This window comes from Nitrospirota bacterium (assembly GCA_035873375.1).
Classification (GTDB): Bacteria; Nitrospirota; Thermodesulfovibrionia; order Thermodesulfovibrionales; family JdFR-85; genus BMS3Bbin07.
On record JAYWMQ010000029.1, the window covers coordinates 1 to 47343 of the forward strand.

The 47343-nt window shown below is 44.3% G+C and carries 49 protein-coding genes; 11 read left to right on the top strand and 38 right to left on the bottom strand.

The genetic code is table 11. The annotated features are described in order from the left end of the window. The 15 genes from VST71_06540 to VST71_06610 all read right to left on the bottom strand — a co-directional run. A partial coding sequence (locus VST71_06540; protein ID MEC4685371.1) for a carboxypeptidase regulatory-like domain-containing protein occupies positions 1–2529 on the bottom strand: 2529 nt, incomplete at its 3' end. 883 nt (positions 2530–3412) lie between these two features. Continuing rightward, positions 3413–4639 (bottom strand): hypothetical protein, encoded by a 1227-nt coding sequence (locus VST71_06545; GenBank protein ID MEC4685372.1) that lies wholly within the window; start codon positions 4637–4639, stop codon positions 3413–3415. A 64-nt stretch (positions 4640–4703) separates the two neighbouring features. Continuing rightward, positions 4704–5117, bottom strand: coding sequence for a hypothetical protein (locus VST71_06550; GenBank protein MEC4685373.1), 414 nt, complete (start codon positions 5115–5117; stop codon positions 4704–4706). A 45-nt stretch (positions 5118–5162) separates the two neighbouring features. Next, entirely contained in the window at positions 5163–5624 is a 462-nt protein-coding gene (locus VST71_06555) for a hypothetical protein (protein MEC4685374.1), read from the bottom strand. 55 nt (positions 5625–5679) lie between these two features. Continuing rightward, entirely contained in the window at positions 5680–8700 is a 3021-nt protein-coding gene (locus tag VST71_06560) for an SNF2-related protein (protein MEC4685375.1), read from the bottom strand. Then, positions 8687–9226 (bottom strand): hypothetical protein, encoded by a 540-nt coding sequence (locus VST71_06565; protein MEC4685376.1) that lies wholly within the window; start codon positions 9224–9226, stop codon positions 8687–8689. Before VST71_06565 ends, VST71_06560 begins: the two co-directional genes overlap by 14 nt. A 64-nt stretch (positions 9227–9290) precedes the next feature. Continuing rightward, positions 9291–10652: a VWA-like domain-containing protein gene (locus tag VST71_06570; GenBank protein MEC4685377.1), complete on the bottom strand. Its 1362-nt coding sequence runs from the start codon at positions 10650–10652 to the stop codon at positions 9291–9293. 9 nt (positions 10653–10661) lie between these two features. Continuing rightward, positions 10662–11708: an AAA family ATPase gene (locus VST71_06575; GenBank protein MEC4685378.1), complete on the bottom strand. Its 1047-nt coding sequence runs from the start codon at positions 11706–11708 to the stop codon at positions 10662–10664. A gap of 101 nt (positions 11709–11809) precedes the next feature. Beyond that, positions 11810–12199 carry a single-stranded DNA-binding protein gene (gene ssb / locus VST71_06580; protein ID MEC4685379.1) on the bottom strand — a complete coding sequence of 130 codons (390 nt, stop codon included), beginning with the start codon at positions 12197–12199 and terminating at the stop codon, positions 11810–11812. Beyond that, positions 12184–14001 (bottom strand): DEAD/DEAH box helicase, encoded by a 1818-nt coding sequence (locus tag VST71_06585; GenBank protein MEC4685380.1) that lies wholly within the window; start codon positions 13999–14001, stop codon positions 12184–12186. The genes ssb and VST71_06585 overlap by 16 nt, the downstream gene beginning before the upstream one ends. A gap of 249 nt (positions 14002–14250) precedes the next feature. Continuing rightward, positions 14251–14835 carry a hypothetical protein gene (locus VST71_06590; GenBank protein MEC4685381.1) on the bottom strand — a complete coding sequence of 195 codons (585 nt, stop codon included), beginning with the start codon at positions 14833–14835 and terminating at the stop codon, positions 14251–14253. Between the two features lie 136 nt (positions 14836–14971). Further along, positions 14972–17572, bottom strand: coding sequence for an SMC family ATPase (locus VST71_06595; protein MEC4685382.1), 2601 nt, complete (start codon positions 17570–17572; stop codon positions 14972–14974). Positions 17573–17579: 7 nt separating this feature from the next. Next, on the bottom strand, positions 17580–19277 hold the full coding sequence (gene sbcD, locus VST71_06600) for an exonuclease subunit SbcD (protein ID MEC4685383.1): 1698 nt from the start codon (positions 19275–19277) through the stop codon (positions 17580–17582). Positions 19278–19382: 105 nt separating this feature from the next. After that, the gene (locus tag VST71_06605; protein MEC4685384.1) at positions 19383–19898 is read right to left on the bottom strand and encodes a hypothetical protein; all 516 of its coding nucleotides are present in this window, start codon (positions 19896–19898) and stop codon (positions 19383–19385) included. After that, the gene (locus tag VST71_06610; protein ID MEC4685385.1) at positions 19876–20880 is read right to left on the bottom strand and encodes a hypothetical protein; all 1005 of its coding nucleotides are present in this window, start codon (positions 20878–20880) and stop codon (positions 19876–19878) included. Before VST71_06610 ends, VST71_06605 begins: the two co-directional genes overlap by 23 nt. A gap of 112 nt (positions 20881–20992) precedes the next feature. On the opposite strand from VST71_06610, the gene VST71_06615 reads away from it, so the two are divergent. Next, on the top strand, positions 20993–21514 hold the full coding sequence (locus VST71_06615; GenBank protein ID MEC4685386.1) for a hypothetical protein: 522 nt from the start codon (positions 20993–20995) through the stop codon (positions 21512–21514). 117 nt (positions 21515–21631) lie between these two features. On the opposite strand, the gene VST71_06620 is transcribed toward VST71_06615, so the two are convergent. Genes VST71_06620 through VST71_06645 form a run of 6 tightly spaced genes read right to left on the bottom strand, consistent with a single transcriptional unit; the run spans position 21632 to position 26982 of the window. Next, positions 21632–23767 (bottom strand): adenosylcobalamin-dependent ribonucleoside-diphosphate reductase, encoded by a 2136-nt coding sequence (locus VST71_06620; GenBank protein MEC4685387.1) that lies wholly within the window; start codon positions 23765–23767, stop codon positions 21632–21634. Between the two features lie 19 nt (positions 23768–23786). Then, positions 23787–24233 (bottom strand): dUTP diphosphatase, encoded by a 447-nt coding sequence (locus VST71_06625; GenBank protein ID MEC4685388.1) that lies wholly within the window; start codon positions 24231–24233, stop codon positions 23787–23789. A 21-nt stretch (positions 24234–24254) separates the two neighbouring features. Then, positions 24255–24548: a hypothetical protein gene (locus tag VST71_06630; GenBank protein ID MEC4685389.1), complete on the bottom strand. Its 294-nt coding sequence runs from the start codon at positions 24546–24548 to the stop codon at positions 24255–24257. Between the two features lie 20 nt (positions 24549–24568). Continuing rightward, on the bottom strand, positions 24569–24805 hold the full coding sequence (locus tag VST71_06635; GenBank protein MEC4685390.1) for a hypothetical protein: 237 nt from the start codon (positions 24803–24805) through the stop codon (positions 24569–24571). 50 nt (positions 24806–24855) lie between these two features. Further along, positions 24856–26691 carry a DEAD/DEAH box helicase gene (locus VST71_06640; GenBank protein MEC4685391.1) on the bottom strand — a complete coding sequence of 612 codons (1836 nt, stop codon included), beginning with the start codon at positions 26689–26691 and terminating at the stop codon, positions 24856–24858. Positions 26692–26703: 12 nt separating this feature from the next. After that, a complete protein-coding gene (locus VST71_06645; protein MEC4685392.1) occupies positions 26704–26982 on the bottom strand; it encodes a hypothetical protein in 279 nt (92 codons plus the stop codon). Between the two features lie 76 nt (positions 26983–27058). On the opposite strand from VST71_06645, the gene VST71_06650 reads away from it, so the two are divergent. After that, a complete protein-coding gene (locus VST71_06650; GenBank protein MEC4685393.1) occupies positions 27059–27295 on the top strand; it encodes a hypothetical protein in 237 nt (78 codons plus the stop codon). A gap of 4 nt (positions 27296–27299) precedes the next feature. On the opposite strand, the gene VST71_06655 is transcribed toward VST71_06650, so the two are convergent. From VST71_06655 to VST71_06665, 3 genes are all read right to left on the bottom strand, one after another. Beyond that, positions 27300–27515, bottom strand: a complete 216-nt coding sequence (locus VST71_06655) for a hypothetical protein (protein MEC4685394.1) — start codon at positions 27513–27515, stop codon at positions 27300–27302. A gap of 92 nt (positions 27516–27607) precedes the next feature. Next, positions 27608–27901, bottom strand: a complete 294-nt coding sequence (locus tag VST71_06660) for a hypothetical protein (protein ID MEC4685395.1) — start codon at positions 27899–27901, stop codon at positions 27608–27610. Between the two features lie 36 nt (positions 27902–27937). Further along, the gene (locus tag VST71_06665; protein ID MEC4685396.1) at positions 27938–28069 is read right to left on the bottom strand and encodes a hypothetical protein; all 132 of its coding nucleotides are present in this window, start codon (positions 28067–28069) and stop codon (positions 27938–27940) included. Between the two features lies 1 nt (position 28070). Here VST71_06665 and VST71_06670 point away from each other — a divergent pair, with 1 nt between their 5' ends. Further along, positions 28071–28346 carry a hypothetical protein gene (locus VST71_06670; protein ID MEC4685397.1) on the top strand — a complete coding sequence of 92 codons (276 nt, stop codon included), beginning with the start codon at positions 28071–28073 and terminating at the stop codon, positions 28344–28346. Here the strand turns inward: VST71_06670 and VST71_06675 are convergent. The 14 genes from VST71_06675 to VST71_06740 all read right to left on the bottom strand — a co-directional run bounded on the left by VST71_06675 (position 28323) and on the right by VST71_06740 (position 34685). After that, positions 28323–28568 carry a hypothetical protein gene (locus tag VST71_06675; GenBank protein ID MEC4685398.1) on the bottom strand — a complete coding sequence of 82 codons (246 nt, stop codon included), beginning with the start codon at positions 28566–28568 and terminating at the stop codon, positions 28323–28325. The two genes, VST71_06670 and VST71_06675, sit on opposite strands and share 24 nt — an antisense overlap. Before the next feature lie 24 nt (positions 28569–28592). Beyond that, on the bottom strand, positions 28593–28718 hold the full coding sequence (locus VST71_06680) for a hypothetical protein (GenBank protein MEC4685399.1): 126 nt from the start codon (positions 28716–28718) through the stop codon (positions 28593–28595). 63 nt (positions 28719–28781) lie between these two features. Next, positions 28782–28988, bottom strand: coding sequence for a hypothetical protein (locus VST71_06685; GenBank protein MEC4685400.1), 207 nt, complete (start codon positions 28986–28988; stop codon positions 28782–28784). 295 nt (positions 28989–29283) lie between these two features. Then, positions 29284–29583 carry a hypothetical protein gene (locus VST71_06690; GenBank protein MEC4685401.1) on the bottom strand — a complete coding sequence of 100 codons (300 nt, stop codon included), beginning with the start codon at positions 29581–29583 and terminating at the stop codon, positions 29284–29286. Between the two features lie 65 nt (positions 29584–29648). Further along, positions 29649–29777 (bottom strand): hypothetical protein, encoded by a 129-nt coding sequence (locus VST71_06695; protein MEC4685402.1) that lies wholly within the window; start codon positions 29775–29777, stop codon positions 29649–29651. Positions 29778–30022: 245 nt separating this feature from the next. After that, positions 30023–30451, bottom strand: coding sequence for a hypothetical protein (locus tag VST71_06700; GenBank protein ID MEC4685403.1), 429 nt, complete (start codon positions 30449–30451; stop codon positions 30023–30025). 24 nt (positions 30452–30475) lie between these two features. Then, entirely contained in the window at positions 30476–30889 is a 414-nt protein-coding gene (locus VST71_06705) for a hypothetical protein (GenBank protein MEC4685404.1), read from the bottom strand. 36 nt (positions 30890–30925) lie between these two features. Beyond that, positions 30926–31303: a hypothetical protein gene (locus VST71_06710; protein ID MEC4685405.1), complete on the bottom strand. Its 378-nt coding sequence runs from the start codon at positions 31301–31303 to the stop codon at positions 30926–30928. A 1-nt stretch (position 31304) separates the two neighbouring features. Continuing rightward, complete coding sequence (locus VST71_06715; protein MEC4685406.1) at positions 31305–31484, bottom strand: hypothetical protein; 180 nt, start codon at positions 31482–31484, stop codon at positions 31305–31307. Positions 31485–31487: 3 nt separating this feature from the next. After that, positions 31488–31886, bottom strand: a complete 399-nt coding sequence (locus VST71_06720; GenBank protein ID MEC4685407.1) for a hypothetical protein — start codon at positions 31884–31886, stop codon at positions 31488–31490. 309 nt (positions 31887–32195) lie between these two features. Beyond that, positions 32196–32714, bottom strand: a complete 519-nt coding sequence (locus VST71_06725; protein MEC4685408.1) for a hypothetical protein — start codon at positions 32712–32714, stop codon at positions 32196–32198. Positions 32715–32768: 54 nt separating this feature from the next. Then, the gene (locus VST71_06730; GenBank protein ID MEC4685409.1) at positions 32769–33893 is read right to left on the bottom strand and encodes an ATP-binding protein; all 1125 of its coding nucleotides are present in this window, start codon (positions 33891–33893) and stop codon (positions 32769–32771) included. Positions 33894–34023: 130 nt separating this feature from the next. Then, complete coding sequence (locus VST71_06735; GenBank protein ID MEC4685410.1) at positions 34024–34479, bottom strand: DUF3232 domain-containing protein; 456 nt, start codon at positions 34477–34479, stop codon at positions 34024–34026. A gap of 50 nt (positions 34480–34529) precedes the next feature. After that, the gene (locus VST71_06740) at positions 34530–34685 is read right to left on the bottom strand and encodes a hypothetical protein (protein ID MEC4685411.1); all 156 of its coding nucleotides are present in this window, start codon (positions 34683–34685) and stop codon (positions 34530–34532) included. A gap of 490 nt (positions 34686–35175) precedes the next feature. Between VST71_06740 and VST71_06745 the strand changes: the two genes are divergently transcribed. The 8 genes from VST71_06745 to VST71_06780 form a co-directional block, all read left to right on the top strand. Further along, positions 35176–35346: a hypothetical protein gene (locus VST71_06745; protein ID MEC4685412.1), complete on the top strand. Its 171-nt coding sequence runs from the start codon at positions 35176–35178 to the stop codon at positions 35344–35346. Positions 35347–36132: 786 nt separating this feature from the next. Further along, on the top strand, positions 36133–37047 hold the full coding sequence (locus tag VST71_06750) for a ParB/RepB/Spo0J family partition protein (protein ID MEC4685413.1): 915 nt from the start codon (positions 36133–36135) through the stop codon (positions 37045–37047). Positions 37048–37064: 17 nt separating this feature from the next. Then, positions 37065–37841, top strand: a complete 777-nt coding sequence (locus VST71_06755) for a replication-relaxation family protein (protein ID MEC4685414.1) — start codon at positions 37065–37067, stop codon at positions 37839–37841. 99 nt (positions 37842–37940) lie between these two features. Next, complete coding sequence (rpoC, locus tag VST71_06760; protein MEC4685415.1) at positions 37941–41903, top strand: DNA-directed RNA polymerase subunit beta'; 3963 nt, start codon at positions 37941–37943, stop codon at positions 41901–41903. Positions 41904–42333: 430 nt separating this feature from the next. Then, the gene (locus VST71_06765; protein ID MEC4685416.1) at positions 42334–42585 is read left to right on the top strand and encodes a RyR domain-containing protein; all 252 of its coding nucleotides are present in this window, start codon (positions 42334–42336) and stop codon (positions 42583–42585) included. A 63-nt stretch (positions 42586–42648) separates the two neighbouring features. Next, entirely contained in the window at positions 42649–44733 is a 2085-nt protein-coding gene (locus VST71_06770) for an AAA family ATPase (protein MEC4685417.1), read from the top strand. Beyond that, on the top strand, positions 44721–44846 hold the full coding sequence (locus VST71_06775) for a hypothetical protein (GenBank protein MEC4685418.1): 126 nt from the start codon (positions 44721–44723) through the stop codon (positions 44844–44846). Before VST71_06770 ends, VST71_06775 begins: the two co-directional genes overlap by 13 nt. Before the next feature lie 59 nt (positions 44847–44905). Then, positions 44906–47343: tetratricopeptide repeat protein (locus VST71_06780; protein ID MEC4685419.1), on the top strand; the 2438-nt coding region annotated here is incomplete at its 3' end.

Genomic DNA, 47343 nt, shown 5'->3' on the forward strand with positions numbered 1-47343 from the left:
GGCGGCCACGTTCCAGCGGTATTGCCTGCCGGTATCAAGGCTGGCGCTGTAGGACGAACCACTGACGGAAGTGCTAACCACCAGTACACCTGATGCAATATCACGCACACCCACGCCGTAGGATGTTGCCCCGCTGACTGCCGACCAACTCAGGCTCACAGTTGAGCTGCTCGTTACCGGGCCGGGACTGGAGGTGATTCCGGGAAAAGTGTTGGTGGGAGTGGCAGGTATCGTAACAGTAGTACCTGGTGTCTGGAAATACAGGGGGGTTGTGTAAGTGGAGCAACCGGCACTATTGCAGGCGGCCACGTTCCAGCGGTATTGCCTACCGGCTTCAAGGCTGGCGCTGTAAGACGAACCACTGACGGAAGTATCCACTATCAGTACACCTGTGGCAATGTCGCGCACTCCCAGGCTGTAGTATGTTGCCCCATTGACTGCAGACCAGCTCAAACTCACAGTTGAGCTGCTTGTTATTGGGCCGGGGCTGGAGGTGGTTCCGGGAGAGGTGTTGGTGGGAGTGGGGGGTATCGTGACAGGTGGGTTAACTACAATGATAAAAGTTTTTTGTGCTTCCTGCTGTGGCGAACTGCTGTCAGTAACTTTTGCTGTGAATGTATATGTCCCTGCTGTTGTGGACGTGCCGCTGATTATGCCTCCTGTACTCATGGTTAAACCAGGAGGCAGGTTACCACTGAGTATTGACCAGCTATAAGGGGCTTTACCACCAGTAGCTGATAAGTTCGTGGCAGTATATGAAATTCCTACTGTTCCTGGTGATAGGGAAGTTGGTGTAATGGTAAGAAGTTCAGTTTGTTCACTAACCTTAATATCTACGCTTTTTGAATCAGTGCCACCTTTGCCATCTGAAACATTGCAGGTAATCGTATAAGTTCCTGCTGTGGAAGGTGCAGTCCATGTTACTATTGGACCTGAGCCTGGAATATTACCCCCTGTTTTATCCCACGAAAAGGTTAAATTGTTGTTATCAGGGTCTGTTGCATAGCAAAATAGACTTATACTCACTCCTGTTTCAAAAGATAATGGATTGGATGATGGATTTGTTGTTAATGAATCTATTTCGGGTGCTTGATTCGCAAGAATCCTTTGGATAGAAACCTCTAAAATACTATCTCGATCTGCGAAAGTCGAAACATTATTGATTTCATTTATCACGTAACCATCTTTGTAGACAGTTAAGTCATGGCCCCCCTCCTTTAGATTAAGAGAGCATAAACCATTTGACAAGGTTGTTTGGCTATCGTCATAACGGTTGGTATCCGTATCGTAACTGGATACGAAAACACCCTCAAGAGGCTTACCACTAAAGGCGTCTTTAACTGTAATGCCTAAGTTACGGAATTGTGCAAATGAATCGTATGGTGTAAGAGTAAAATCCTGAACCCATACTTCGCTCGCAGCGATAGTTATTTTACCCGAAGTCGCAGCCTCATACTGCAGGCTCTTTACCGTAAGTTGATAATCCGCAGTATCTCCAGGTACAGGAATATTATTTAAAAAGCGATAATAACCATCGGCATCAGTCCAAATAACGCCAACTCCAGGATTAGGAACAAGAGAAACTTCTACACCTGGAAGAGGTCTCCCCGTATCTTTGTCGACGACCCGACCATTTATTGAGGCGTTCCGCAAGGGGTTAGGAAGTTCATCCTTTGGGACAATAATATAATATAGGCCATGACCACAGCGTTCGGGACAACTAAATAAGGCAACTTCACTATTACCATCATAACCTAAATCTTTGTAGTATTTTTCTTTAGCATACTTACCAACCTGGTAAGCGACATCTGCGGTTGAAAGCATAACCCCTACAGTTGCGCTGAGGCTAGCTTTACCTGTAGTCATTATAATTCCAAGATAGTCATCTGATAATTTAAGAGTTGACTTTAATAACTCACCAAAGTGAAAGAGATCCTCTACTTTGATGGTTGCTTTATACGTGACGTTATTGTCTAAAAAATATTGCCAAAGTCTGCTTTCGACTTTATCTTGAGCTACAGGTATTTCATTATCTTTATCCTCACCGTCATCCCTTATCAATACTTGTCCCCACCTTGAGAGAAAAGCTTTTGGCATCTCTTCATTTGCCTCAGCACGGATAGAGGTGTTCTTTGCTGATTGTGAACCACTTATGTTAGCACTCACTACCTTATTAGGTATGTTTGTACTAATTATACTAAATGTATGATCATCATCTCCTGAAATAAAGAAAAATCCTCTTTTTTCATCAAAGGTTAGAGTTACCAGAATACCTAAGATAGGATCCCCGCTTTGTTCATCTACTACTTGAAGTGTTTTGACACTTCCATCAGGCAAAGTGAACGTTGCTATCCCATTAGATTCAGTATATGTTTCATATGATTTTATCTCACTGGTACTATTTCCGTCAGCTATTCCTCCGTCATCTCTGCCTTTATTACTGCTTTTTCCTCCACTACCACAACTTCCCAGAATAACCACAAATAAAAACATTACAATTACTGCCAGTAGTCTTTTTGTTTTAAACACATCCTCCCCCTTATACGGACATTATTTTAACCAATTTGTTTAACCCTTTTGGGGTTACATCGTTCTGCTGGAGTCGAAAGGAGAGGTGATTGATAAGTCCGAATGTGAGCAAAATATTCCCCCCTTTATCTATGAATACGAGTCAGAACCCTGGAGACGAAATTAATTCAAACCCTTTCCCTAATAGTTCCTTGAGGTTGATTTATAAAACCTTAGTTCCAGAAGGTAAAGAGCAAATGCCGGAAATTGAAGTGGAAGTCCGTTTTAGCTCACTAAATTAATACCACATATTATGCTATTTGTCAATAATAAAAAATATCGTTACAAAATGATACGGTGGCAACGAGTAAAGGCTATCAGCCATCTGGCCAGAGAATATCTGGGATATCGTACCAGGAAAACCTTTACTCTTGCTCTGCTTCATTGTCTTGGTGGTCTTCATCTCCCTCAATCTGTACACAAATCTCGTGAGGGGCCGATTTTAAAATGTCCTGTTTCCAGCCATCACAAACGTATCCTTGTTCTTCTATATTAAAACTTATCCCCTGCGGTCTCATACACCAGGTGCCTAAATCTCCACCTTTAATAGCATAATAGCAATTCCAGCAAGATCTGCTCGATTTTCTCTTTTTCTTTCTGAAATTCCTTGGTCGTGCTCTTGGCTTACGATTTTTCAAGGTTTTCCTTTCTCCAATTCATACCAACTCAATAGAGATGCAAGATACTTCATATATTACTATCAATGTGATGTCAGGTCAAATCTGATTCCTCCTGTTTCAATTCTTCCTGTAGAAAGAATAGAGGCTAAGAGCATCTGCAAATAGTTTCTCTAACATTGCAGGACTGCAATATGCATAGCTGCTTACAGGACAAAAAGGATCAGTTAGAACAATGTAAGCACTTCAATCTCTGCTTTTGGTGGATGGGGAATTTCTTTTCCCGTGTCTTCTTTTTCAGACTCTTTCAGGTTTTGACCTTTATCTTTTGCTTTCAGTTCAGTACCTTCAATGTCACAGACACAGTCAGAACTTCCAGTACAGTACTGTTCCGAGGCCGAGACCAAGTGGCTTATCAGGTAATCACTCACCCATTTTCCCGAGATTATATCGTAGATATCTTCAACATCATTTTCATTGAGCCACTCACAGAGTTCGTCACCATAAAAGGCATATATGCAGACATTGGGAATCACGGTTCTAACTACGGGGTTATATACGGCAGCTACTGTATTGCCGCGCAGCATATCTACAGCGGAGTATCTTATAAATAACTGATTTGCCTCTGGTGTTGGTAAGTAATAAGCTCCATGTACTATCAGCCCCGGTATCATCACAGAGCTTACTGCAGTACGTAGGTTTGTAAGTATTTCGTAATCGAGGGGATGTGGATTCAAGGATACCATACAGTCTTGGCCGTTGCAGTTCTTGCCGGTCTCAAGAACAATTTTGTAAGTGTCTGTCACAATACCGGTTTTATTGAAGAATTCCTTCTGTAATACATATACATTATGATGGCTGTACTGTGATAAGTGAAGTTTTTCTGCGTCATTGTGGAAATAATCATTTGGACAGCGAGTGTAAGCAGTGTTTTTTAATGACATCCATAATCTTGCCTCAGTGTAACATTCAATGGCTGTGCCTCTGTTTGTATAGTACAATTTTCTGTATGTTTGCAACTTCTTTGCTATCTCGGTATTTTTCTTTGGAAGCTTGTTGCTGATCTTTAAGCTTATACATTTACCAGAGAATCCGGAATTTGGCATGTAGTGATCCAGGAGAATTTCAAAATAATCTCCATAAGCATTAAGCCTCATTCCTGTAAGATGAGGGGCTGAAAGGTTGCAGCCGGTATATACCATTCCTCCCTCGTCTTTACAGTCAATGTATACCTTGCTGTTTAATACTGCAATGGAAGCTTTTTTGAAGTGGTACGGATACCGGGCGGCCAGATGGTAGTCAAGAATCCCAAAGTGTGAGGTGTCAGAAATAGTGATTCCGTGGACAAATAACAGGGCTTTGTAGATGTTCTCTTTCTCGATGGAAAAAGAGCTGTTACCTATCTCTTTGTAAGGAACGTTTTCTAAAATTGCTCTGAGTATAACTTTCGCCATATCCTCCCTCCTTTCCGGAGTTTTTAATAAATGAACTCATGTTTGCTTATTGATATTGATAAACTTATGCCGCCAGTTCTTCCAATCCCTCCGTAACGAGATTGTCCACAGCTGATTCTGCAAGTGATTCAGCTTCTTTTTCAGTAGTAACCGGCATATGAAAAACGGGGAAGCATCCTTTCCCGTGGTTACTGTTTTTTTCAAAAACTACTACAACTTTTTCTTCAGGGTTGTTCCTGTTCGTCCAGAGTTCTGCAAGGAACGCTCCTTTAATACAGAGGTCCTTATTTTCTATATTCCATCCTCTTGTAACGTTACACAGCTCAAAGCATATCTGTAATTTCTTGGAATATTGTTTCTTTTCTGTTTTAGGGGGTGAACCAGTGTTCACTCTCTCTATCAGTAGTTCGTGAAGGCTTGATAAAAGAACCGATACATTATATCCGATGGTGTTTTTACGTTTAGGGAAAATGTCCATATTAGTTGCTCTCCTTTTATATGGAATTGCCTGTGCAACAAAGTGTCATGCTGACCGGTATATCCGTTTCTTTTTTGCATTATTAATGACAACAGTTTTACCTTTAATGTTTTTAATTATCATCGGGTAGAGCTGTTTAACCTTTTTAATGCTTTCGCATTTATCGCAGCCCGACAGAACGTTCCTGATCCTGTCAGCACAGATACTGCATACGTTGTCAATGTCAATGACTTTCCCGTTTTCCACACGGTATAACAGCTTTTCAAAAACGTTTTTCACCTTGGAGATTGCATTTATTGGGAATGCAATATAGCGCCCGTCTGATACCTCTGCCATTGCAAAGCTGTTCAAAGGCATAAACCGCTCTAAGGCCTGTTTTTTGCTTCCGTAATATTCGTAGACATAGACTACGGGAAGATCCTTGATTACTCCGGCATGTTTGTAAGTAATCAGGTTTTCTATATCGCTTGTCTTGTAGGCCAGGCGATGGAGTGTAATATCCTTCACTGCAACCTCCTGTAAAATAATAAGGGACGGCATTAACCGTCCCTATATGATTAAGTCAGAACAGGTTTATCTGTTGGTAATGGACGACCGGCTCGATGGCTGGCCAGGATATGTGGCTATCTTCAACGGTTTTTGCGGTAAAAGAACTTCTTTTGATAATCATCTCAGCAGGTTTTTCCTCCATCAGACGTCTTGCTACCTGTACCTGGATAGCCTCCTGGATCGCATCAGCAGGCTGGTAGATGGCCCTTCTGTCCAGCACGTTCTTTATTGCTTCCCCTTTCTGGACAATCAGTTCAAACATGTGCTCGTCGATTGTCTTCCTGCTGAGAAGGAAATAGACCTTCACGGGTTTTCTGGAAATAAGCCGGTGAGCCCTGTCCATGGCCTGCTCGTGTTCCTCCGGAGTCCATCCTACGTCAGTAAAGATAACGTTGTTAGCCCCGTCAATATCATAGCTTCTGCCAATCAGTTCAGGGGAACTGATAAGTGCCGTACTGGAATCCGTGTTGAACCTCTGGATTATCTCGAATCTCTTTTTAGTGCCCTGTTTTATGTGTATATTCTTTATCCCCAGATTGTTCAGGGTCTTCCTGACGTAATCAGCCATATCTACAAGCGTGGAGAATACAAGAACTTTCTCGCCCTTGGCCTGAATCTCCCTGATCTTATCTGCAATCCAGAGGATTTTGGGCCATACGCCATGGTATTCCATGCCGACAGGAGGAAGGTAGCGTTCAGCTACCGGGATTGTGGATGCTGCTTTCAGGGACCAGAGGTTTGCGCCGATAATCCTGGCATCAGGATTGTCTTTTTCAAGTTCTGTGGCAAGCTCTTCCAGCTTTCTGTTCAGCACAGCCTGATAAAGCAGTTCCTGTTCTTCGTCCATATCAATGGTAACCGCTTCTATATTCTTTGATACCGTACCGCTTACATCATTCTTCAGTCTTCTTACCATAAATGGAGCAAGCAGTTTCCACAGTATTGTCAGGTTTGAGACCTCGGGAGTCTTACGCCATACCGGAACAGAACGGCCTGAATCGTCAGCCTTATAGCCCTTGATTATCTGCGTTCCAAACTGCTTTTCAAAGAATGAAAAACCTCCCAGGTACTGGTAGGGAAACATGGGATTATTGAACCCAAGCAGCCAGGAGACGGGCCAGAAGAGCTCGTAAGGATAGTTCTTCATCAGGTTTGCCGTTACCAGCAGCCTTCCCTTTGCATGCAGACTCCGCACAGCTGTGGATCTCAGGGTGTTTTTGTTCTTTACAAGCTGCGCTTCGTCAATAATTACACAGGAAAACAGTTTTTTCAGTTTCTTGTATGCCGGATACGTACCGGATGAACCCTTCTTCTCCTTTGCTTCTTCAGTAATCAACCGGCATTTCTCAGGAGTCAGAGGGTGTTTCCTTTTGTAAGTATATGTGGGTCTTTGACACTCAAAGCAGTACCTGCCCGTATAGTTCCTTGAGCCACATAACGGGCAGACCTTCCGTGCCTGTTTAACCGTCTTGCCGCAGCTTGGGCACTTTCTGGATTTGATTTCCCTGACAACTGCTTTCAGTCCTTTGTTGTCCCCATACTCTATACAGGTCCAGGGATCCAGGTACAGATCAGATTCATGGCCGAGAAATTCGAAAGAACTGATATAGAAAACAGAGCCGTTGTTTTTAATCCCGGCCTTGATCTTCTCCTTAAGCTTTCTTACTGCCGGCCAATCATTGAGTGCCTCCACATTGAATCCGAACTTCTTCAGTTCATGCAGCCACTTATCAACATACTGGTTTTGTACGGCAACAAGGACCCTTTTATACCCTCTGAGTTTAGCCCAAGCTGCTGACATAAAGGTCTTTCCAAGGCCTCTGTCGTGGGCAAAGTAAACAGACGGTTTGGTAGCGGCAAGGGCAACGTCCTGTAGCTGAAAGTCCTGGAATTCCGGAAACATTTTTCCTGCCTTCTTCTTCCATCCTGACAGCACTGCCGGGTATTGTTCCTCTATTGAGTTTACAACCGGCAGACCGAAAGCCCTTATGAAATCCTTAATGTCTTCGTCATCGTCTTCCCAGAGAGTATGGTCATTCACCGAAACAGTCATGAATCCACGTTTAACGTCTCCGTCGTTCCTCTTTTTCCAGCCAACATGCAACTTATACCGTTGTCCTTTATTTATTCCGAGTCTGGGAATATCGTTTAATGCCGTATGCTCTCCTTCCTTTATATAGGCAAGGGTCTGCTGAGGAAGCACCGGCATCAGAGGAGTAGTCAAATACCGGTATTTTTCATGCTGCCGCTCTGACAGAACCTTTGCTTGGGGCTCGACATTAACATCAAACCCGAATTCCTTCAAAACCTCTATTCTTTTATCAAGAGATACAAATGCTGTAACCGGAAACTTCTGGTATGCATCTATGACACCGGTGTAAGTCGTATACAAAGGGTTATATACGTTTATTGTCTTGTTGTAAAGGGTTAGAAGACCTGAAGTTGCCTCTGATGAACAGCGTATTCCCTTGTGGGTAACAGTAACGGCATCCTGAACGTCCACCTTGCATATTCTGTCTATATTAGGAAGATATACCCTCTCGATGCTTTCGTCAGATACCGGAATTAACAGTTTGATGCGCTCCTGAAACTCCCGGGAAAACTCACTGTCGCTCAACTCCGCTTGCCCATACATGTCTTTACCCAGCAAGGCACAGAGAAAGTCTTTGTTGAATATGCCCGCGGCATTTTTAGGCATCTCAAGTACCCGAGTAAGATAGCCCCCATAGCTGTTGCAGAATTCCAGATGGGAGGAGTTGTACTCTCTGGAGATTACAAAGTCGAACTTATCACGCAGCAATTCCCTGTAGTCATCGAGCCTGTCAATGGGCTTCCAGCGTGTATGAATTCTGTCTACATCCGTAAAGTAATGAACATTGGCCCCAGACATGGCAAGAACTCTGCATCCGTTCAGTTTGCCTATAACGAGAACGTTTAACCCTTCGAATCCCCTGGTAAAGACTGCTTTGGTAAGAAGAACAGTAAAAGGGTCTGTTGTCTTCTTCTTCCTTGTGGCTTCTTCAGTCAATAACACCTGTCATGCCTCCTGTAAAGAATAGGGGATTTTTCGGCTCGGTTTTAAATTCCTCAAGTATATCGTCCCCCCTCCTTCTTCTCCTCCTTCTCCTGCCTGGATGCATTTGACTTACTACAAGAGCTACTCTGTCAGAGTTCTCACATTCGTCCTCCAGTGCTGAGATAGAGAAGTACTCATCCATTAATACCTTATCGTATATACCAACCAGTTTTTGCAGGATCATCTCTGCAGCCTCAATACATGGTGCAACAATGGCCCAGCTTGTATTTTTAGGGATCGGGAATTTATACCGGAACCTGTCCTTGAACCACAGTGTATAGAGATTGTTTCTACTGTCGATCTTTATACGCTCAACTGCATACCCAGGCCCCAGGAATCTTTTTGGACTAGTCTGTCCGATTAATTGAGCAAAGAACGTATTGCTGTCCCTGAACAAACTTACAAGCGAATATTCCTCGTACCTTGTCAAAGCGGGATTTGAAAGGATGGCGATCTTCCCATCCCTTGTATTTTCAACACGCATACAACCTCCCGGAAATCAATCAGGATTTTATACAGACAGGATCTTTTCGGCAGATGCCAGGGTTTCAGTGTGGAAGAAAGAGTGTATGCCCCCAGGCCACAGGCTTTCTTCCGTCTGGTGAGACCACCCATAGCACAGGGCATTTCCTGAACGGAGGTGGATTATCGCCATAGCCGTCTGTAAGATATATCACGGCATCAGGTGATAAGAGGTTAAGAGGATCCTTCAGGTAATCAAATGCAGGGGTAAAAGCAGTGCCACCATTGCCCTTGAACGATTTTTTAAGCCTGGTTTCATCAAATTCGTATACAGCCTGAACAGCTGCGTCTACCTCCATCACAGTAAGAGTATCGCATTCCCTGGCCACCCCGGTGATTTCTGCCAAAAACATATCACGCACTGGAAAGGTAGACATTGACGTATCAGCAATCAGCACCAGGTTGAACCTGTCGTGCCGCTTCTTCCCCTTGATTACATGCGGAAGCCGCCTGTTAAGCCTTGACCACGTTCTCACTGTATCACACGATTTACAGGAGCTGATGAACGTCCTCAAAAATGCTTTCCAGTTTACTTTAGGCTGAAGAATGTCCTTGACGATACTCTCCATACTTCCAGGAAAAACCCCTCTTTTGTGACATTCCTTAACGATTACAACAGTCTGTGCAGTGGCAGTTTCCCTGTCTGCTTCAAAGCCATCCCACATCGAATGGTCATCCACTAACCGTTTTCCTTTGATTCCGTTGGTGTTACCGCAAATACTGGATGACAAGGAACACCCGGTACAGCATTCAGAACGATTGTCACCGTTACCTGAGCATCTTTCTGAAACAGGCTGCTGACTGGAGGGCTGTCCAGTCCCTCCAGCACCTTTATCGGCAGAGTTGTTGTTTGGACCGTCTGTTGATTGCTGTTTTGAGTCTTTAATCAGGTTCTCAACAAGCGATACAAAATATTCTTCAGTAGACAGTCCATCGGGAAGATTGAAATCAGAGGGGAACAGGCTATCTTCGGATATATCCGCAATGTACTGGTTTATGGCCATGTCGGCAGCGTAATTGTAGAGGCGTTTAAAGCAATCATCCGGGATCTTCTGCACTTCTGCCATCAGGAGCGGAGTTGTTATCTTCAGTATTGTCTGGTTGTTTCTCAGATCAGTTCTTCTTGCAAAATGTCTGTTCAGTATATGCAGGACCTCGTGTTTCAAATCCGCCAGTCTTTGAGGGGCTTCGTATTTAATTAGGTGTGCAGGGTTATAATACAGGGTGAGTCCCCCCTGAATACCCACTGCCATGGTTGTCTCAAGGTCTCTTCTTTCCTCCCGTCTTAATTGCAGGACGACATGACCGTAAAAATAGTCTTTTTTCAGCAGGTTCATAATGTCGTCCTGCAACGAATAAGCAGTAGCTTCTCTTAATGGAGTAGACATACCAACTCCTTATGCTGCCTTTCTGTTACTGAGGATATTCAGCAGACTGTCATCTTCAGAAAGACAACCTGCTGCAAAATCACATGTTTTTTCGTTTTCGTGCAGGCCCTTAAACAGAGAGAACATGAAATCACGGGGCAGTCTGCCTGCAAACCTGTTAAACTCCTCAATACTGTAAGTCCCACCTTCAGCCACGTAGTCGATAATGGTATCCAGAAATGCGGCAATCCTGTCGTTTTTGCCTTTCCGCCTCCACCTGTCTATGATATTCCCGGCATATTTCAGGTCTGAAGGGTCTGGAAGCGCCTCATACTGCTTGTCTATGTAATTCAGCAGCATAATTGCAGCCTCAAGGCCAATTACGCCTGACAAGGCAATCTTTCTTGTTTCCTTGTCGTCCGTTGCCTTAAGAATATGAGACGCCTGTTCCCAAGACCTGCAGGTCGGGTAGGGTTTGTCATCCGCTGCCTCTGTTAATAGGAGGTTCCTGTGTATACTGAGAAAACTTATAATTTCGTGTGCTATCCCATTCGCCAGTGCCCACTGCTTCCACTCGTCATAAGTAGGCCCGGTGTAGTAGATGGTTACAAACCTGTTACGAAGGGCAGGGTCGAGTTCCTGTACAAAGTAGTTAGCCTCACCCCAGTTGCCTGCAAACAACATTCTCCACTCTTTAGGGAAAACATAATTGAAATACTGTTTATCCAGCACCAACTGGAACAGACATTGAAGCATGCCTTTTGTGGCCCGGTTAGGCTCGTCAAAAAACAAGAGGCCAGAACCTTCTGTAGGCCAGAAAAAAGGAAGTGCATAGGAGGTTCTACCTTCTTTTATATGCGGAATACCGATAAGATCCTCCTCCTGCATCTGTCCGAGTCTGATGTCTATCATGACGTTATTGAACAGGGACTCTGCCAATTGCCTGCCTATACTGCTCTTGCCTACACCTGCAGGACCAAGTACAAGTGGAACAAGATCAGTCCTGGTTAAAATAACTGTAAGAGTTTTAATCAACGGCAAGGTTGTTACTTTTAAAATTCCGCTATCCTGACTCATGAGCTCTCCTTGTTAAGTTGGAATTTTTAAAAAAAGCCCCCTACAATCTCCTGCGGTTGCAGAGGGCTTTCTCGTTGGAATTATTATGAATACAGCAAACTTTAGAACGGCTCCAGTTCGGCTCCTTCATCTGGTGCAGGAAAACCTTCTGAAGCATTTTCTCCTGAACTGTTACCTTTTGGCAGAAACGTCACAGTATTGGCCACTACTTCGAATTTACGTTTCTGCTGGCCTTCATGCTCCCACACGTTTTCTTTCAATCTCCCTTCCACCAGCACACGTTTTCCTTTGACCAGATACTGGTTGATATTTTCAGCCAGCCTGCCGAATGTTACAGCATTTATGAAAAGCACTTCATCCTTATACTCATCCCCCTGCCTGACACGGGAATTGACAGCAATACGTATATTCCCTACAGGGGTACCCTGCGGGGTGTATCTCAGCTCGGGGTCTTTTGTAAGATTTCCTATAAGTATTATCCTGTTGAACATTCAACAGCCTCCTTACTGTGAAGTGATTTATAAATCTCTACATCCTCATTCACCATTTCGATAACTTTCTTGTAGATCTCAATGCCTGGCAATTTGAACTTATGACCTGACTGAGCAGTTCCGAAGGCGTCCCCCCACCCTCTTCTGTCTGCATCCAGTTCAGCAAGTTCAAATCCGGTGTTGATAGTTTCCAGGGGTTTGACCTTATCCTTGCCGATGTCTTTCTTATACATGAAATAGCAGTAAGCTTTGTTGCCTCTGCGACCAACTCGTCCGCGTAACTGATGAAGCTGGGACAATCCGAACCTTTCGGCGCCTGATACCACCAGGATGGAAGCCTCCGGAACGTCAATCCCTATTTCAATTATAGAGGTGGAAACAAGGATCTTCTTCTTCGGATTCTTCCTGAACTCGCTGACTATATCCTGTTTCTCCTCAAGCCTTCCATGAACCCACAGAACACAGTCCGGAAACATTCTCTCCCAGATGGCCTTCTTTTCTTCAACTGATTTGTATTCTCCCTTATCTTTCTCTACCAGGGGGAATATAACCAGCGCCTTCCCCCCGCTGTTAATTATCTGACGCAGGTGCTTCATGATAAAGGGAGTCTCCTCTTTGGACACCACTTTGGTCAGAACGTCCCTCTTGTATGGCGCCTGCTTCAGGACAGACAACTCAACAGCTCCCTGCATAAGCAATGAAACGGTTCTCGGTATTGGAGTTGCTGTCATCTGAAGTGCATGAACATCACCAAGAAGCTGCTGCCGCTGGATGACTCCATACTTGTGCTGCTCATCCAGGATCACCAGTCCGACCGCAGAGAACTCCCTGTACATTAAGGCATGAGTACCAACGATGATCAGAGATGGGTCACCCTTGGTGCTTCCTGTATAAAGACTTACCAGAGATTCACCAAAGACTTCCCTGAACTTGTCATAAAGTTGTTCGGCTAAAACAATGGTAGGCGCCAACACCAGGGTTCTGTAACCGGACTGACAGCAAATATAGGCTGCAGCCTGAGCCACAACAGTCTTGCCGGTCCCGACGTCTCCTATAATGATTCTTCTCATTGCCGTATCAGAGGTAAGGTCTTTGGATACCTCCTCTATTGCGTTCTTCTGGTCTTTGGTTAACTGAAACGTGAGCTTCTCGTAGAAACCTGCAAGATTGGCGTTCAGTTTTTGAGCTGTATTTCTTGGATATTCTCTGATCTTCTGCTTCATTTCGAAGAGCTCTCTGTAAGCAAGCCGCATAAACGGCTTTTCCGAGGGGAGTTCTGACGGGTGGTGAATCTGTCTTAACGCATCTGCAATAGTGGGGAGTCCTCTTTGCTTAAGGACTTCCACAGGCACTTCATCATGGAGATGATCCATTAACTGTTGTGCGGTATGCCATACATGCTCTCTCATTCGTTTCTGTCCTATGCCTTTTGGACATTTATAGACAGGGTATATCCGTCCGGTCTCATCTGGAAACTCGGGGTGGTAAAAGCTCCAGTATTCACCTCTGTACTGGTCAAACTCTCTCCTGGGAGCCCCCCAAAGGTAAACCTTACGTCCGTTAGGTCTAAAGACTACCTCGTGAAATCTCGTAAAATTAAAGAATTTTGCATAGAAATATCCGGCTTCGTCACGTAAGGTTACAACCGTTACATCCCCGATGCTGTCATAACTAACAGGATGCCCTGCAGCCAGAATTTTTACATCTGGGACGAACTCTTTAGAAAACACAGGAGATCTCCTGTCCTCATACCTTACCGGGAGAAAGGACATAGGATCTACATCTGGAAGTTTTCTCGCCATCAAGCCTCCTACTCTGTCTAATTTATCTGGTTCAGCTTTTGGTAACGGTATATAAACTATTTTCATCAGAAAGCTGTGCTGCAACAGCATCAATGCTTCTGCCTCCAAACCTCGAAAAACAGCCTTCTACGAGCCTCTGTAAGGCCATTTCGCGGGCAGACAAAGGGATAGATATACTCCTTAAGCCCAGAGAAATGCCCGGAGAAGAAGTCCTGCTGCTGTGAAAAAGACCACCATGCATGCAATCTGCTACTGTAACCGTTTTATTGCCTCATCCTTGACCCCTTGGAGACTTGCCTTGTCTGGTCCCTTCAAAAGCTTGTCCGCAGCCACCTCTTTCCATATCTGGGCAATCTCCTCCCTGCCCTTGGCGTTATTCATGCCGTTGGTATACATCTCTATTCTTTTGGCTACACCATCTTCAGAACCTGAATTGTCGTCAGAAGGAGTCGCTGTGCTTTGACTGGCAGGCTTTTGGGTTGTATCCGGGATGGTAGCTGGAGCAGGTTTGGCCGCAGCGGACCCGTTATCAGGTCTAACTGTAGCGTTAATCTGGCCCTCTATTTTTGTTGACAGGGCATTTAGCTCCGGAGCTAAGGAAACGTCAAGACTCCGGGCCAGGGCAAACAAGTTCAGTATGGCCCTGCCTATATCGTAAGCTACTGCCCTTTCCCCTCCAAATACGTCTATTTTCCCGAGTATTTCTGCCTCATCGGTCTGGCTCATAAGGACGATAAGGTTTTTTCTGATTTTGTCGAGAAAGAGTTTCGGAGAAGCGTTTGGGCTGTTTTTTACGTACTGCTCAATTATTGATTCAATCCTGCTTATATCCACGGTTAAACCTCCTTAACGGTGAATAGACATGACGGGATATTCCTGTCATTTATATATTACTTTTATCATTTCTGAGCAGCAAAAGGGGAGGCCCCTTGTTCGTTGACCTCCCCTCCCCTTTCCTGCCAAACCAGTGTTAAACCAGCACTTCAACCCTACTGCAGGTTCCCTCTTTAGTCACAAGGATTTTCTGCTCAAAGATGTCCTTCAGGACTTCTTCATGAGCCATCATGATTCCCTTTTTAAACATGCCTGCTTCTACAAGTTTGATAAACATCCGGCCAAAATCAACAAGGCCCTGCTTATCGAGTCCGGCTGGCTCATCAATAAACAGGGTGTTAACTTTAACTCCGGCCTTTCGTGCACTGAGCTCTGCCAGGCCGACAGCAATAGCCAGAATCTGCCTTGTATTCTCTCCGCCTGAATAGAGCTCAATAGGCCTCTCACCGGCAATATCCGAGACGATGATATCGAGAGTATCCTTCACATTACTGTTTGACTTGTTCGATTTTTCCGTTTTGAACTCAAGTCTCATGCCGGTGCTGCTGATTTCCTCAAGGACTTTATTGGCCTCTTCCTCCATTATCTCTATAACGTTATCGAGTATATAGAAAGGAATCTTTTCGTAAGCTTCCTCGAGGATTTCACAGACCTTGATCTGAAGCTTAAGGTCTTCGGACTCTTTTCCGGCCTTCTCCCCCTCTGCTTCAGCACTCCGGCACTTCATTACTTCCGCCTCAAGACGTGATATCTCCTTCAGAGCAGCCTGTTCCTGCTCTTTCAGGGTTTTCAGCTGTACTGTTAGTGCCTCTACCTCTGTTTCAAGCGCTCGGATGGTTTTACTGAATTCTTCAAGGGCCCCTGCTTTGGTTTTTGCCTGGCTGATTTCCTTGTTCAACCTGTTGATGTCTGCCTGAAGCCTCCTCACATCACTGAATGTCTTGAGTCTCTCAACAACTGCTTTAGCCACTACTATGCTTGTTTTGAGCCGGAGAAGTTCTTCCTTCTGTCTCTCGATTTCCGTTATTTTCTTCTTGACACCATCCAGTTCTTCAGTAGCAGACTTGACAGCTGCGTCGGCCCTTCTGATTTCAGCTTCAGCGTTATCAATCTCCGAGGCCTGCTTTGTCCATGTGGAAATGACATCAAGGCGTCTCCGTAACGAGGACACCTCGTCTTTGGCTGCCGTCATCTCCTGCTCGATATTTTTAAGCCTTATCTTCAGCTTCGGCTCATCAAGAGACTCGATCTGTTTCCTGATCTCTTGGATCTTTTGTGTCTCATCATACTCCACGTTTCTGCTCAGGGCCTCCGTCTCAGCTTTAAGTCCCGGCAGGTTCTGCTTTGACTCAACAGCCTTCTTGATGAGTGGACATTCCGCATACTGCCCTTCACCCTTACAGGTTGTCTGCTCAATCATACCAGCTTCTTTTTCAGCAGCAACGAGTTTATGCCTGACTATCTTGAGGCTTGCCTCCCTGTCCTTCTCCTTTTTACTGAGCAATGCTTGAAGCCTGGCTATCGCCGTCTCCATATCCGATACCTTCCGGAGGTCTTTATTTATCTGCTCGGCCTCCTTCTGAAGGTTTTCTGTCTGGACATTTAAGCCCTGTATCCTCTTATTACCTACTTTCTCCTCTTCAAGGAGCTGCAGAATCTTCTCCCTGTTGCTGAAAATCTTTCTGTACCTCTCTACGTGATCCTCGGTCTCCTTAACCTGTTGTAGCAGTGCGTTTTTTCTTTGGACAAGATCGCTTAATGTCTTTTCAAGCTCTCTTACCCCCTCAAGCTTCGCCTCCATGCCGGCCTGTTCGGTAATTGCCTGCTGCAAGCCTGAGTCGTCTGAAGGCAATTCGGCCAGCCTTTGATTCACCTGCACCACAATGCCGGACGGAAGATTTTCAAATGAATGTTCAAGGGCATATTTCTCAACAATCAACTTCTCTTTCTGTTTTTCAAGCTCTTCAACTTCCTTCAGTACATTGTGTAACTCTGCAACCTTGTTCGAGATAACCGCAAGATCCGCACGTTTAACAGCAAGAACAGCCTCCTGTTTTTCTATACAACCCGTTGCTTCTTTAAGCCGGCTTTCTGCTTCTTCCTTTCCTTTCAGAAAGACTCTCAGATGCTGAGCCTTCTCGCTGACCGCCATGATATTCTTCATAACTACTTCCAGCTGACCTTCCAGCTGGTTTCTCTGCTTTGCAAGCCTTTTCTTATACTCGCAGTAGATATCAAGGCCCATAATGTCAAACACTACCTTGTACCTTTCGGAAGGCTTTGCAGTAATAAGCCGTTCCCCCTGCCCCTGCAGGAGAAATGATGACGAAGTGAAAGTTTTAAAATTTCTTCCTATTATCTGCAGTATCCTCTTTTTAGCCTCATCTCCCGTAGCAACAGGCACCCATTGACCGGAAGAGCCGTTACTGCCCATGGCAAAAAGTTCAACAACGTTTTTCCCTCTTCCTGTGGTTGTCTTCTTTCTGACAACCCTGTAGGACTGCCCTGCCTGCTCAAAATCGTATACAACGGTCATCTCTGTTTTACCGAGCTTAACAATATCGTCTGACCTTCCCCTTGATGTCTCACCAAACAGAGCAAACAGGATCGCATCGGCAAGGGCACTTTTCCCTGCCCCGTTGGCTCCCTGAATACAGGCAGCCCTGATAATTCGCCAGTCAAGCTCTGTATCCTCATAAGAGAGGAAATTATGCATCCTCAAATACAAAGGCTCCATTCTATTATTACCCCCTGACTATCTCGTAGTGTTTTTTAAGGCAGAGATGGATCGTGTCTTCTTCCACCTCCATCTGTTCCAGGTACCTTTTTACGGCTTCATCTTCCTTGAGGTCCTCCGTCATCTTCTCATCCCTGACTCGTATTCGACGTTTGACGGTCAGTTTGTTTACGATTGGAACAGGAGCGTTTCTCAGAAAAGGCTTCAGCTCCTCATACTGCTCTTTTGATACTTCCCCCTTGATCCGGTAGATCGTATCCCGCTCAAGCATTTCCGCCCGGTTTTCCAGCATGAAAAACTCCGGAGTAAGGGTCTTGAACTTTCGGGCAGGCGTTTCTACAAACTGCACCTCAGGAGTCCTGCCATTGAACTCAACCAGGATGAACCCCTTCTTGTCTTCTTCCTCGTTGAAATCCATTCTGTCGATAGACCCTGAGTAGTAGGCATTGAGTCCATCGATCTTTTGATATTTATGGATGTGCCCAAGTGCCACGTAGTCAAACTCCCTGAACTCATCAGGGTGTATATGCGGATCATACATAAGCATTTCGTCACTTTCAGCCCCCAGGGCGCCATCAACCGTAATGTGTGCAAGCAGGATATTGGGGACCCTCGGATCTATTTCTGTCTTGAAGTAGTCGATAATGCTTTTCAGCTTCAAACTGACAGCCTTATTCAGCTCTGCTATGGACTTGTTATCCCCCGTGCTCTCAACTATGGATTTACTCGGAAACGGCAGCACGAATATCTTTGCACAATCCTTTTGTGGCCACCGGCCGGACGGAGTGCTGTTTACAGACATCCCTTCCTGGTAAAAGATGGAGGGCTTGTCCACAACAAAGATATTCTGCCTTCCTCTGAGAAACTCCAGCGCATTGGCATCCCTGGGGTTTTTGCTGAGGCCGTGGTTGCCCGGCTCAATAAATACGGGCATATACCTGGCAAGTTTTTGTAGCTCCACCAGCAACACATTCTGTTCATTCGGAGTAGGAGCATGCGTTTCGGTAGCATCCCCCGGGATAAAGCAGGCCCTGCAGTTTGCGGAGATCATAGTATCCACCGCAAACCTGATACACCTGTGGATATCAAGGAGTCTCACGTTTTTCCCTGATTCCGGATCGATCTCCTCCTTGCCTGCAACAGTAAAATGCTCATATACCTGTAGGTCCGCCATATGACCGACCCTGTAATTGCCTTCAAGTATCTGTCTGCCGTCCCGGGTTTGGTCATCATGTATGTAAAAGAGAAGGCCCTTCAGCTGTTCCTTGACATCCGCGGGCAAATTATCTGCGTTGACTGCAAGGGCATCAACCTGGCCCAGAGTTTTCTCTATCCGGGTTAAAACCCTCTCCCAGTACAGACCGGCCTCTTCCGTATTTCCTTCCGGGGCTTTAGTGCAACTGTTTACCAGAAACCCCCAGGACAGCCAGCCGTTCAGTTTGGATTGCAGCTCCTTCAATTTCTGCTCACTTTTTAGGGACCTAAAAACCCTTGCAGCATCAAACAGAAACCCCTCCGACACGGGAGGAGCGTCTTTGGATAAAGCAATCGAGAGCTCTTTTACTGCACTCTCCCCTTTTTTCTCAACAAGAGTCTGAACCAGCCGGCCAAGCTGGAAATTTGCTTTTATGCCAACGAAGCTGGTCCCCCGGGAACGTTTCAGGAGTTTCTTGCAATCCGCTATAACGTCTCTTAAATCTTCCAAGGCTACCTCCTTTTAATAAAGTATGAATACCGGGCATGGACGTAAAACTCCCATGTCCGGTTAAAAAGTTGATTGCTAAAAGATGATTACTGCTCAGCGGGCAGATCAGAAATACAGTGCAGCCATACAGATAGCCTCTGCCTCATGATGAGACAGCTTGACGTTTTTCAGTGCAGGGTAAACACTTCTGGCAAGTGATACCATCTCTGTTTTGCCAAAGTTTTTGCCGTAACATTTTTTCCAGAGATGAGCAAGCACTTCTTCAACCGCTACGTTGTATCTGCCAAGCGTTGTTATAATTACGGTGGTAGCCGCATTATTCTTGAGTATATCGGCAAGATTCAACGGCTTTCCCTCTTCCTTTGCCGACGGGTCAGGGCTAAATGAAGGCAGTTTTTTTGTAGCCCGGCGATAGGGAAAAGGAGGTGGTTTTTCTACCACCCCCTTGGACGGAGCATACTGTTGTATCAGCTCCTCTACCCGAGACATGAGAGAGGTAAACCGGCAGCTGTCTGTAGGCCCTACAACTTTAATGACACCGTAAGCGATCAGCTTTTGCTGCCTGATTACGGCATAACCGGTGTCATTATACGACGGGTCAAAAGCTATTACTGTGCGCATGAATCTCCCCCTGTTTGAGCTTGTTAAACAGCTCCATCAATTCTCTGCTGTCAAGACTGTCTATGGGAAAAGTATCGGCAGGGATGTTTCGGAGGTCTATTATTTTCTTGATTATCCTAACCTGGAAAGCACGGGGATAATCGATAAAATCCTCCTCTACAAGGTTTTCACTGTTACTACTGCCGGTATGTGCTGTATCCCTGTCACTCTCTTCAGGGTAAAACACAGGAGGGGCAGCACAGTCAGGGGCAGGGTCGTTATTAGGCCGGCTGGTGTTTGGGTATAGCTGCTCTGAAAACCCCAACATTCGGGCAGTAACCATCCTCTTTATTTCGGGGTCATTCTTGTCCCAGTCCGGCACCATGGCAACAATAACAAATGGTCTCTTGAGTTCTTCAAGTGTATAAGTACTTTTCAATCCAAGCAATTTGGACACCACTCGGGACTGTGCACCGGTCAGAGCTATTTCGTATTTGAACTTGTTCTGCGACAAAATATAGTTTTTGGTGCTTTCCTCCACCCGCCTTCTCTTCTTCTCCTCTGACCAGTCCTTATGTTCCTGGTCAATCTTTTTGCGGGACGTAAGCCTTTTATCTTCCTCCCTGGCTTCAAGGTCGATCATTTTCCCGTCAACCTCTATCTTTGTATTTCCGTCCGGGTCGAACCTCCGTCCCATGGCCCTGACCAGGATTCCGTTCCTGATAGGAACATAGTCGCCTCCCGGGTGCCCTACGAACTCAATACCGCCAGCTATACGGAACTTTTGAATGCCGTCTCTTGAGAAGGCGTATTTGCCACCCCCTACGGGGTAAATGTCCTTTGAGTGATAGCTTGTATCAATGTGGACAATTTTTATAACGGGGGCAAGATGTGGTGGCTTAACAACCAGGGTGGAAATTCCAGGAATGTTATATCCCGTCTTTCTGTACTCAGCCAGTCTGTGGTTGAGTTCACTTATAACTTCCTTGTCTTTGTTGTTCAATTCTGCCTCCTTTCTTTCGATTATGGTGTTGATCTAATGCGTCTGTTGATTTTGTCTTCGAATTATGATATTATCGTTCAATTGTTGGCACTACAGCATGCTCTTCAGGTATATGCAATTACTGAATGAAATTGAGATTGCAAAATGGTTTCTATCAAGGTCGGATTCATTGAGAGAGTCACTGACTACACGATCCACCCTTGTAGTTGCATCAAATGCATTCCTTCTAACCAGCATTGGAATTATCGTTGCCCAGCAACCTGCAGTATCTTCTATCATCACGTTTAAATTGATAATTCTTGTCGCACTGGCATGCATTTCGGTTTCTGTAGTTTTAGCAGTTATGGCTGCAATAAAAATCAGACCTAGCCACCATGAGGTTTCATACACTGGCCCTGATAGGATTTTCCTTAATCCAAGAGACACATTTAAGAATCTTAATAGCGTGGAAGATTTTGTGGCTTGCATTAAGGAAGACAAGCCGGAGAATTTATTAAACTCTATTTGTGGCGAGCTATGGGTGGACCTGAAACTCCAGCACAAAAGATATCGCTATCAGAGAGCATCAATGAGAATGCTATTGCCAGCATTTATGATAACGATCTTTGCTTTAATCCTTGCTCTATGGTTTTAATGTACCAACAAGTTGCTGGAGATTTGATGGGAAAACACTGGCGTGTTTAGAAACCTCTGGGGTCTATCCTGGTTTAACAAGTCAAACACCGAAATGGTAGCCCTTCCTTCGAATGAATTATGAACACTTGTTGTATTCGCAACTTGAGCATTTAATGCATCCCTCTGCCATCACAAGCACTCCACCACACTGGGGGCAATTATTAAAATCCGTCAAGGCAGTATCAATACCGATTCGTGCTACTGCTTTTCTGACAGCTCGCTCCAGATAAGCCAGCATGGAAGATACGTTTCCGTACTTTAGCAGGGACTCTTTTATCTGTTTTAAAACTACATTGGGATCCACGTTACACCTGAGGCCTATACTCATAAGACGAGTTACAGCCTCCAAAAACTCTGATGTCTTTGAGTCTGCAGGAGTAATGGCAAAAACCTCACGAGGAGCATTTTCATGAACTGTAACACTGATATACATCTTCCCCTCTGGTGTGTCCACCTCTTCCGCGTACATATTTCTGCTTGCAGGTAGTTTTATTGGCTGAACGTACCTGTCCTCTTTGGATTTTATAACACTCTTGATCTTCCCCGAATCCCTGTAGACCGTACAACCCTTCAGTCCTCGCTCGTATGCCCGGAGATACGTATCTCTGAACTGCTTAAAAGAGGTGTTGGGATCAAAATTGATGGTCTTCGAGATACTGGCATCAAAATACTTCTGCCAGACGGCCTGCATCTCAATGTGCTGGCTGGCATTAATCTTAGGTGCAGTCAACACATCCGGAGCTCTGTTATCACCAGCAATCTCCCTCCAGACGTAGTAAGCATAGTCTTTCACCTGTACAGTCTTCATCTCTTCGTTATCCTTGATCTCTCTTTTCACCTCGAGATCAAAGATCGGCTCAATCCCGGAAGAAATATTACCCCACAGCAGGCTGGTAGTACCTGTTGGGGCAATGGAAAGCAGATGACTGTTTCTGACTCCGTATTTCTGCATATCATTCCGTATGTCTGCAGGCAGGTCCTTGACAAATTCGCCTGCAAGATACTTTTTCGGATCAAACAAGGGAAAACATCCCTTTTCCTGTGCAAGTTCGACAGAAGTCCTGTATGCAGTATCTCTCATTAACCTTGCAAGGTTATCACTGAACACAAGGGCCTCCGCAGAGCCGTACTGAATCCCCATCATCCAGAGCATATCGGCAAACCCGGTAATACCAAGCCCTACCCGTCTTTTGCTTACAACCTCGTCCCTTTGTTCCTTAAGTGGCAGCCGGGCCACATCAATCACGTTATCAAGGAACCTTACAGCTGTCTTTATCGTCTTCTGAAACAAATCATAATCAAATTCCGGGTTTTGGAAAGGGGACCTTACGAACCTGGTAAGGTTTATGGAGCCGAGGTTGCATGCTCCATTTGGTGGCAACGGCTGCTCACCGCATGGATTGGTAGCATGAATTTCCTCGCAGTAATAAAGGTTGTTAAGCCTGTTGAGCCGGTCGATAAAGAGTACGCCAGGTTCGGCATAATCATAGGCATGAGCAAGTATCTGATCCCACAACGCTCTTGCCGATACGGTTTTGTAGACTTTACCCCCGAAGACAAGCCTCCACTCTCCGTTGTTCTTTACTGCCTCCATGAACCTGTCCGTAATCAGGACAGAAAGATTGAAATTAACCAGGGCATTGTTTTCAGATCCTCTTTTGGCCGTAACGAACCGTTCGATATCAGGGTGGTCAACTCTCATCACAGCCATCATGGCCCCTCTTCTGTGCCCACTTGACGATATTGTCCTGCACATAGCGTCATACACCTGCATAAAGGAGATAGGGCCTGAAGATGTTGACCCAACCCCTAAAACGGGAGCGTCTTTAGGCCTGAGAGTGGAGAAATCAAACCCTATCCCACCGCCAGCCTGCATGGTAAGGGCAGCTTTGTGAAGTACAGAAAAAATCCCCTCCATACTGTCTTCAATTACAGGGGATACAAAACAGTTCATGGCAGTACATTTCGACCGGGAAGTTCCCAGGGCATTCATGACACGGCCACCTGGAAGAAAGAAATCCAGGAGCCAGCGGAATTTCTCCTCCCACACCGCCGGAGCCTCTTCTGCAGAGGCAGCAGTCCTGGCAACTCTGCACTTGGTATCATCCAGAGACCCGTCTGACCGGTACTTGTACTTTTTGCGCCAGATGTAGTCAACTACTTCCTGCAGATCAGCATCATCTACATCTGTTATTTCCTCTACAGCTAACACCTTATTCCCTCCTTCTCTTCTATACCCCTGTTGACCCTATTCCTCCAGTTCTTTCAGCATCAGCCTCGTCCCCATCGGCCAGCAGGTACTTTTTAAAAATTCCCTGTGCAATCCTCTCACCTTTTTTAATCGTTACAGCCCTGGACGAATGATTTACAATTCCGACAATTATATGCCCCTCATTGTCCGGATTGTTGTAATAGTCTGAATCGATAATTCCTTCATCATTAAGTAAGGAAAGACTGTTTTTAAAGGAAATACCGCTTCTTATGTGAATACCGAGGTATTCGTCATCCTGCATGTAAGCCTTTAGGCCCGTAGGAATACTCACCTGCCCATGCGGCGGAACCACTACATCTTCGGCTGCCTCGATATCATAAGCAGCCGATCTTGCGGTTTTCCTTTTCGGAAGAGCAATCCCCCTGTCTTCATACTCTGCAACTACCTCAAACCCTCTTTTTCTGATGTTTTCTGTCATACAGACCTCCTATTCCGGGATGGAAGCTATTATATCCAGGATTTTGTCTTTTTTCTCAAACCCTGCATAACTCAGGTAGTGTTCATCTATTTTCCTGAGAAACCTGACATTATCCCTATATATCTGTTCAGCATCCTCCGCCGTAGTGTTTGGAATCACTCCCTTCTCCCTATAACTCAAACATTCTACTATACTATCAAGAACCAGCTGCTGCAGAAGTCTTTGCTCCGGGGCCAGCCTCTGCTCTGTCCCTGTCGGAGCATTTAGCGTATTGTTTAACTTATTCACATCTCCCACTAACATGGGACCCTCCTAAGTATATATTACTTTTTGAGGTTATACTCTTTACGAGCATATAACTTCCCTGGATTACACGTAATTCGATCCCTGAAAGGCGGGGTTTTTGCCAACTTACCAGGGCATTCAGGCTCGATCCTTCTTGACTTGCAATCCCTGATCCTCTTACTTATAACCCTGATACGTTGAGCCCTGAAGTATGCCTTCCCCCTACCCTTTCCTGTATTGCTGTTGCTGCTAACAGAAAGGACCATTTCACACATCTGCAATCTCCTTTTTTTGAAGTTCAAGGGGTTTTTAGGTGAGATAACGGCTACATTAAGGAAATCTGAACCGGCTTGTTCCTTCTTTTTCCTTTTGTAGCAGCAGTCTTTAGAGCCATCGTGGTATTTTTCAGCCAGTTCAGCCCCGGCGCCGTCTGATGAATCCGGTACTTCACCATATCATTCAGCATTCCGATCCATCGTTCAGCATCCCGCAGTTGATAAGGCAAAAAGGGCGGAATTGCGGAAGGTCTGTTAAGGTAGTATTTCAGCAGTCCTGCTTTGGTATGAGATACGGATTTATCAAGTTCAAGTTGTATAAGTTTCATCAACATATCCTTTTCATACCTGGCAGGACAGTTCCGATAACCCCCTAACGGCAACAGCCCGGACAACAGCATACAGCCTTTATCAACATCCGGAAGCTCTACCGCATCCAGCCTTCTTGCAAGTGTAATATAGCCCATGTATGCCTTTGGAGAGAGATAATACCTGGAAATCAGGGCCCCCTCTTTTGTCAGGGTGAGCTTACCATCCCTTTCAACCAGAATATTGCAGGCCTTCAGAAACCGTATGTAGCTGTCAACCGTTTCTGTAATCTTTTGACTGTTTGAGTAAGTAGCGGCAAAAGTCATTCCCAGGGCCTGATAAAGGTCATCCCTGGTAGCAGCGTTCAGAGAGAGCAATGTAAGTACCATGGATTCAACGGGCAGTGGAAGGGATTTAGCCATTACATATTTTTTGGCATGAAAGAGCTCAATCTTGTCTCCTATTATGTATGCAGTGGCTTCCGGTTTTCCCCTGCCGGCACGGCCTATCATCTGGCCAACATCCATAAAATCCAGGTAATAGTTCCCTCGTCTGATTCCACATACGATCACCACATCAGCCGGGGTATTTATTCCTTGAGACAGGGTATTAGTTGCAAGAAGTGTTTTTAACTCCCCCTTCCTGAAATCCGCAACTATTTTATCCTTATGTGCCTCATCGATATCAGCGCAATGGAAAGGGGCAACCAGGGATTCACTTAAACAGAACCCTGCTGCCTTTGTAGGCACAAAAACCAGAACACTTTCACCATGATGTTTATTCAGGATATCCTTCAGCACCTTCACCCTAACCGACTCCTTGTTATATGCCAGGCCAACGGTAGTGACTATCAGGTTGGAAGATGGAGTCTTTGGAGCTGGCAAAGCATCTATATCGTCGGGGGCATGAATTTCGTGCAGGCTGATTTTGGTTGACCTGTACCTTGATATAAACAGGTCGGCATTCAGCAGATCAGCCACTGCATCTTTATTAGGAAAAGTGCCTGACATAAGAAGCACCTTCCCCCCTTCCCTGATAAACATCACGATGGCAACATCAAGCTCACCACTTCTGGAAGGGTCCAGCAGGTTATGCGCCTCGTCCACAATCAGCAGGCCGGCTTTAGTCCATTCCTTTCCGCTCCGGACTGCACTTATATATCCCTCAGGGGTGGTCACGATAACGTATTTACCGGCAACATTCTTGTCGTAACCGGTATTCATCCCAACGACCTTCGCACCCCATACCCCTTTAGAGTCGGCATACAGGTTCTTCACGAGCTCACGAGTAGGAGCAGTAAGAACAACCCTTTTGCCTTCATCGAGAAAATACCTTGATGCAATATAGGTAAGAGCAGTTTTACCGGTACCTGTTCCACTTTCAACAACAGAGTTGCGTTTTGGACTATACAAGTCTCTGAAGCAGCTCTGTAATGGATTGAGCATAGGGAACGGAATATCGGGGTCAGGCTCTGTACTGCATGGGTAATCTTCCGTGATCTCTATTCTTTGAGGGAGCTCTTCAGAGCTGGTAACCCTGCGCATAAACCGTTTTAAAACATTTCTAAATTTAAACACTATAGGTGCCTCCTATCTAATATAGTTTTCATGAGGCCTGACTCTTTCTACAGTAACTACAGTAGAACCATCAACTACAAACCTCCAGCCTTTTGCTACCCGGTATTCGGTTTCTCCATGCAATATCTGTCTTACAAATATGTTCCAACGGGTAGATCTGCGGTCAGGTTTTTCCGGCTTTGCTTCCCTGAAAGTCTTTTCCAGCTCCTCGATGCTGTCGTCAACCCCCAGACATGCGGCTAATCTTCCCCATTGTGTTACTGCATGACGTGCGAATCGGTATTGCAACATCAAACTCCTTTTTTTCAATTCATTTGTTTGACATTTTTTCTGTAAAATCCTTATATTTACAACAGGAGGGGCAACGGTGATAGATGTAGAAGAAAAATTGTTAAGAATGATTTCTTTGGAGCAATTGAGTAAGGCAGTAAGGCAGGAGACTCCGGTATGTTCCCGCTGTCTTTTAACGATTGATGTAATAGATAAAGAAATACTGGCGGAATACAGGGACATAAAGGTAGGAGGAACACGCTATACTTTAGTAGAGCCTTACTGCCCTCGATGTGGCAGACTGGTTAAAGCCAAGCACTACATAATTAATTAACTTCTCAGACAGGAGAAGGCGTTAGCTGAGCTAACGCCTTCCTCGTTATCCTCTTGATCTCCGGAGAACTCCTGTCTGAATAATCCAGCTCTGATATCTTCTCTAACACGAGAGCCGGGTTTGTGTTAACCAGCTCATACAGCCTTGCTCCTGGATTAGCAGGACCGATAAGACCTCTGGCCCTTGCAATAAACCTTGCTGATTTATGTCTTTTGCACATAAGAAACCTCCTTTTTGGGATAGGATATTTTTTGAGAGAACATCTCACCGGACTTCTGTATACCAGATCCCTCGCCACAGTCCACACAGGTGTTAGATATATTCAGAGAGAATGCTCTTTAAGGCCGTCTCGATATGACTGTCGTTCAGCCCTTGATCATGTAACCAGCGATATTTCCGTCCTGTATAAGACAGAAAACGGGGTCTTACCTTATAAGTAGGATGGTCATGATAAGCCCTGTCTAAATTGACAATGCTTAAAAGACTAAACCCTACCCTGACAATATTGCTTTTTTGAACAGCATCCGCAACGTCAAACCCGGCCCTGGAAATCACAGTGTCAATATCCTCCTTCAATTCCTTAAACGTCTCGGGCCTGATTTTCATCTTGTTTCCTCCTTACTTAACCTCTCGGTTATCTGATCACCAGTCGCTGCCCCAGGAGCCGCCCTCGCATGTATTTCTTTTGGTGTGTGTGGCCGATGGAACCAGCTCCGGCAGTATCCTCATCCCGTTTGCACCTGTTGGATGAGAGGCAAACGGGACACTTGACAAAATGGTTAAAATCCTTTTAAATAAAGCAATGGCAGAACGTGAAAACATAAGGGAAAGGATCAGGAAAGTTAACCCAGGAGCTGTCCATCTAATCAGGAGAATGGACAGACAACTACTGAACGCTGGATATCGTGGAGCTATAGTTGATACTACAGAGGACATGACAGAGGATGAAGAGTGGATGGCGCTTTTTGAAGGATTCCTGAGAGAGGGGTATGCAGAAGCAGAGGCTCAAGCGAAAGCTACACAGTGGTTAGAGCTTTCCAAGAAACTTTAGTCCCCGGTCGAACATATTGAAAACTTCCTTGATAAAGGTACTCCTTTCGGCCTGAGGAACATTGCCGAAATAAAACTCTACAGCAGTTACAAAGGTCTCTTCCACCAGCTTCTGCTCATAAGCACCATTTAGCTCCTGAGCAGCTTTGACTATCGCCTGCTTGGCAATATCCTCGTCTGACATAATAACTACGCTTGTCCTTGTTGATCTTCTATACAGCATCAGATACACCTCCTTTTCAGTTTTTTAATCTTTTTCCTTCTTTACAGTACGGCCAAGCCTCTTATTCCTCTCAGCCTCCATAGCGACAAGAAAAGCCGTCCTTGCAGATACATTCAGCTGTCTCATGTTGAAATATACACTGATGTTCATAAAACACCTCTGGCAGACTGATTAAGCCATCAAGGATGGCTTTAAGCACATGAAGGTTAAAGGTTAGGCATGATATTCAACGCACTTGAGATCCCGTAGCCTGGGAAGACCTTTGTGATTGCCGCATGTATCTAAAAAAGCCTTCTCCTTGCAGCGCCTGCAGGCGGACGGACCTGAACTGCACCCCCTCTCCCTGCACTTTCCGGCAACGCATCCGCAACTATAGCAGTAAATTTTAAGTCCGGCCTCTCTCTCTGTTCCTACTAACATGTTTTTTACCTCCGTTGTTGTAAGAAATTAAAAATTGCCATCCAAAGGATGGGTGGAAAGGAAGGAACATCACATTTGCAATAACCTGTAAGCCCTCTTGACAAGGTCTTCATCTTTGGAAAGGTCACAATCCGGCCAGCCACCTCTTACTGCGCAAATGTAACAGAGACACTTAAGCTTTTCTGGCCGGACTTCATACATACGGCAGCTCATAAAAAAACCTCCTTTTTGAAAAAAATCCCTTACAAGGGACTTTTTTATAAGCAAGGATTGAAACAATTGAGTCTCCCATGAACTACTCCTTTAATTTGCTCAACGCATCCCGGAGAGCATCAAAAAGACTACCCGTCCCAGCATATTCTTCAGCCTGCCTTAAAACATCCTCACAGGCCTTGATCAAATTCTCTATAGCTCCACTATTCAGCGCTTCAGTGCTGATACCAACGCAAGCATTAACACAGGCAACGATACGACGAACATTGGCTTCCTGCCTTTTCAGGTCAAACGGGGATGCCATAATAGCAATCTTCTTCCCGTCTGCCCCCAGGATGGTAATGCTCTCATTTCTCCACGGCTCAGGTGAATGTTTAAACATATCTCCCGCCTTTTTTCGGATATTTAATATTGGTACCTGTCTGAGTGGTGGTGGAAAAGAAACTCTCAGGAACGACAGCAGCCTCGGTTACCATCACAGTCATGGCATGGAGCAGCAACATCCGGATCTTCTTTTCCGTAGATGGCTGAAAAGTTTGCTGCAGGCAGGTCTTCAGGCAAATCTTCTCCTTTCATGTTTTACCTCCATATTGATGCTACGAACCAACAAGACCAGGAACTTCCCGGCTCTCTAAAGGCAGAACATCCCACACATGCATGAATAAAAGGCAAACTACACAGAAGGGAGTTGTTGTAGCAGATAAGAATGGCAGGTGTTTCTGACGTGAAGAGAGGAAGGTAAGACTACGGCAGGGATAAAACTGACAAACATACTACAGGGGGGCGAGGAATGGCTTTTGCAGACAAACAGACAAACTCTATTACTTGTTACGTGCGTTCCACTTATTACCGCAGGGGCATCTGCGCAAACTATTAGACACCCAGGTTGACTCTTTGCCGCAGCATGGACTCGGGTAAGCAATAAACGGTATGCGTATCCGTTGAGGCTGATAGAATCTTTTTCCATCCCATCTCATTTCCACCCTGTCAAATGTATCTTTTCCAACACTTGGAAGGGGTGGGTAGTGCTCTATCCAGGTGATGTTTTCCACGGGAATATCGGAAAGGAATTGATGATATACCATGGTGGCAAGCTGCTCAACCATGTTCGTAACTGACGTCCCCGGGTTATGATCAAGCTCCGTAAGGACCACCGTTATCTTCTCACCATATCGTTTAATTTCCAGGCCACATAGGCTATCGCAGTTCCAGAAGTCTTTGTAACAGTAAACCGTACTGATATCCTCCATACCATCCCTCCTTTTTTAAAGAATTTACTCCAGACTTACAACCTTCCACTTGAAATTCAGGTTACTCTCTGCATATTCACACGCTTCATCATGATCATCAAACTGCATTACCATACCGGAGCGATCCGTAACTGGCTGGACATCAAGGCTATCTCCGAATCCCCAGTTGAGGATCATGTACGGTCCTGCTGCTTTTCTCCCGGTTACAGATTCCAATGCCGCCTTGATATACTCAGCACCTTCTTTGCTATCACAATCTGCAAGACACCTGACTCCGCCCTCCGGCAGATGCCCATAGACGGACCAGAAATCTGCATCCTCTTCTTCACATATCTCCACTGCTTCCCGCTTACAAACCGCGACCATATCTTTAGGGTGTAGCGGAAGATATGCAACGGGATGGACCTCAAACGCATCAAACCGTTCCAGTGTACTCACCTCCTCTTACATCAAATATTGTTGCATCACTCATGATTACACCCAAACAAAGTGCTTTCCTCCGAGTTTGTTAATTCTGCCTATGATTTCCGATAACCTTTTACAATCATCGTTAGCTCCAGTGTACTCAGCCGCATCTCTTTCCTTGATAAGTTTCATAAGGAGATCATCGCAGCAGGGAACCATAAACTCATACTCGAAGTTGTATATCTTTTGGCCTTCATACTTCACTAAATACGGAACACCCTCGTCTTTCTTATAGCAGTTGATCCTTCCAAGCCATACATCGTTGTGCTCTTGGACAAACTCCTTAATTTCTTCACGAGTCGCTGCATTGACCCATTCTGCATCAAGCTCTGTCAGGTCCCATAAGTTTTTGATGCCACGTTTCTGCATCTCTTTGGTTAATCCCATTTCAAACTCCCTTTTCTTCCAACAAGTCAATTGTGAATATCTCGCCACTGTCAGTGTCTATAACTTCAAACACGACTGCTTCTGAGCCAGGATCGCGCTGAATAGACAGGGCTTCTTTAGCAGCTTCCCGGGGACTATCTGCCGCTATGTCTATTTCCCATTGAACTCTGTATTCCGGCATAGATTAATTGCCTCCTTTCTTGTGTGTGTCTGGATAGATATTACAGATAGCCTCCGTAATCTTCACGCCACACTCTTTACACGCTACAGTTAGCCACGGCTTGTCATCAGTCCTAAACCCGAAACATTCCTCTTCAATGGTTCCAGTTGTTACAGCATAGGCTGACTCACCATTTTTAATCTCTACGCCACAGACTGAGCAATAAACTGAAAACCTCTCATCCTCTTCTTCTGCTGCTACATTATGCTCACCTGGATAATAGGGCATAGTGTATATGCAGTCTTTGTTAGGACAGCCCCAGAATTTTCCAACCTCCTCACCTTCATATAAGGTAAGATGCGGGGTATTGCTGCATCGAGGGCATGTCCAGCCGGATACTACGTCGGGAAAATTCTTAATCATTGGTTGCCTCCTCTTGTTTGAAAAGTCTTCTGAGCCTCCCCATGGATAAATCCAGGGGCCTTAAAAGTCGTTTTTGGGGTCATGTTTGGGGGTAAACAGAAGAAGGGTTCGAAAAGTTAAGGTAACGATAGTGGTGGGTGGATAGACAATAGACGTATCCATCCAATGGTTATATAAGAGGCTAAGATTGAAGGATACAGAAACGGGCAGAGAAGAGGGGTTGTAGGTGTAGGAATTAGGAGTATGGACGCTGAAGGTTCAGATAGAAGAAGAAAGCCTGTTCCACAGCCCCATATTGCAGGATTGCTTTTACTGTAACTCTACTTGGACAGAGGCGGTTTCACAGCTATCAAACAGTGCATTACAAGCCTCCATGATTAGATAAGCAGCCTTGGGTATTTGGTCCAGAAATGGAGTTATGTCCTTCTCCGGATTATAGATTGATATCGTACCGCAGGATATTTTGTTCTGGGTTGTAAATCGGCAATCAACTGATCCATTTTGTTTGCAAGCAGTAGATATGCTGCCACAATTCCGACCAAAGAAGTCCACATCTGTATCTCTTGATAATTCATCATCATTGCTTAAGTACAACTCAATGTGGTAAATATCGTCCGATGAAACACTCCAGCTAACCTTGAATACACCATCGTTCACGATAGAGTTAATAGGAACTACACCATCAGAGGCCGGGGATGTTCCTTCAACGGAATATGAGGTTATCTTTATTGATGACGACTCTTCTCCATCGTTACCACCGTTGCCACATGCAGTCAAAAAGATAAAGCAGAGAATCAATATTACCAATATCTTATTTATTGGCTTCATGTGTTCCCTCCTGTTTCGAGAAAATGTTCCTATATAATTAATAATACATCAACACTATAATAATCTACACCATTCACCAAACACAGGATCTGTAACTCTATATGTACCGTCCTGTACTTTTTCGATCAGATCCTTGTTAAGTAAATTTTTTATCGCCCTTTGAGCGCCTCCCAGGGAGAGTTGATACCGTTCAAGGTATTCTCTCGTATACGGGGAGGCCGTGGGTTCTTTTGCAATAGCCCTCAGAACCGCCTTATTTGTGAGTGTCAAACTGCTCCAGATACCCTCGAAATCTATGCCTTCGGTTTCCAGAAGAAGCCTGTATGCCTGCTGGAGGATTTCAGAGTCACACTGTTTTGTTGTTAAATCCCAGACAATTGATGACAATTTCTGGACATAATAGGGATAACCTCGCACCATCTCATATATGCCTTCAGCAATTTCAGATGGACAGTTCTTGCCCGATTCTTTAAACCTGGCAACAATACATTTTATAAATTCATCTTCGGGTATCTCTTTTAACGCATAGGAGAATGCACTTTTATAAAAGGGCCGTTTTTTTGAAAACATGTCCTTCAGTATTCTCCTTCTGCTTCCGACAAAGAGATACGATATCTCTTTGTGGTGCTGAATGTGTGAACGCAGGATGCCCTCGATCTTTTTCGACTCCGGAAGCTCCGTTATCTCCTGGAACTCATCAAGTGCGATACACGCTTTTATCTTCTTTTCCTTGACATATTTATAAATCCCATCCATGAGGTCATCAAGAAGCAGATCAGCATCTGTAGATCTGTCCACTTTGACAGAAATCCCCACTCCGTCAGGCTTAACCTCAAACGAAGGGATAAGCCTTGTAAACATATTCAGCACTTTTCTGCCGATTGTCCTTGGATCTGCGCCCCGTCCTATCCCTTTAAATACACCAACGGAGAATCTCTCTATAAAATCCCGTTCCGAGATGACAGGAAAGAGGTCGACGTAGACACACAAAAACCCTTCCCGTTCGAGTACCTCAAGTGTTTTATATACGAGGGAAGATTTACCGAACCTTCTTGGCGACAATAGAACAACGTTATTACCGCCACGTGCATGCCTTAGAAGAGTCTCTAACTCCTCGCTTCTGTTACAAAAATCTTTTTTAGAAACAATCCCTAATGTAAACGGATTAGAGATAACCATCACCTCCTTTTGTATTATTCATTATAAATTATTCAATTTGAATAATTCAATTCGAATACAGGAAAAGAATAAGGCGGTTAGCTCTTGATTGAAAAGCCAACCGCCTTCGCAGGGTTCACTCTAAGTCGGGCTATCGGGCACGATCAGAAAAGAAAGAAAGAACAACTTCACCTGCCCAGTCGCCTATGGCAATACGGTTAGTCTCGCCGGACAGGTGCATAGGGTCCTTCGAATAGACTCCTCCTACAGGGATATCCTGCCCATATGTCTTGAAGAGATAACGATTACAGATTCGTATTGAATCTATCAGAGCATTATGTGCAATTCTGCGCAGTCTATCCAACCTCTCTGTTAGCTCACGCAGCTCTTCTCCCTCCAAGCGGTACCGCTGAGTAACAAGCGTTGTCTCCATCTTGAAAACCGCACTAACATATCCAACAGCCTTGTCAAGAACTTCCTGGACGAGGGAAGAAACTTTTTCGTCACCACTTGTAATATCAAGAATCTCCGTCACTCTTTTTTTTGCCTTCATCCCCTTAACTCCATCAACTCCATGCTTTTGCAAATATTTTATCAATTGTATCATAAAAATCACCTCCGTGAAAAATTAATCTCCTGCAAGGCAGGAGAAATCAATCAGTTGCTCTTTAATGTAGTTTCTGCTTCTTCAGCGGGCAAGGTTCCATCAAAAAGATTTTCCAATGTAACTCCAGACGAGGCCAGAAGAAAGGCAGCATCTCTGTCATTCGGCAGTCCCATCGTTATGGTATCAACCAACACACTGTTATACATAACAAACCTCCTGTTAAAGAGAACTACTAAACGTTGGAAGCCTCTACAAGGCAGAGAACCTCCAATCGTCTTGGGGTGGCAAAGGTAGGCTGGGGATAGGAATACATGAGAATTTTTTTTCAAAAATACGGTAACGGGATTTTCCGGCAGGCCATGGATGAGCCATGAGTGACATTTAACGGCAGACTCGACACAGCAGGTCGCAGACTGGCATAAGCCATTTCAGGGGTATTCTTCGGACAGAAGGAAGCGCTTGCAACGACCTTGGGAAAGGCGTGGATAAATCAGGAAGGGAAACTGCTGCAACTATTGCAACGACAAAAGCTGTTGACGCGCTGACAAGACTGTTCCTCAACTTGAAACAGACGGTTTTATCCTATCCATAACAAACCTCCCAAACAAAGAAGTTGATATACCATCAATGATCGATAGACCTGTAAAGGGAAAACCTTAAATCCTGGAAATCTGCATCTAAATGCCCGGTGAAAAAATGGAAAGTCTGGAAGGTTGTGAAAGGTTAGATTCGTCTAATCTTGATAATTCTCTGAACATAGGTAATGTACAGAAAAGGAAGGAGCTGAGAGATATGTTCGGGGTAAAAGGGAAGGAGACATATATAATTAAATGTCCGGATTTTGTTTCACTTCCAGGCAGTAATTAAAAAAATACGGTAAACGTGCAAAGCAAGAATACAAAAAGATACAAAATGCACAAACTCGTGCAAATTCGAGGATCGTTAAAATGATTGATTGGATTTTAATAGAAATGGCTTTAAATCAGGGATTGCTGAAGATAAAAAATGGGGATATATACTGGAGGGCTTTTTCAGCTTGAAACCGGGTTAAATATGTTGGATAAATTAGGTTTTATACTACTATTATACAGTCGAAATCAGTAACTGTCAAGCAAAAGCCCCTTAACTATTTGATATTAAAGGGAATTTTTTTACGTCGTTTTTTTCAAAAAAAACAGCTACCCCCTTTTTGTTCCCGGCCACATATGATTTCAATAAATAAACTTACAAATCACTAATAAAATCAAGAGGTTAGCGTCAAAAAAGGCACTATACAAACACACATTTCTACACACTCAAAAGGCATACAAATAAACAGGTCATCTCAAAACAGTGTCCAATACAGGGTAGTCACCTTGCTTGGGCAGCTACTAAGTCCTTGAAATTATTAACAAAATCGACAATTTTGAAAAAAAGGTTTTAACGGGGTTTTTGACGGGTATTTTGACGGGTATTTTGAGGGGGGTTTTGAGGGGGTAACTGAGGGGGGTTTTGAGGGGGGTGTAAGCTACCTGATTTCAGCCAACCATGACGGGACATCATGTCCCAAGAATCTGCATTCATTTTATTAAATTTAAATATCTGCAAAAATCCCTTTTTCATTGAAAAGCTCAAGGTAATATTTATATAAACAGCAAACAAAGGAGGCCGTCAATGGAAGGAACTTTTAACTCAGAGAAGTATCTCGATGAAGCAATTGGTAATCTTGAGAGGACTACCGGCAGGGACGAGGTCGTTAGCATTCCAGTTGGAAAGATTTGTCCAAACAGGCTACAGCCAAGAAAATATTTTGATCCTAAGGCCCTAAAGGAACTGGAAACTTCCATCCGTGAAAACGGGTTGTTGCAGCCCATTCTTGTAAGAAAGATTGAAGAGCCAGGATCTGAGTTCATGTTTGAACTCATTGCTGGCGAAAGGAGATGGCGCGCTTCAATAGCTGCAGGCTTAAGCACTATTGCTGCAATAGTGAAAAAAGATGTAACGGACCGACAGCTACGTACATTTGCGTGTATTGAGAATATGCATCGGGATGATCTTAATCCACTCGAGAAAGCAGCCTCAATAGCCGGGATTAAAGAGGATTATGGAGATGATGACAGCGTTGCAAAGGTCTTGGGATACAACAATAAGAAAACTGTTACACGATATCTGAAGATTCATACAGCATCAAATCTCACCCCTGAGATAAATAAAATCTTTTGGGACAATACTCCTGCTCTGGATTTCAAAACAGCATCTGAATTCTCTGAGCTCTCGTTTTCACTTGCCAAACTCAAGAAATCCAACAACAGAGAATACCGCAGAATAATCAGACGATTAGAGAAAAAGGGTATTAAAGACAGTATTTCCTACCTCACAAAATACTTTGCCGTACCGGAAACCAAAACAACTCCTGCTGCTGCAGCAGTGCCTGAGATGTTTAGGGAAACAAATAACGAGTACGTATTAAAGATAAAGGTGAACAAGGACAAGAAACTCACTTTCGAGCTTAGAAAAAACATTCAGGAAAATATAAATCAGTTTCTGGAAAAAATCGATACGCTCAAGGCTGAGCTGCAACCGGAATAGATTCGGAGGCACAGAATATGGCAGATATAACCGATAGAGACCTGGATATTTTCAGAATCCTATCCAGCGGACCTGCAACCTTCGTTCAAATAAAGAGTCTTCTTAAAAGAGTCTACAAGAGTGAGGTATCTCAACACGCTCTTTATAAAAGACTGTCTATCTTACGCAAGGACAAACTCATCATGTCTCAACAGTATCGCAACAGGGATGGCAAAGGAAGATTCGTTCTCTACGGTATAACCCCCCTTTCTGTACAAACTCTTGTAACCCAGGGATACGCTGTAGAGAGAATAAGGACGAATATGCCAAGCGAACTTACCGTTGCTCACGAAATGGCTGTAACTGATGTAGTAAGAACAATAAAAAGAGAAAGCGCAAAGTATCAGTATGATTTTTCGTTCCTGGATGAGAATACTCTGAAGGAAATGTATAGGGGCAAGAGGAGGAAAATCGTATACCCGGATCTGCTGGTTAATTTGGTCTTTCACACAAAACCCGAGCCAACGAAGAAACAACTTGCTGTAGAGATAGATAACAGCACTATTTTAGCATCGAAATTATTTGAGAAAATGAAGGAAATGAAGTGGACAACTTTAATGTTGTGTACCACCACGATGAGAATCAACGCACTCAGAAAGAAATTTATGATTGATGAGGATTTGTATGGCAAGGTATTCTTTGCCCTTCTGTCAGAGTTTTGTCCGAAGGGCTTTATTGGGACAAACTGGTTGACGGTAGAAGGTGGCAATGCAACGATATTATCACCAAAACTGAACCTGAAAGCCGTAGGTTAATGATGCCCTGCCCTACCGTCAATTGCCTTTCACTTGCGGCAAGAGGGCTTCCCGGCCTGGAAATCCGGAACAAATATTACAGGTATTCAGAAAACTATCATGAAAAAAAGCAGTAAAATCAACAACATAAACAACCTGACAATAAGCCTGCTGAATCCCAGAAGGATCATAAAATTATCGTATGGGGAGATAGACAATGCAAAAACCATAGATATCATCACAAAACGTCCTGAAATCGGTGGGTTATTCTGTGAAAAAATATTTGGACCTGTTGAAGCCGGGAGATGCCATTGTGGAAAATACAAAAAAGCATATCATAAAAAAGGCACTATTTGTGAAAAATGCGGCGTTGAGATCAATGACCCCATTGTCAGAAAGAGGAGGTTCGGGCATACTTCTCTTGCTGCTCCTGTAGTACATATATGGTTCAGAAGCATCATTGCCAAACTGCTGGATATACCGCCGAAAGCACTGGACAGGATTATCAGCTATCAGTCATATATAGTGCTCGCCCCTGGAGAGAGCCGGCACCAAAAACATGAAGTTATCTCAGCAAATGATTATTTTGCAATCAAATCATCAAAATCCGAGGCATCTGCCCGCTTCAGAGCAGCTACAGGTGCGGGTATAATCAAGTACCTGCTGAAGAGCCTGAAAATAGACCCCCTGGTTGAGCATCTAAAGGAAAGGGAGTCCTCCAGAAGGGTAACCAAGAGACTGCAGATAGCAAGAGACTTTCAGAAATCCGGGAACAAACCTGAATGGATGGTACTCGATGTTCTGCCGGTGTTACCTGCAGATCTTCGGCCCATACTGTTCCTGGAAGACGGGACGGTTGCTTCCTCTGACCTTAACGATTTGTATATCCGGATAATGAACCGCAACCAGCGCCTGAAACGTCTGCTTAGGCTTGGTGCTCCTGAGCTGATAATAAACACTGAAAAAAGATCCTTGCAGGCCTCTGTAGATGCCTTATTCGATAACGGTCGTAAATACACAGCCAAAGACAGGTCAAACAAGAGAGTCCTGAAATCACTCTCTGAAATGCTGCGGAGTAAAAAAGGGAGACTTAGAAGAAATCTCTTGGGCAAGAGGGTGGACTATTCCGGCCGTTCTGTAATAGTGGTTGGTCCGGACTTGAAACTCCATCAGTGCGGTATTCCAAAAGATTTAGCTATGGATATATTCAGGCCTTTTGTATACGGACAACTCATGAGACTTGGATATGCCTCCAGTCTGAAACACGCAAAACTGCTTGTTGAAAAGAAACAACCTGAGGCCATGGAAGCACTTGAACATGAAATCAGGGAGAAAACCATCTTATTAAACAGAGCTCCATCACTTCATAGAATGAGTATTCAGGCATTTGATCCGGTTTTGGTTGAAGGCAAGGCAATACGGCTACATCCTCTGGTATGCTCTGCATTTAATGCCGATTTTGATGGAGATCAGATGGGGGTCCACCTACCTGTTTCGATTGAAGCACAAATAGAGTCAAGAGTATTAATGTTGTCAGTATACAATATCCTTTCTCCTGCCAACGGGAAACTCATAATGAGTCCTTCACAGGATATGGTACTTGGGATATATTACCTTACAAAAGAAAAGAGGGGCTGTAAAGGAGAAGGAAAGATATTCGCCGACCCCGAGGATGCAGTAATTGCCTATGATGGTGGAGTAGTTGATTTACAGGCGAAAATAAAAGTAAGAATTAATGATGAATTGATAGACACCACTCCCGGAAGAGTTGTTTTTAGTGAAATATTCCCCCCTCAAATTCCTTTTGAGGCTTTGAATAAAAATATCAGGAAAAAAGACTTAAACAAATTGATAGAGTTATGTTACGACAAGGCCGGGCACAAGGAAACAGTTGTTTTATTGGACAAAATCAAGGATACAGGTTTTAAGTTTGCAACCCTTTCAGGTATTTCATTGTGCATTGATGACCTCTCTATTCCAGGGGAGAAAGAGTCAATCATTAAAAAAACCGAAGGCCAAGTTAAAGATATTCAGGAGCAATATAGCAGTGGAACGATTACAGACAAGGAAAAACATAATAAAATCATAGACTTATGGATGAAAGCCTCTGACAGGATTGCAACGGCAATGATGGAAAACTATGGAATCCCTGACAATGACTTGCTCACACCAGAGGAAAAACAGGAGAGGAAAGCATTCAATTCTGTATTCATGATGGCAGATTCAGGAGCAAGGGGTTCAGTTCAGCAAATAAGGCAAGTTGCAGGAATGAGAGGCCTTATGGCAAAGCCTACCGGAGAGATAGTAGAGGTTCCGATAAAATCAAACTTCAAGGAAGGGTTGAGCTACCATGAATTCCTGCTTTCCTCTCATGGTGCTCGCAAAGGAAGAGCTGATGGAGCATTAAAGACTGCCAATGCCGGCTACTTTACAAGAAAGCTTGTTGATGCCGCACACGATGTGGTGATTAATGAATATGATTGTGGTACCACAAAAGGGATCACAATATCGGCACTGACGGATAATAATACTGTTATGGTCCCGATAGAAGAGAGAATCTATGGCAAGATTGCAGCAGAAAACATTGTCGATCCTGGTTCGGGCAGCATCATTGTACAAAGAAATAACGAAATTGGCAAAGCTGCCGTTACTGAAATAAAGGCCGTCGGGATAACATCGGCACGGGTGCGTTCCCCCATCACGTGCGACTCCAGAGAAGGAATATGTGCCATGTGCTATGGATATGACCTCTCGTCAAGAAGAATAATAGACATAGGGAGTGCGGTAGGCATTATAGCTGCTCAATCCATTGGAGAGCCAGGCACACAGCTTACTTTAAGAACGTTTCACTCCGGGGGCAGTGCTTCAGGAGCAACAGCAAGGTCCTTAATCGAAGCAAAAGAAAGCGGCATTGTCAAATTCTCTGATATTAAGTGTGTAGACAACAAAGACGGCAAATCCGTGGTAGTTAATAGAAATGGACGGCTGTTGATCAAAAATCAAGCCGGGGCAGAAAAAGATATGGGGGCTATCCCTTACGGAGCAGTTTTATATTTTAATGAAGGCACGTCAGTAAAGTCCGGACAGATAATTGCTGAATGGGACCCCTTTAATATGCCTGTTATAGCTGTAAACAACGGGACTGTTACTTATATGGATATCGTCAATGGGTTAACTATGAAGAAAGAAACTGATGGTGAAACAGAGATATCGAGAGTGGCTATAACCTCTATCACAGAAAACCTCATTCCCAGGATTATAATTGACGACAGGGAGTATTTTTTACCTATCGGAGCAACTCTTACAGTCAATGAAGGCAATAACATAGAAGCCGGAGATGTTATTGCAAAGATCCCCAAAAAGGCAACCAAAAATGTTGATATAACCGGGGGGCTTAACAGAGTGCTGCAGGTTCTCGATGCAAGGAAACTTGATCGTGCTGCGATACTTGCAGATATAAATGGAACTGTCAGAATTCATCCTCCAAAAGGCAGATATATGACTGTTGAAATTCTGGGAGAGCATGGTGACTCAAAAAAACATTCTGTATCAATCGAACGGCAGTTCAATGTTTATAACGGAGACTATGTAAAAGCCGGGGACATATTGGTAGATGGAATAGTGGATGCAAGGGATATACTTCGAGTATTGGGGCCTGAGAAGGCTGCAATCCATGTCATTAACGAGATCCAACTGGTATACAGAAGCCAGGGGGTTACTATAAATGACAAGCATCTGGAAATATTGGTCAGAAAAATGCTTGGAATGGTTCAGATAGTTGAGCCTGGGGATACAAGCTTTATTCCCGGGGAGATAGTCTCTAAATGTAGATTTACAGAAGAAAACAGTACTGTAAAAATGGAGAAAGCGATTGCAAAGCCGATACTTTTAGGGATTACAGCAGTAGCTTTATTATCTGAAAGCTGGCTGTCTGCAGCTTCATTTCAACGAACAACGTCTGTCCTTGCACAATCTGCTATACAAGGAAAAACGGATTATTTTAAGGGGTCAAAAGAGAACATAATTGTAGGCAATATAGTACCACTTGGGACTGCTCATCCAGAAAATATCCCACATAAGTGACCACCACAATTAAGTATAATTTTTTATTGTAGAAACCCCAAAGACGATACCTGAAGTAGAGCAACTTTCATTGAGGCATATCTCTACTTGTCTTTACGATCTTTACTGCAAAGCCTTCCGCCTTACTGTCGTTGCATAGCTTGCAAAATGTCTCAAACAAAAAGAACGATATAACCACACAGTAATAAAATGCTCTGTTGGCTGCAAACCTCTTAAATGGCAACGCTTCAAATCCAAAATCCTTTATCTCACAATGTGAGAATTCATCCGCTCCGCACTGATGATGACTATTTATGTGTATAGCGGCAATCAGGTATGCTAAAATGTGGAATGAAATTAATTGATATAAAAGAAAATGATTTGAACCGGGAATACGAAAGAGAACAGATTGATTCTAAAAAGGAACCAGCAAGTATTAAGTGGAGGCAAGATGGATGATTTAGATAACGAGACACTTGAACGCCTTGCCGAGGCAGCGCATAAAGTATGGATGGAAGGAAAACTTCGTGACGGCTGGAAATACGGGCCTGAGACGGATAAAGCCAGAAAGATTCATAACTGTCTTGTTCCTTATGATCAATTGAGTGAGTCTGACAAGGAATCAGATCGTGATATGATTCGGGGCATTCAAGAGATACTTAAGGCTGCCGGATATAAGATGGTGAAGGCTGATAAACAATGATTAACATTATTATACTTTCTTCATAATTAAAAATAATCGCTGCATGTAAAAAAGGGGGAGGATATGGCAAGAAAGTCCGTAGCTAAAAAAACGTCATCAACTAACTCAAATAGAAAAACAAACTCAAAGCCAAACCCTGGAATATTGGTTGCCGGTGATAATAGTATTGACAGTTTTATCTATCTTGAAGGTTTTCCGGATAAACCGGCTGATCTGCGTGAAGCATGGGTTGATGCTGTTCGATTCTGGAGTGTCAAGCTGGACGGAGGAGCCGGGAGCCTCAGACAGTATTTAAAGGCAACCGGAATAAACGCTGAAGACCCCTGTCCTTTGTCCGGAGACATTGCCGAATCCATTTATTTCCTGACGCGGAAGAATAATAAGAAGGGCCAGGACTGGAGTGTAGAGCAGGCCATAACAGCAGGTGAACATGAATATCCTTCAGGTGAACTAAACAAGTGCGATTTCAAGAAAATCTCTAAAAGCATACCGGCAGTTATTCTTGATTTCAATCAGGGATGGTTGGCAAAAAACAGAGAGACCGTTCCGGAATTTCTTCAAAAGAGAAAATATATAGTCCGTACTCACGACCCATTGAAAGAAGAGTGGAAAAGCGTTAGAAAGACGGGAACCGGAAGAGGTATATGGTTTTCTCCTGTGCAGGATATGGCTAACGGTTCTCTCTGGTTTCCGGGCAACTGGGAAAGCCTGCGAGAGCGGTTAACAGATTATCTTCAGACAGATGACACAATCTGGAAAAAAGGGAAGTGGCTGCATTATGTTGTGATTCAGATTGCATATGACGGGGCTTTGATCGTTGGGCCGGGTATTCCAGGGCAAGGTAAGCTATTGATTTATAAAGGTGACCAACCAGATTCTTTCTCAAGGGAAGGTTACGGAACTGTTGTTGCAGGCGGTATAGTTTTTGTATATTCCTTAACTCAGGCTTTGCTCTCATCAACATCGTTGAATACAAAACACGTTCTTGAGTGTTCAACAACAGGTCTTGCACGCCTGCGTGCAGTAGTGAAAAAAGGATATGATGGACCAATGGAAGGACAGGTCAACTGGGAACAAACCACAACAACAAACCTTCCGGTAGCATCACTGGAAAATGTTGATACAAAAAACATTATTACATACAGCAAGCCTCCTGCGGCAAACTGGAAAACCGCCTGTGAAATTATCTGCTGCAGTGACGATGAGCTTCGAGAAAGGACAGTTTTCAGACTCGGGAATCTTCTTACATCATCTCCTGAATATGCAGACACCCTGCTCCGTCTCGCCAGCAGGGTGGAAACCCATGTCAATAATGGAAAGGGAGTGCTTTCCTTTTCAATCTTTGGTGGTCCGGGATCAGGCAAAACTTTTGTTGCAGAACAGATAGCGGAAGCAATTGATGATCCTTCGAAGAACAGGTTTGAATATTTAACATTTAATCTTTCACAGTTCAATGATTCCTTACGCCTTGTTGATGCTTTTAAACAGATTCAGACAGCAAGCTTACAGGGTAAAACCCCCCTGGTATTATGGGATGAATTCGATACTTCTTATAACGGATCAGAGGCGGGCTGGATATCTTCCTTCCTTATGCCGATGCAGGATGCCGAGTTCTTTGATGGCATGACAAACAGGGCGCTCGGCAAATGTATCTTTGTATTTATTGGCGGCACCTTTAAAGATGATGCGGAATTCAATGCATGGGCATCTACGGGGAAAGGTAAAACCATGAAAGGACCGGACTTTCACAGCCGGCTTAACAACAGTTTAACCGTTCCGTCAGTAGACCTTGCCCTGAACATTGATAAGTCAACACAGGGAGATGACCCGGCAAAGCTTGTAAGGGCTGTATTGATACGAGCCTTCCTTAAAAAACAGCAAAAGGTCAAGGTAATATCACAGGATGTACTTGCCTTCCTGTTACACGTTCCCCTGCAGCACGGAGTACGCAGTCTTGAAAAAATCATCTCTACGAGCGCATTGGGCAAGACAAGACATTTTCAGGCATTTCATCTGCCGCCTTTGGATGTCCTGCAATTACACGTTGACGAATCTAAAATAAATTCTAAAAAGATAAACAGTTACTTAAGAGATATGAAACTTACTTATTATCAGGAGCCTTCTCTTGAGCTTAAGTGGAGGAGATAGAGTGGAGGGACCTGCCTGATGAAATTAAAGAGTATGACAAAGATGCTGTGCGAGCAATTCCCGAGATTTTAGCAAAAGCAGGGTTTGAGGTATATCGTTTGAAAGAAAAATAAATCAGAAAGTGAATAAATCATAAACTGATTCAAGCTCATCTTGTAATGAAAGATAAACTATGTCTAAAAAACAAACACCTGAATCTATAAAACCACGAGTCGTCCGTGTCTTCGTCTCCTCCACATTCCGAGACATGCATAATGAGCGGGAGGAACTTGTAAAGTTCACTTTTCCTAAGCTAAAAGAGAAATGCAGGGAGCGGGGTGTTGAGTTTGTGGATGTAGATTTGCGGTGGGGAGTGACAGATGAGCAGAAGGCCGAAGGGAAGGTACTGCCAATCTGTCTTGCAGAAATCGAGCGCTGCCGTCCTTATTTTATTGGATTACTCGGAGAGCGGTACGGGTGGCTGCCGGAAGATATTCCTCAAGAGCTTATAGAACAACAGGATTGGCTAAAAGATCACAAGAAGAAGAGCGTTACCGAGCTTGAGATAATTCATGGTGTGCTTGAAAACCCGGAGATGGAGAAATTCTCTTTCTTTTACTTCCGCAATCCTGCGACGTCAGCTGAAGTAGAAGAAGACCTCTCCAAAAAGCCGGATTACCTTCCTGAACCGGAAACTTCCCTTAATAAGCTGAAATCACTGAAAGGCAGGATACTTGAGCATGAGCAAAACTATCCAGTGCCTGTCCGAAAGGATTTCCATAATGCAGAGACACTGGGACAGCAGGTTCTTGATGACCTCTGGGCAGCTATTGACAAAAGGTTTCCGGAAAGAGAAACGCCCTCGCCTCTTGAACGGGAGCGGATGGACCATGAGGCATTTGCCGAGGCAAGGAGAAAAGTCTATATAGGGCGGGATGAGTATTTCAATAAACTTGATGAACATGTAAACAGCGAAGATCCTCCATTAGTAATCCTTGGTGAATCAGGATCGGGTAAGTCGGCACTGATTGCGAACTGGACAGAAAGATACCGGCAGGATAATCCTGATGAATTTATAATCACCCACTTTATCGGCGGTACCCCTGACAGTGCTGATTATGTGCGAATGCTCCGGAGAATCATGGAGGAGATACAGGAGAGGTATGAGACTGGACGAGCAGAGAATATTCCCTCTCCCCTTGCGGGAGAAGGTCAGGGTGAGGGGGCAATCCCGACTGATCCAAAGAAGATAGTTGAGGCGTTTCCGCTCTGGATTGCAAAGGCATCTGCAAGAGGTAAATTAATCCTTATCCTTGACGCTTTAAACCAGCTTGAAGACAGGGACAATGCTCTGGAACTCGGCTGGCTGCCGGTGTATTTCCCGCCCAATGTGAGGGTAATACTATCCACTTTGCCGGGGAAAAGCCTTGATGCCTTAAACAGAAGAAACCTTTCCTCAATGAATGTTGGATTGTTTGATCTGGAAGAGAAGAAGACTTTAATTCCTCAGTATCTGCAGAGATTTTCAAGGTCATTGAGTCCAAGGCACCTGAATCTCATTACGGATACTGAACACACAAACAACCCCCTTTATCTAAAGACTCTGCTTGATGAGCTGAGATATCACGGTGATTATTTTACTCTTGAAGAGAGAATAAAACACTATCTGAAAGCTAGGACAGTTGATGATCTCTACGAGAAAATCCTTGCCCGATATGAAGATGATTATGAACGGGACAGCGCTGGATTAGTGAGAGATGCTATGTCGCTGATATGGGCATCGAGGCGGGGGCTGTCTGAGACAGAGCTTTTGGGGATGCTTGGCCTAAAGGATAAACCTCTTCCAAAGGCTGTATGGTCACCATTGTACCTTGCAGCAGAGGAATCATTGATAAGCCGCTCAGGATTATTAAACTTTGCCCATGATTTTCTGAGAAAAGCGGTTGAAGAAAAGTATGTGGTGAATAAGGAGACGAGCAATGATTATCATTTGAAAATTGCGGATTACTTTGAAGATGAAGAATTGACAGACAGAAAGGTTGATGAACTGCCGTGGCAATTTAGGGAAGCAGAAAGTTGGGAAAAGTTGAAAGACTGTATTACAAAAACAAGGATGTTTTTAAATCTCCGCACAGATAAAAAACAATATGAACTTATGGGGTACTGGCTTAAACTTGAGAACAGATTCAATATTGTAGAAGTACACAATGAAATGATCATTACATATGAGAAATCAGTAACAGACGAACAGGAATTATCATACCTGTTGAATCAGACAGCGCTCTTTCTTAATCTTAACGCCAGATACGAAGGGGCAGAACCTCTATACAGAAGGGCGCTTGAGATAAGGGAAAAGGTGCTTGGCAGAGAGCATCCTTCTACGGCAACAAGCCTGAACAACCTGGCAGAACTGTTTAAAAGCAAAGGGGATTACGAAGGGGCTGAGCCTCTATACCGGCGGGCGCTTGAGATATATGAAAGGGTGCTTGGCATGGAGCATCCTTCCACGGCAGCAAGCCTGAACAACCTGGCAGAACTGTTTAGCAGCAAAGGGGATTACGAAGGGGCTGAGCCTCTATACCGGCGGGCGCTTGAGATATATGAAAGGGTGCTTGGCATGGAGCATCCTTC

Excerpts from the sequence above, each read along its gene's own strand:
- VST71_06745 (MEC4685412.1), top strand. The coding sequence starts at position 35,176 with ATGGAAAGTCTGGAAGGTTGTGAAAGGTTAGATTCGTCTAATCTTGAT.
- VST71_06655 (MEC4685394.1), bottom strand. The coding sequence starts at position 27,515 with ATGTGCAAAAGACATAAATCAGCAAGGTTTATTGCAAGGGCCAGAGGT.
- VST71_06690 (MEC4685401.1), bottom strand. The coding sequence starts at position 29,583 with ATGTTTAAACATTCACCTGAGCCGTGGAGAAATGAGAGCATTACCATC.
- VST71_06670 (MEC4685397.1), top strand. The coding sequence starts at position 28,071 with ATGGTTAAAATCCTTTTAAATAAAGCAATGGCAGAACGTGAAAACATA.
- VST71_06585 (MEC4685380.1), bottom strand. The coding sequence starts at position 14,001 with ATGGCGAGAAAACTTCCAGATGTAGATCCTATGTCCTTTCTCCCGGTA.
- VST71_06680 (MEC4685399.1), bottom strand. The coding sequence starts at position 28,718 with ATGAACATCAGTGTATATTTCAACATGAGACAGCTGAATGTATCTGCA.
- VST71_06740 (MEC4685411.1), bottom strand. The coding sequence starts at position 34,685 with ATGTATAACAGTGTGTTGGTTGATACCATAACGATGGGACTGCCGAAT.
- VST71_06720 (MEC4685407.1), bottom strand. The coding sequence starts at position 31,886 with ATGATTAAGAATTTTCCCGACGTAGTATCCGGCTGGACATGCCCTCGA.
- VST71_06755 (MEC4685414.1), top strand. The coding sequence starts at position 37,065 with ATGGCAGATATAACCGATAGAGACCTGGATATTTTCAGAATCCTATCC.
- VST71_06630 (MEC4685389.1), bottom strand. The coding sequence starts at position 24,548 with ATGTTAGTGGGAGATGTGAATAAGTTAAACAATACGCTAAATGCTCCG.
- VST71_06770 (MEC4685417.1), top strand. The coding sequence starts at position 42,649 with ATGGCAAGAAAGTCCGTAGCTAAAAAAACGTCATCAACTAACTCAAAT.
- VST71_06685 (MEC4685400.1), bottom strand. The coding sequence starts at position 28,988 with ATGTTAGTAGGAACAGAGAGAGAGGCCGGACTTAAAATTTACTGCTAT.
- VST71_06725 (MEC4685408.1), bottom strand. The coding sequence starts at position 32,714 with ATGAAGCCAATAAATAAGATATTGGTAATATTGATTCTCTGCTTTATC.
- VST71_06750 (MEC4685413.1), top strand. The coding sequence starts at position 36,133 with ATGGAAGGAACTTTTAACTCAGAGAAGTATCTCGATGAAGCAATTGGT.
- ssb (MEC4685379.1), bottom strand. The coding sequence starts at position 12,199 with ATGTTCAACAGGATAATACTTATAGGAAATCTTACAAAAGACCCCGAG.
- VST71_06645 (MEC4685392.1), bottom strand. The coding sequence starts at position 26,982 with ATGTTGCAATACCGATTCGCACGTCATGCAGTAACACAATGGGGAAGA.
- VST71_06575 (MEC4685378.1), bottom strand. The coding sequence starts at position 11,708 with ATGAGTCAGGATAGCGGAATTTTAAAAGTAACAACCTTGCCGTTGATT.
- VST71_06635 (MEC4685390.1), bottom strand. The coding sequence starts at position 24,805 with ATGTGTGAAATGGTCCTTTCTGTTAGCAGCAACAGCAATACAGGAAAG.
- VST71_06715 (MEC4685406.1), bottom strand. The coding sequence starts at position 31,484 with ATGCCGGAATACAGAGTTCAATGGGAAATAGACATAGCGGCAGATAGT.
- VST71_06550 (MEC4685373.1), bottom strand. The coding sequence starts at position 5,117 with ATGGACATTTTCCCTAAACGTAAAAACACCATCGGATATAATGTATCG.
- VST71_06565 (MEC4685376.1), bottom strand. The coding sequence starts at position 9,226 with ATGCGTGTTGAAAATACAAGGGATGGGAAGATCGCCATCCTTTCAAAT.
- VST71_06615 (MEC4685386.1), top strand. The coding sequence starts at position 20,993 with ATGCAATTACTGAATGAAATTGAGATTGCAAAATGGTTTCTATCAAGG.
- VST71_06660 (MEC4685395.1), bottom strand. The coding sequence starts at position 27,901 with ATGAAAATCAGGCCCGAGACGTTTAAGGAATTGAAGGAGGATATTGAC.
- VST71_06570 (MEC4685377.1), bottom strand. The coding sequence starts at position 10,652 with ATGTCTACTCCATTAAGAGAAGCTACTGCTTATTCGTTGCAGGACGAC.
- VST71_06735 (MEC4685410.1), bottom strand. The coding sequence starts at position 34,479 with ATGATACAATTGATAAAATATTTGCAAAAGCATGGAGTTGATGGAGTT.
- VST71_06545 (MEC4685372.1), bottom strand. The coding sequence starts at position 4,639 with ATGGCGAAAGTTATACTCAGAGCAATTTTAGAAAACGTTCCTTACAAA.
- VST71_06695 (MEC4685402.1), bottom strand. The coding sequence starts at position 29,777 with ATGAAAGGAGAAGATTTGCCTGAAGACCTGCCTGCAGCAAACTTTTCA.
- VST71_06700 (MEC4685403.1), bottom strand. The coding sequence starts at position 30,451 with ATGGAGGATATCAGTACGGTTTACTGTTACAAAGACTTCTGGAACTGC.
- VST71_06730 (MEC4685409.1), bottom strand. The coding sequence starts at position 33,893 with ATGGTTATCTCTAATCCGTTTACATTAGGGATTGTTTCTAAAAAAGAT.
- VST71_06595 (MEC4685382.1), bottom strand. The coding sequence starts at position 17,572 with ATGGAGCCTTTGTATTTGAGGATGCATAATTTCCTCTCTTATGAGGAT.
- VST71_06605 (MEC4685384.1), bottom strand. The coding sequence starts at position 19,898 with ATGCGCACAGTAATAGCTTTTGACCCGTCGTATAATGACACCGGTTAT.
- VST71_06765 (MEC4685416.1), top strand. The coding sequence starts at position 42,334 with ATGGATGATTTAGATAACGAGACACTTGAACGCCTTGCCGAGGCAGCG.
- VST71_06710 (MEC4685405.1), bottom strand. The coding sequence starts at position 31,303 with ATGGGATTAACCAAAGAGATGCAGAAACGTGGCATCAAAAACTTATGG.
- rpoC (MEC4685415.1), top strand. The coding sequence starts at position 37,941 with ATGAAAAAAAGCAGTAAAATCAACAACATAAACAACCTGACAATAAGC.
- VST71_06675 (MEC4685398.1), bottom strand. The coding sequence starts at position 28,568 with ATGCTGTATAGAAGATCAACAAGGACAAGCGTAGTTATTATGTCAGAC.